Raw genomic sequence first — 57,671 nt, 5'->3', positions numbered from 1 at the left:
AAGGAAAGGGATTTGTGGAAAAGAATATAAAAGAAAAGAAATCACTAGGTATGATTACGATGCGTGAAAGAGTAGAATTAGTTGGTGGAACAATTAAAATTGTAAGTAGTAATAAACGAACGAGCGTAAAAGTAAATGTACCATTATGATGTGAAAATGAGGGAAGTTTGTGAAAATAAAAGTATTGTTAGTTGATGATCATACAGTCGTTTTAAAAGGATTAGCATTTTTCTTAAGTACACAGGAAGATTTAGAGTTAGTTGGAGAAGCGAATAATGGGAAAGAAGCGTTAGTGAAAGTAGGAGAAACAACTCCCGATGTTATATTAATGGATTTATACATGCCTGAAATGGATGGTGTTGAGGCGACGGCATATATTAAAAAAGAGTATCCAAATGTGAAAGTAATTGTATTAACTAGCTTTTCTGATCAGGCGCATGTGTTACCTGCATTAAGGGCTGGAGCAAGTGGGTATATTTTAAAAGATGTAGAACCAGATCAGCTTGTTGAGGCTATTCGAAGCGCATATAAAGGTAATATTCAATTACATCCGGATATAGCAAATGCTCTTCTTTCTCAAACATTACCTGTAGAAGAAAAGGAAGAAGAACCTTCTATTCAAGTGGATGTGCTAACAGCGAGAGAAAATGAAGTATTGCAGCTATTAGCGAAAGGGATGAGCAATAAGGAAGTTGCATCTGTTTTAGTTATTACAGAAAAGACGGTTAAGGCGCATGTAAGTAGCATTTTGAGTAAGTTGAATTTATCTGATCGTACGCAAGCGGCATTATATGCAGTGAAAAATGGAATTGTATAAGACGAAAGTCGTAAGACCAAGTTCGCCTTTGGAAGGTGGACTTTTTTTATGAAAAAATACGTCTATGTGAGGACGAAATTGTCTTTATATAAAGATAAAATATGTTTGTAAGCAACAAAACAACAATTACAAGGGATACCTTTTTTGAAAGCATATAACAACATAAGAGTGAGTACTAGGAGGAATAAATAATGGCAACAGTTTTATTCGTTAAAGCAAATAACCGTCCAGCGGAACAAGCGGTTAGTGTAAAATTATATGAGGCATTTTTAGCAAACTATAAAGAAGCACACCCAAATGATACAGTAGTAGAACTTGATTTATATAAAGAAGAATTACCATATGTAGGCGTAGACATGATTAATGGTACATTCAAGGCAGGTAAAGGCTTTGATTTAACAGAAGAAGAAGCAAAAGCAGTAGCAGTTGCTGATAAGTATTTAAATCAATTCCTAGAAGCTGATAAAGTTGTTTTCGGCTTCCCATTATGGAACTTAACGATTCCAGCAGTATTGCACACATATATTGATTATTTAAACCGTGCTGGTAAAACGTTCAAATATACGCCAGAGGGTCCAGTTGGCCTAATCGGAGATAAGAAGATTGCATTATTAAATGCAAGAGGCGGCGTATATTCAGAAGGTCCAGCAGCTGAGGTAGAAATGGCTGTTAAATATGTAGCAAGTATGATGGGCTTCTTCGGCGCAACAAACATGGAAACAGTAGTTATTGAAGGGCATAACCAATTCCCAGATAAAGCAGAAGAAATCATTGCTGCAGGTCTTGAAGAAGCAGCTAAAGTAGCAAGTAAATTTTAATTAAAAGTATAATCGTCACTCGAAAAAACAGCATTAACATGTAAACGTTAATGCTGTTTTTTTATATTTTTAGTTCATCAGCAAGTTTTTCTAATGTATTTCGATCTTGTATATAATATGTTCGGCCTTCTTTTCTTAAATAATTTTGTTGGCAAAACTGATTTAATACATATAAAAGATGACGGTAGCTGACATTTAAATATTCCGAGGCCTCGGTATGCTTTTCTATATAACAATTATTTTGCTCTGTTAATAAAATAAAAGCAGCTAATCGATTTTCAAAAGGATAACTATAGTTTTTTGCGTAATTTTCAGTGCGAGTAATTGTCTTTTCTCCAATAAATTTACATAAGTGCTGTAAAAACGTTGCATCTTGTAATAAAAGTTGCTGACAATCTTTAAGAGGAAGTGCCAAACACACACAATCTTCTAGTACTTCAACGGACTTAGTAATATTTTCTACTCCTATTAATCCTAATTCCCCGATAAAAGATGGTGCTTGAATAAAATTAATTAATGAAACCTTCCCGTTTTTATGACTCATATATATTTTTGCCTTCCCAGAAATTAAGTAATAGAGATAAGGGAGAGTATTTCCTTCGCTACATATCATCTCTTTCGTTTGAAAAGAATGTAGCTCTACATATGGCAAGACATGAAATGAAAATAGGGTATGGAATTGATGGATTTGCATGTATTGATAAATTTCTTCCTCATTTTTGCTGATTTTCATATTTTCACCCCTATGTATAGTATGAGATATCTCCTATTATCTTTACAAGAAGGAATGATACGATTTATGTAAATTTGTTTTTGTAGAAAAGAGAGTGTGATGAGTTTATGAAAAAATATAAAACATTGCTATTTGATGTAGATGATACATTATTAGATTTCCAAAAGGCTGAAAAAGTGGCTTTACGGGTGCTTTTTGAAGAGAAGGAAATCCCTTTAACAGACGAGATAAAGGCTCGTTATAAAAAAATAAATAAAGGTCTTTGGGATGCTTTTGAAAAAGGTGAACTATCACGCAATGAAGTTGTAAATACACGATTCTCTCTGTTGTTTAAAGAGTATGGAGAAGAAGTAGACGGAATATTATTCGAAAATAATTACCGTAACTACTTAGAAGAAGGAAATCAACTCATGCAAGGTGCGTTTAAATTTATAAATCAAATTCAAGGGGAGTATGAGTTGTATATAGTGACAAATGGTGTTTCTAAGACGCAAGATAAACGTTTGCGTAATGCAGGGTTACATTCATTGTTTAAAGATGTTTTTGTTTCGGAAGATACAGGTTTTCAAAAGCCGATGAAAGAGTATTTTGATTATGTTTTTGAACGGATTCCTAACTTTGCACCTGAAGAAGGGCTGATTATTGGAGATTCATTAAGTGCGGATATTAAAGGTGGATATGTAGCGGGAATTGATACTTGTTGGTTTAATCCAGAAAGGAAATTAAATGATAGTGGGATTATACCGACATATGAAGTGCATAATTTTGAGGAGTTAGAAGCGTTATTAAAGCAGCATGTGTAATAAAAAAATAGGCAGTGGGGCTTTCATCCCCACTGCCTATTTTTATTAATTTTTATTTTCGTTATGTTTTGGCAGCGGAAAGGCATTCCCGATAGCAGCTGCACCAAGCATGGGCAATAGTAAATTAAGCGGGAAAAACATAAGTAATAGTAATGTTATAGCTATTGGCTTTCGTAACGCATAGCTTGAAATTGCTGTCGTTACGATGGTAACAGATGCTACTGGATCTATAGGAAGAATAGATGCTACAGCGTATCCGATACTTGACCCGGAAAATATAATTGGGAAGATATGTCCACCTCGCCACCCTGTGTTCAAACAAACGGCAGTAATGCACAACTTTAAAATCCCTGAAAGAAGTAGTATCCAAAAAGATAAATGGCTCCATTCAACAACTAATTCTTTTAATTGATGTTCCCCTGAAAATAATGTGTACGGAAGAAAAGTTCCCGCAATTCCTAATAAAATACCACCGATAATTCCGAGTGTCAGTTTGTATTCCCTAAAAGGGTGAATTAACTTCTCTAATGTGAATTCTAACTTGAAATAAAAGAAACCAACTATAGCACCGATACTAGCAAGTGGAAGAAATGCGATCCATTCATTGAAAGAAAGTGCACCTTCCCCGAAATCAACAATAAAGGATCCACGATTATCGAGTTTACTCAGTAGTAAATAAACAGAAAAACCTGCGAAAGTAGTAGCTAAGTATACAATCGCCTTTTTTCCTTTAGAAAAAGCAGCAATTTGTTCCCCCTCATTTTCATTTGGTGCTAAATAACCGAATAATGGTGCGTTAAAAATGACACTTAAAGTAGCTCCAATTCCGATCTCGGTTAGCTCATTCATACCCTTTAAGGCAAATTTAAAGCGATCCCCTACCCATGTGCACAGTCCGCCTATAATTCCAACTAGTGCGGCTTCTGGACCAAGACTAGCACCGAAAATTAAAACAATAATCGCCGTTAAAGTAGCCTGATGGACAAAGCGATATTCGATTCGACCAGTTTTTTTATATTCAGCCATCACTTCAGGCATAAGGCGTGGGTATGTACCGAAATGTTTTTGTGATAGACCAACAAGGACCCCGCCAATTATTGTTACGCAAAGGGTGTAATAAGAGGGAAAAGAGAGAACTTCAGGCAAGTATCCCCAAATAAAGTGGATTCCAATATTTATTGTGACTAAAAATAACCAGACTGTAGCTCCTACTATAGATCCTAGAAGAATGCCATATAGAGCAAGTATGTACTGCATATCTTTTTTATTTGTCATGTTATACCTCCGTTATGTAAATCTTAGTAGGTAAAAAAGTGAAATATACTAGTGAAAAATGGATTGAATATATATAGTATCTTTTTGAGAAGATGGCCTATTCAACATATAGGCTAACTTTAGGGGAATTTGAATTTATAGGTTAAATTACTTATTTAATTTTATAGATTGATTTGAGGTTTTTAAAGGTCTTTTTTGAAATAGACTAGAATATATTTCTTTTGTTGCTTTATATGAAACTGTTAACATTTATTTTAGAACATTCAGAAAAACTGTTTGACATTAGGAAATTATTGCTATAAAATCAACGGTAATTGCATAGTCTTATCAAGAAAAGGTGGAGGGACAGGCCCGATGAAACCTTGGCAACAGCCGTATAACGGAATTGTGCCAAATCCTGCAGGTAGTAATCCTGAGAGATAAGAAAGAGCCTTTAGAGCGTGTTTTCAAACTGCTCCTTTCTTGTTTTCAGGAAAGGGGCAGTTTTTTATTTTGTATAAAAGAAAGGAGAATGAGAGATGGGAGAATCATGGGGAAAAGGAACAATTTGTGTGCAAGGTGGCTATACGCCAAAAAATGGTGAACCACGTGTTTTACCACTTTATCAAAGTACAACATATAAATACGATACTTCAGATGATTTAGCAGCCCTATTTAACTTAGAGGCAGAAGGATATATTTATACACGTATTGGAAACCCTACTCTAGCCGCATTTGAGCAGAAGTTATCAGATTTAGAAGGCGGTGTAGGAGCTGTTGCAACGGCTTCTGGGCAAGCAGCTATTATGCTCGCAGTTTTAAATATTTGTAGTAGTGGGGATCATTTACTTTGTTCTTCAACGGTTTACGGGGGAACGTTTAATTTATTTGGAGTGAGTTTGCGTAAACTGGGTATTGATGTTACGTTCTTTAATCCAAATTTAACGGCAGATGAAATTACGGCGCTTGCTAATGACAAGACGAAACTTATCTATGCAGAATCGTTAGGAAATCCAGCGATGAATGTTTTAAATTTTAAAGAATTTTCAGCTGCTGCTAAAGAATTAGAGGTACCTTTTATCGTTGATAATACATTAGCAACTCCTTATTTATGCCAGGCGTTTAAACATGGGGCAAATATTATTGTTCATTCTACGACGAAGTATATCGATGGGCATGCGAGCTCCTTAGGCGGTATTGTAATTGACGGTGGAAACTTTGATTGGACAAATGGAAAGTATCCTGAACTTGTTGAACCAGATCCAAGTTATCACGGTGTAAGTTACGTTCAAAACTTTGGTGCAGCAGCGTATATTGTGAAAGCACGTGTTCAGCTATTAAGAGATTATGGAAATTGTATGAGCCCATTCAATGCATATATTAGCAATATTGGCTTAGAAACATTGCATTTACGAATGGAACGTCATAGTGAAAATGCTCTTGCAGTTGCTAAGTGGCTTGCTAGCCATGAACGTATTGAATGGGTGAATTATCCGGGCTTAGATAGTAATGAAAATTACTCATTGGCACAACAGTACTTGAAAAAAGGCGCTAGTGGTGTTTTAACTTTCGGTATTAAAGGCGGATTAGAAGCAGCAAAAGAATTTATCGCAAATGTAAAACTAGCAACTCTTGTAACGCACGTAGCTGATGCACGAACTTGCGTTATACATCCTGCTAGTACGACGCATAGACAATTAAATGCTGAAGATCAGCGTTTAGCTGGTGTTACATCTGATTTAATTCGTTTATCAGTTGGTATAGAAGATGTTTCTGATATTATTGCAGATTTGGAAGCAGCTCTAGTTGGGGGCAAAACACATGCCGATCATAATTGATAAAGATTTACCGGCTCGCAAAGTGTTACAAAAAGAAAATATTTTTGTAATGACGAAGGAGCGAGCGGAAACACAAGATATACGCGCTTTAAAAATTGCTATATTAAATTTAATGCCAACGAAGCAAGACACAGAGGCGCAATTACTTCGCTTAATTGGAAACACACCGTTACAATTAGATGTTCATTTGCTTCATATGGAATCACATCTATCTCGTAATGTAACGCAAGAACATTTAACAAGCTTTTATAAAACGTTTCGTGATATTGAAAATGAAAAGTTTGATGGGCTCATTATTACAGGAGCGCCAGTGGAGACCCTCGCTTTTGAAGAGGTAGATTATTGGGAAGAGCTTAAACATATTATGGAGTATTCAAAAACGAATGTAACATCTACGCTCCATATTTGCTGGGGAGCACAGGCTGGCTTGTACTATCATTATGGTGTTCCAAAGTATCCCCTTAAGGAAAAAATGTTCGGTGTATTTGAACATGAAGTTTGCGAGCAACATGTGAAATTGTTACAAGGATTTGATGAATTGTTTTTTGCTCCGCATTCTCGTCATACAGAAGTACGAGAGAATGATATTAGAGGAGTGAAAGACTTAACATTGTTAGCAAACTCTGAAGAAGCAGGTGTTCACCTTGTTATTGGGCCAGAAGGAAGGCAAGTGTTTGCCCTTGGACATAGCGAATATAGTTGTGAGACGTTAAAACAAGAATACGAACGAGATCGTGACAAGGGATTAAATATTGATGTGCCAAAAAACTATTTTAAACATAATAATCCAGATGAAAAGCCGCTTGTTAGGTGGAGGAGTCATGGTAATTTATTGTTTTCTAATTGGTTGAATTATTACGTGTATCAAGAAACCCCTTATATATTGTAAAGAAAGATTGTGTAACACGTGGCAACGTTTTCCTTGTAAAGATTAACCTTTATTTTTCCGAATGTTCAAAATACATTGTTTTTCAGATTTTTTACTCATATAATTTCATCTAAACACAATTTTTGAGGGGTGGACAGTACTATGAAAGAAATTCAAGTTGGGTTATTAGGTCTTGGGACAGTTGGCAGTGGTGTGGTTCGTATTATTACGGATCATCAAGAACGACTCATACACCAAGTAGGTTGTCCAGTGAAGGTAACGAAAGTATTAGTGCAAAACATTGAGAAAGAGAGAGAGGTAGAGGTACCTTCTACTCTATTAACACAAGATGCAAATGAAATTTTAGATAATCCAAATATTGATGTTGTCATTGAAGTGATGGGTGGCATTGATGATGCAAAATCATATATTTTACAAGCTTTAAAAAGCGGAAAGCATGTTGTAACTGCAAATAAAGACTTAATGGCATTACATGGGGCGGAACTATTAGCGACAGCAAAAGATAATAAGGCTGATTTATTCTATGAGGCGAGTGTGGCAGGGGGAATTCCAATTTTACGCAGTATCGTAGAAGGACTTTCCTCAGATCTTATTACGAAAGTAATGGGAATTGTAAATGGAACGACAAATTTTATTTTGACGAAAATGTCAGACGAAGGGAGAGCATATAACGACGTGTTAAAAGAAGCCCAACAACTTGGATTTGCAGAAGCAGATCCAACATCAGATGTAGAAGGTTTAGATGCAGCAAGAAAAATGACGATTTTAGCTACTCTCGGTTTCTCTACAAATGTAGAGCTTGGAGACGTGAAAGTAAAAGGGATTACCTCTATTACAGAGGAAGATATTGAATATAGTAAGAGCTTAGGTTATACAATTAAATTAATCGGTCTTGCAAAACGAGATGGTGAAAAATTGGAGGTTACAGTTGAACCAACTTTACTTCCAAATACACATCCTCTTGCGGCAGTACAAAATGAATATAACGCTGTGTATGTTTACGGTGAAGCAGTTGGGGAAACGATGTTTTATGGACCAGGCGCAGGAAGTTTACCAACAGCGACAGCTGTTGTTTCGGATTTAGTTGCTGTAATGCAAAATATTAGATTAGGGGTAACAGGAAATAGTGCTGTAGTCCCACAATATCAAAAAGTATTAAAAGAGCCAGACGAAATTGTCGTGAAAAAGTTTTTAAGACTGCATGTAAAAGACGAAATTGGTGTATTTGCAAAAATTACTTCATTGTTCTCTGAGCGCGGAGTTAGCTTTGAGAAAATTATTCAAATGCCGCTTGAAGAGAAAGGAAAGGCTGAAATTGTAATTGTAACGCATCGTGCGTCTCTTGCTGATTATGATTATATTCTACATACGTTGCAAGGGTATGAAGAAATAGATTGTTTGAAAGCGAACTATCGAATTGAAGGGGATGCTAAGTAGTATCCTTACCATAAAACAGAAAGAGCCTATTAAGCAGCTTGCTTAATAGGCTCTTTTCTATTTAAAATCTGCGTACCAACTTGAATAAATGCTTGGATAATCCAGCCTGTTGTAAAGGATAAGATGATTGTTCCAAAATAGATAGGTCCGTCTAATAAAAAGCTTAACGTTAAAAATAAAAAGGCTAATGAAATCTCTGTTCTTCTAAACGTCCATTTTTTCTTCTCAGCAACCGTTAAAACGAAAGCTTCTTGAGGCGCTGCGCAAAGGTTTGTAGAGACGTAAAGACCAATTCCAGCTCCAACGAATAGATTTCCGCAAATAAGTGTTATATATTTTGGAAGAGAGCGGATAGCGTCCATAATAGTTGTAATGGAACCAATCCAATCAACAAAAAGAGAAATAAGAACCATCGTTACAATTGTACCGATTGTAATTTGTTTTTTATTCCAAAAGAGTACGATAAGTGTAAAGGCAAAGTTAATCATAAAAATCCAAAAACCAATACTTATGCCAAAATTTTGATATAGTGCAATAAAGAAGGAATCATAAGGGCTAAGTCCAAAGGAAGTAATTGTCGTCATCATATTAATACCGATGGCAAGAATGAGTAAACCGCCAATGAAAAATATATATTCTAATTTGAATCGAAGCATAGTTGTATATCCTTTCTAAATGTATTTGCTAGGAAAGGATATATTGTGGAAAGCTTACCAGGTCAAGGGAGAATTTTTGTGAGAAGGGGAAAATGAGATGACAAATATAAGAAAGATTGCTGAACTTGCTGGAGTATCTGTTTCAACTGTTTCACGTGTACTAAATAATCATCCGTACGTAAATGAACAGAAACGAAAAGAAATTTTAGCGATTATAGAAGAATTAAATTACACGCAAAACGTGAATGCGATTCATTTAGTGAAAGGAAAAACGAATGTAATTGGCGTTTTATTACCACACGTAAATGATCAATATTATAGCGCTATTATCGAGGGGATATCAAAAGAGACAGCCAAGAATAATTATAATATGATGCTTTGCCAGACGAATTATAGCGAAGAAAGAGAACTAGAAATTTTAAATATGTTAAAAATGAAAAAGCTTGATGGGGTTATTATTTGTTCTCGGGCAAATAGTAAGGAGAAGCTTGAAGAATATACAAAATTCGGCCCGATTGTTATGTGTGAAGAAATAGATTCAAAATGCATTTCAAGTGTCCATATCGATTACTACAAAGTATTTTCACTTGGGATGAAAAGCTTAATAGATGCCGGTCATACACATATTGGATATTGTATTGGAAGAAGTAATAGTGTTAATAGCCAAAGACGAAAGAAGGCATATGAAGATTCGCTTCAACAGAGTATCGTAACACCGCTAGAGACCTGGAAATTTGAGGGTTGTTTTACAGTGGAAGATGGACGCAATGTAATTAGAGAATGGGCTCATATGTCAGTAAAACCGACGGCGTTCCTTGTATCTTGTAACCATATTGCAGCGGGGATGGTTACAGAAGCAAAAAAACAAGGAATTCGTATTCCAGAGGATATTACGATTATCGGGTGTGATGATCAAGAGGTGGCAGATATATTGGGTATAACGACGATTTCGCATTCTAGTAAAAACGTTGGAGTAAAAGCGTTTGAATTATTATATGAAAAGATTAATGAAGAGAAATTAGATGTGAAGCATATAGAGTTATTACCAGAGTTAGTAAATAGAGAAACGACGTAATTGAGAAGGTGTGAAAATCGCTTTTCAAAATTTCGTTTGGTATAATTATGGACAATCTATGAGGGCTAAAAGGGGTTTTGATATGAGATCAAAAGTAGTAAAAGTAATTCTACTCATTACAATTGCATCTTTCTGTTTATTTGCATATGGCTTTGTTTCAGGTGTAAATGATGTATTAAATCCGAAAGCTTCAAATTTAATTAAAAAGACCGATGTAGTGGCAAAAGAGAAAAAGAAAACGGGAACGTTACAAATCGTTAGTTTAGGTGATTCATTAACGCGTGGCGTTGGTGATAAAGAAGGAATTGGCTATGTTGGGCGAATGAAAGAGGATTTACAAAAAGATTATAAGCAAAAAATTGCATTAACAAATTTAGCAGTTAGTGGTGCAAAAATGCCCGATTTATTAAAACAAATTGAAAGTAATGGCGCTCAATATTCAATTAAGCAAGCAGATGTAATCGTGTTAACGATTGGTGGGAATGATTTGTTCCCAGGCTGGGAATCGCTTGGGAAAATAGATTTAGAGACGTATCGTCCTGACACAGAAACGTTTCAAAATGAAGCAAAGAAAATTATAGAAGAAATTCGTAAATTAAATACAGATAGTCCGATTTTTTGGCTTGGTTTATACAATCCTTTTGAAGATGTAGAAGATTTAAAAGGGTCTTCAAACATTGTTGTGGACTGGAATGCATCTTTAGAGAAGTTAGCGCTAAACGATAAAAATGTGTATATTACACCGACATTTGATTTATTCCAAAACCGCGGGAAAGATTTATTATACTCTGATCATTTTCATCCGAACGAAGTAGGTTATACGTATATGGCAGAACGTTTAGTTCAAAATGTTGTAAGTAAATTAAAACTAGAACAAGGAGGGGTAAAATGACGACGATACTTTCCGTACGAGATTTGAAGAAGGTAATTGGAAAGAAGACTCTTGTAGAGAATATTTCCTTTGATGTAAAGCAAGGAGAAGTGTTCGGGTTCTTAGGACCAAATGGTGCTGGAAAGACGACTACCATTCGAATGTTAGTCGGATTGATTAAGGCGACAGAAGGTAAGATTTCTATCGGTGGTTATTCGATTAAGGAAAATTTCAGAGAAGCGATGCGTCAAATTGGGAGTATCGTTGAAAACCCAGAGTTGTATACATATTTAACGGGATGGGAAAATTTAAAGCAATTTGCTCGTATGTTAGGTGATATATCAGATGAACGTATTATTGAAATTGCTGAAATGGTTCATTTAGATGAAAGAATTCATGACAAGGTAAAAACGTACTCACTTGGTATGAAACAACGCCTTGGAATTGCGCAGGCGCTCCTTGGGAATCCAAAATTGCTCATATTAGATGAGCCAACGAATGGTTTAGATCCAGCAGGGATTAGAGAACTTAGGGAATTTATACATAAGCTTGTAAAAGAAGAAAATATGAGCGTGTTTATTTCAAGTCACTTGCTAAGTGAAGTGCAAATGATATGTGATCGCGTTGCTATTATTCATAAAGGAAAAATGATAACAGTTGCCAAGGTTGAAGAATTAATTAAAACAGCAAGTGATCGTGTAGAATGGATTGTTACACCAATTTCTAAGGCGAAAGATATGCTAGAAGCGGCCGAAGAAGTAAGGGAAGTGAGTGTAGAAGGCGATCGATTACTATGCCGCATGGATATTGCATCTATAAGTAGTTGGAATAAACACTTTGTCGAAAATGAAATAGATGTACATAGCGTTAAGGAGCTTGTATTTACGCTAGAAGATTTATTTATTGAACTCACAAGGGGTGAGCAGCATGCGTGAATTTGCGAATCTAGTTTTAAATGAATCAGAAAAGATTTACCGTAAGAAACGTATTTTTGTTGTCATGCTTATTTTAGCAATCTTGATCCCGCTTTTTGTGTATGCGCAGTATCGTGAAATAGAAACGACACAAAAAAGACTCGGTACAACCGATTGGAAGGTTTCATTGCAACAGCAAATTGTTGATTCTCAGAACCGGTTGAACAATTCTAGGTTGCCAGAAGAATGGCGTGATTGGTTAAAGGTAAGAGTTGAGCAACAACAATATTATTTAGATCATGATATTAATCCGATGGCACCGGGTGCACCGACTTTTGTCAGATCATTTATTGAACAAGGAATTACATTATTTATTCCGCTTCTCGTAATGATTGTCGCCATTGATATCGTTTCAGGAGAACGAAGTGATGGGACGATGAAGATGTTACTTACGCGGCCAATTCGGCGCTGGAAAATACTCCTTAGTAAATACGTGACGATGTTATTTTTCATTTCGCTCATACTGTTTCTTGTAGGTTTGTTTGCTTACATATTATCAGGGCTTGTATTTGGATACTCGGGATGGAATTTACCTGTTTTAACAGGATTTGTTATTGATAAGGAAACGCTAAATACGAACTTTGTGCATCTTATTCCGCAGTGGCAATACATCTTAATGGCGTATGGACTAGCATGGTTTGTTGCTATCGTTGTCGGAACTATATCATTTATGGTCTCTGTTTTAATTCGTAATACACCAGCTGGTATGGGCGTTATGCTAGCTGCATTAATTGCAGGCGGTATTTTAAGCTCGTTCGCAACATCTTGGGAAGGCGCCAAATATATTTTTAGTGTGAATTTATCATTAACGGATTATTTATCAGGAAAATTACCTGCATTACAAGGTTTAACGATGGGATTTTCTTTGATGAATTTAACTGTTTGGGCAGTTGTTTCCCTTGTTATTTCGTTCGTAGTATTTACAAGACAGGATATGGTGAATTAATTAGACAGGAAGTGACAGTATGGAAAATGTTTTAAAGAATGATTGGGAGCCACTATTGGCACCAGAATTCGAGAAAGAGTATTATCTTACTCTATCCAGTTTTTTGACAGAAGAATATAGCACGCATGTTGTTTATCCGAAGGTAGAAGATATTTTTAACGCTCTTCAGTATACAAGTTATGAAAATACAAAGGTTGTTATTTTAGGACAAGATCCATATCATGGACCGAATCAAGCGCATGGTTTAAGCTTTTCTGTGCAACCTGGTGTTAAAACACCACCGTCATTGTTAAATATGTATAAAGAACTTCGAGATGAATATGGTTATGAAATCCCGAATAACGGTTATTTAGTAAAATGGGCGGAACAAGGAGTATTATTACTAAATACCGTATTAACAGTTCGTCAAGGCGAAGCAAATTCTCATAAGGGAAAAGGATGGGAGCACTTCACAGATCGTGTAATTGAACTATTGAATGAACGTGAAAAGCCAGTTATTTTCATATTGTGGGGGCGCCATGCGCAGGCGAAGAAGAAGTTAATTACGAATCCGAATCATCATATTATCGAATCTGTACATCCAAGCCCACTATCGGCAAGACGTGGTTTCTTTGGTAGTAAGCCATATTCTAAAGTAAATACGATTTTAGCTAATATGGGCGAAAGAGAAATTGATTGGGAAATTCCAAATTTATAAATAGAAAAGGTAGTTAACAGTCGTTAACTACCTTTTTATTATTATTGTTGCTCGTTCTTTAATTTTGCATCTAGTACAAAAGTGCCAAATGGGATAACTGATGAAACAAATGCTCCAAGTGCCCATAAAATTGATTTACGGTGTACGATTGTTACTTGAATTACTGCAAAGATGAATAGAATAAATAGAACACCATGAGCCATGCCTGTAATTTTAACAGCTGTTGCAAATCCTGCGAAATATTTCAATGGCATTGCTACAAATAATAGTAATAGGAAAGAAATACCCTCAACTAGTCCAATTGCTCTTAATCGTCCGATTGGTGTAGATAACATAAAGTAGCCTCCTTTAACGTATGCTTGTATATAGTAAATTTGTATTCTTTTTCAAAATAAAATAGTCTATTTTGTTTCATTATATACAAAAAGAAAGTTTACACTACGAGAATAGTGCAAAGTTCAAAATATAGTCACAAAAGCATGAGAATTTAAATAAAAACCTATTTGAAGTATTTGACTTCAAATAGGTTTTGTGAATGAAAATATTAAACAAGTACATCCGTTTTTAAAACGAATTTCTCTACAACTTTTGCAACACCATCGTTCATATTTGTATCTGTTACGTAGTTTGCAATTTCTTTAATATCATCAGGTGCATTGCCCATTGCAACGCCAAGACCAGCAAATTCAATCATCGCTTGGTCGTTATAGCTATCGCCCATTGCGATAACTTCTTCACGCTTAATGCCGAGCTTTTGGATCAGTTTGTTTAAGCTCGTTCCTTTTGTAACACCAGCTTCAGTAAATTCTAAGAAGAATGGTTTCGAACGCATCACGCTTAATTGGCCTTCTAGCTGTTTTTGTAGTTTTTTTTCAACTTCAACAAGGCGTTCAGCTTCTTTATTCATTAATACTTTTACTACGGGCTCTTTAACTGCAGCTTTAAAGTCATCTACTACAACAATTGGCATACCAGTAATATCGCCCTCAATTTCAGTATAAGGATTATTTTCTTCCGTTACGATATCATCGCCCATATAAGTATGAATCCATACATCTTCAGTTTTACTAATTTCAAATAGGTTGTGAACGATTTCAGGAGATAGTGTACTACTAAAGATTTCTTCGTTTGTTTTACAGTTAATAATTTTTGCACCATTAAAAGATAAAATGAAACTGCCGTATTCTTCTAAACGAAGTTCTTTCGCTACATTGCGCATACCGAACGTTGGACGTCCAGAAGCAAGTACAACCTTTACGCCTTGCTCTTGTGCAGTCATTAACGCTTCTTTCGTACGAGGTGAAATAGTATGGTCATCACGTAATAAAGTATCATCTAAATCTAAAACAATCATTTTATAAGTCATATAGAAAATTCCTTTCTTTAATTGAAATCAAAATACATGTTCATGAAGAGATTGAGGAATAATAGTAAGACATCAAACCTCTTTGAAAAGAAGTAGATAAATTATTATGAGTGTGTTGCTCATAATATTGGTTAATAATCATTGGGGATGAATAAAACCCCAATGATTAAAGTTTGATTTTATCGTAACAACTCTAAAGGTAGAGTGCAATAATGGAAGTTTTCCAATTTAAGATATTTGTTTTGCTGTGGAACGAGAAAATAGTATTTCTAGCAAGATTGCCATTACAGATCCAAGAACGAGACCATTACTTAAAAACGATGCTAGAAATGGTGGAAGTGTGGAATATGCTCCTGCTGGAACAAACATAACTCCGACTCCTGTAAAGATTGAAAGACCGGCTACTTTAAATAATCGTTCTTTATCCTGGACAGTTTCGTATTCTCGAAAGGCGAGGCCAATCATGCTTGCGAATACAGGATAAATAGCGGCATAACCAACTGCAACAGGGATTGCTGCAAAGAATGAAGTAATCTTTGGAAATATACTAACGACAATAATAAAGCTTGACCCTAATATAAACGGGAGACGTTTATAAATATTAGTCGTTGCAATAAAACCTGCTGATCCAGAAATAGCGACAGGCCCAATAGCTGAAAATAGGCCGCCTAGCAATTGGTTGATTCCTGTTATAATGCCAGCTTGTTTAAAACGATCTGATGCAGCGTTTTCTTCATATTTAGAGACAACCTTTTGTACAACGCGAATACTTGCTAACATATTTGTTAGAAGTAAGAGCGTAACGAAAATGACCGTAATTACCATGTTCCATTCAACACGAGGCATTCCAAAAACAAATAAGGATGGAAAACGGATTATGTCTGTCACTGGTGTTATTGGATTAGATAATCCGAAGCATGCGAATAATATCCAGCCGCATACGATACTGAAAAGAACGGAATATTGTCCAATAATAGGTAGCTTCATGATGAAAAAGGATAGTAAAATAACAATGAGTGAAAGAATAAATACGTTAGGTTGTACTTCTGTATGTTTTCCATCAAGGCCAAACATTCCCTTTAAGAAGGAGCCACTAAGCTGCGCGACAAGAAGAAATAAATACGTTCCAATGACTGTCGGTGTAAAATAGCGAACGAGTTTATCAATAAGTCCAAAAACGCTAAGAATAATACAAATAATACCACTTAATAAGAAAGCATATTGAAGAACTTTAAGTGTCTCATTATTTGATCCAAATAGTACGACGCCTAAACTTGCGTAAAGAGAGAAAATTCCCCACCAAAGGCCAGCAGGACCTTCTTGAATAGGAAGTTTATGCCCAAATATAGCTTGCAAGAGACCAGCAAAACCTAGAACAAATAATGTTCTTTGTACAAATGCGATGGCTTCAGCGCCATTAAGACCATAACTAGTTGCGACACTAATTGGTACAATAAGGCTTCCAGCTAAAATAAATAGTGCCCATTGTAAGGCAGAAAGAAATGTCTTCATTATATCAACCTCTTTCATAGATTCCGTATCTAGTATATACGTATTTTATTTCCACTGGCAAAGATTGTAGATAGAGAAAAGAGTTGAAACACAGTATGAATGCACGTAAGCAATTATGGATAGCAGTTATATGTATGACTTTTGTTGTAATTCTAGGAACGATAGGATTTATGACGATTGAAGAGATTAGTTTGTTTCAAGCATTTTGGATGACAATGATTACTGTATTGACTGTTGGATACGGAGATGCCGTTCCTGTAACGCAAGCGGGGAAAGTATTTGCGCTTCTTATTATTCCTGTTGGCGTAGGTATTGTTACGTATGCAATTGGGGTAGTGGCAGCTATGATTATTGAAGGGAATTTATTTCATGCAGTACGGAGGAAGAAGATGGATAAACAAATAGCGCAGTTGAAAAATCATATTATAGTATGTGGTTGCGGTAGAGTGGGGCTTCAAGTTGTACATGAATTGCAAGAAAAGAATATTCCATTTGTCGTTGTTGATAAAGATGAAAGTATATTGGAGCAGGAAAAGCTTTTATTTGTACATGGAGATGCAACGGAAGATCAAGTATTACATAATGCCGGAATTTTAAAAGCAGCTGGTTTAGTTGCTATTGTTGCAAATGATGCCGAAAATGTATTTATTACATTAACAGCAAGAGGGTTAAACGATACGATTAAAATTGTGGCGAGATCTGAAAAGCCAGAAACTGAAGAGAAATTAAGGCGTGCTGGTGCAAATAAGGTTATTAATCCATCTAGTATGGCGGGTATTCATATCGCAAAAGGTATTGCAAATCCATTAACTGTTCATTATATTGATACAGTGTTGTATGGAGTAGAACAGTCATTTGTCATTGAAGAAATTCTAGTTGGAAAAGATTCAATATTGGTTGGTAAATCGTTACTAGAGAGTAATGTAAGGAATCAGTTTGATGTAACAATATTAGCGATTTCAAGAAATGGGGATATTATACATAATCCGACAGGGCAGGAAAAATTGAAAGAACGTGATATGATAATAGTATTTGGTTCAGTAGAAAAATTGGGACAATTCGAGAAAGAATTACAAAGTACGAGGTGATAAGGAATGCAAATATCTAGCGACAAGATTTTAAATAAAATGGCGAATGAAATTGCGAAGGCAAAAAGTAGTGAAGGACAAAAGTCAAAAGAACATTTATTAGTTGTGCGTGCTTTATGTGACTTATTATTAGATGAACAAGTTGAAACATCTACATATAGAGAACCGAAAATTCAATCGCAAGTAATTGGATCACAACCAGTAACAACTATGCAACCAATTGCACCTGTTTCTGGGGAGCCAGTATATATAAAAGAAAGTGATGCAAACGGTAATTCTTTATTTGATTTTTAGAAGATAAATCGTTTGGCTTATATGCAAAAATTGCTTATGATAAAGGTAAAAAAGGGGAATTAAGATGAAAATTTTCTTTTTACTAGGTTGTATTGCAGCGGGGCTATCTGTTGCGTTAGGGGCCTTTGGAGCACACGGTTTAGAAAATAAAATTTCTGCAAAAATGTTAGAAGTTTGGAAAACAGGCGTTACATATCAAATGTTTCATGCAGGTGGACTATTCGTAGTTGCTTTATTGATGGATAAGGTTCAATCATCACTTTTAACTACTGCTGGTTGGCTAATGGTAGCTGGAATTATTATGTTCTCAGGTAGTTTGTATGCATTAAGTACGACAGGCATTAAGTTCTTTGGTCCAATTACACCTCTTGGTGGTGTAGCGTTTATAGTGGCGTGGATTCTAGTAGGGACTGCAGTTGTAAAAGGATTATAAAAAAACAAAAGCTGGCATTTGCCAGCTTTTTTTATGGTCTTGGAGTATAAGTTGCTTGTTGACTAGGTAAATACGTAATTTCTTCTGGAAACTCTACGTAATCTAAGTAGATCATTAGTAGTAAATAGCGTTTTCCTGATTGCGGTTCACTAATAACAATATGGTCACGGCCAGCTGCTTCAATAATACCTGTATAAGATTGTGTACCAAGGGAACTGCCACGTTCATAAGTCATTACAACCGTAGCTTGCTTACCTTTGTTTAAACGAAGGATATTTTCAATATAGGATTGCTCTAGAGGTAACATGCCTTGAGAAATTGCATATTGAGCTTGCGCAGCTTGAGCTGTTTGTTGTTGCATCGCTTGCTGCTGTTGTTGAGTCATTTGTTGCGGTTGTACATAAGTTCCAGATGGTTGATAAAAACCTGTTCCATAGTACGGGTTTTGTTGCTGTGCCATTCAAAAATCCCTCCTCATTTTTATTCCTTAATATACGCTAGGGCAGTCTCCAGCAGATGGCTGGAAGAAGCAGTGCTTTTTAAAGCGACCAGAGTTTTGTTGGTTATACCAAGTTGGTGGACATGCCCCTTCAGGTCTAAAGAACCATAAGGCAAAGTTAGCAGGCCAAAAACGTTGCCCTTGAATGGTCCGTCTCGCTAGGGCAATATCTTGTTCACGTGCCCGTTGATAAAAGTATCCTTTTTGCGTTGCTTCAAAACCGCCGGGGTTTTGATAAACCATTTGACGTAAATTACGAATGCTTTTAAAGTCTAAACAATTTCCGCGGACACGATTTACCCCAACGTTTCCGACCATTAACATTCCTTGTTGTCCTTCTCCTTCGGCTTCAGCACGCATCAGTCTAGCTAACAACTTTACATCTTCTTCGTTATAAGCAATAACTCCCATTATGTGTCACCTCTCTTTTTGGAATACCTTTTGGAAAGAGGTTTATCTCTAGATGAAGTGTGTAACAATTACTAGTTCATACGTATGAGGAAAAGGGCTCAGATATGACAACCAAACGAAGTTTTACATTGAGAGCGGAAAATAAAAAAAGCTAGCGTGAGCCAGCTTTTTTATTAAAAAACTTTAGACCATAAGTTTGAGAAGAAATCACCAATAGAGCGCATTGTTAACACAAACCAATTTGCTTTTTCAACTTCCTCTGTCGTTTTTGCAGTAACTTTCATACTTTTACTACCGTCTAAGAAACCATATTTATCAGTTGATTCTAAAGTAATTGAGCCTACTTTGGCATCTTTCTTAATAGGAGCAACTAAATGTCCATCTTCAGCAAGAGATTTATCTAATTCAGTCCCAATTTTATAAGGTTCTTTGCTACCTTTTTTCGCAATTACTGTTATTTCTTTTTCGGGTGCAACAGTTACTTGGTCTTCTTTCCCTTTTACTACAGAGATTGTATTGTTCTTATTAACTTTTAGTTTTTGTTTTTCAAAGTTATTAAATCCGTATTCGATTAATTCACGAGATTCTGTGAAACGTTCATCCATTGATTTTGTTTTAATAATAACCGAGATAAGACGTACATCACCACGTTTAGCAGTAATAGTAAATCCGTATCCAGCTGTATCAGAACTTCCAGTTTTTAAACCATCAGTACCTTCATAAGCGAAAGCAGCTCCTGGTAACATCCAATTCCAGTTTTCCATACGAATTGGTTTTGGGTGATTGTCTGGGAAGTTTCTAAATCTTTGTTTTGTATCCTCTAGCATTTCTGGATACTTTGTAATCATTGCTTTTGAAAGCATACCCATATCACGAGCTGACATAGAGTTTTCTGCATTTGGATCAGTACCCTCAGGATGTTTTCCTTTTAAGTCAGCGTTATTTAAGCCCGTAGCGTTTACAAATTTATATTTCTTTAATCCTAGCTTTTTAGCATGTTCATTTGCAAGATTTAAGAAGTTTTTCTCACTTCCTGCAAGAAGTTCTGCTAAAGCGATACTAGATCCATTTGCAGAGAATATAACAATAGAATGATATAATTCTTTTACAGTATATTGACGTCCTTTTTCGAACGGTACATTAGAGAATTCATTATTACGAGAGACTTCATAAGCGTAATCAGAAATATTTACTTTCGTATCCCATGTGATTTTTCCTTCTTTAATTGCTTCTAAAACAGCGTAAACAACAATTAATTTCGACATACTAGCAATAGCCAGCAATTCATCTGGATTTTGCTCGTGAAGTATTTTTCCAGTATCTGCATCAAATAAAAGTGCAGCGGCTGCCTCAATATGTATTTTTTCTTCCGCATGGGATGTTGTTACTCCTAAGGAAGAAATTGACAATACAAGCAATAGTAAAATAGACAAAATCTTTTTCATATAGATTATCACCTTCGCATCGTTATTTAGCATATAGCTCGTATCATTTTAGCATATCTTTACATATAAAAAGGTTACAATTTTACAATAAATTTGAAAAAATGTCGGTTTTTCTTCAAAAGTGCAGAAAAAAGGAGATTTTTGAGGATAAATATAGAGAAGAATAAAAAAAGGAACGAATTTCGTTCCTTTTCACCATTTATATGTGTAAAAATTTCTCTACTTTTCCGTCTGGTAAAATGTTTCCAACGAAGAATGTTCCAAATTCACCATAACGAGCACTTACTTCATCGAAGCGCATTTCATATATAAGTTTTTTAAATTGAAGAACATCGTCAGCGAATAATGTTACGCCCCATTCGAAATCGTCGAATCCAACAGATCCTGAAATCACTTGGCGTACTTTACCTGCGTATTGACGGCCAATTTTACTATGACTGTACATCATTTTTTTACGCTCTTCCATAGGAAGCATGTACCAGTTGTCATCACCTTGGCGACGCTTATCCATTGGATAGAAGCAAATATGATTTGCTTTCGGCAATTCAGGATATAAGCGAGCTAAAATTTGCGGGTTTTGGTATGGATCCTCATCAGCTGGAAGATAGTTGCTTAATTCAACAACAGATACGTAAGAATATGCAGGAACCATATATTCAGCTAAAGTTGTTTTATTCAATTCTGTCTCAATTTCATTTAACTCTTCCATTGTTGGACGTAAAATCATAAGCATAATATCAGCTTTTTGGCCAACAACTGTATACATTGCGTGACTACCTTTTTTCGCAGTAGCTACTTCGTTCCATTTTTCAACGACATTTAAAAATTCAGACACTGCTTGTCCGCGTTCGTCGCTAGATAATGTTTTCCATGCAGCCCAATCAATAGAACGTAAATCATGTAAACAATACCAGCCATCTAACGTTGTTGTTGCTTCACTCATTCTATTCACCTCAGTTAATGATAGTTTTACACGTTAACTATAGCATATATAGTTTTAAAATCATCTATATAAAACCTTGGCGCATAAAATTGTCACATTTAAGTGTTTAAGCGAGGTGAATTTAACGGCTGAATTTTATGAAAATATAATCATTTTTATTTTATCTATTTTTTGGGAGCTATAAGTTTAAAATATAGAAGAAAAGCAGTATTCTTAAAGATAGAGTTTTTTTAACATATGTAGGAGGGTTTATTCGTGAGCAACTTATTTACAACAGTAAAAGAAAAAGTTCAAGGAAAAGGCATTTCTATCGTACTTCCTGAAGGAACTGATGAAAGAATTTTAGGCGCTGCAGAGCGTTTAGCAAAAGAAGAGTTAGTAAAACCAATCTTAGTTGGTAATAGAGAAGAAATTAGCGCAAAAGCTGCTAGCATGAATTTAACATTAGCAGGCGTTGATATTTACGACCCAGCTACATACGAAGAAATGGATGCAATGGTAGCATCTTTCGTTGAACGCCGTAAAGGTAAAGCAACTGAAGAAGACGCTCGCAAAATCCTTAAAGACGAAAACTACTTCGGTACAATGCTTGTATACATGGGCAAAGCACACGGTCTAGTAAGTGGTGCAGCTCACTCTACAGCTGATACAGTTCGTCCAGCACTTCAAATTATTAAAACAAAACCAGGCGTTACAAAAACTTCTGGCGTATTCATCATGGTACGTGAAGAAGAGAAATATGTATTCGCTGATTGCGCAATTAACATTGCACCAAACAGCCAAGATTTAGCTGAAATCGGTATCGAAAGTGCGAAAACTGCTGAGTTATTCGGCATTGATCCACGCGTTGCTATGTTAAGCTTCTCTACAAAAGGTTCTGCGAAATCTCCAGAAACAGAAAAAGTTGTAGAAGCAACTCGCATTGCAAAAGAAATGGCTCCTGAGTTAACTTTAGATGGAGAATTCCAATTCGATGCTGCATTCGTACCATCTGTAGCTGAGAAAAAAGCTCCAGGTTCTACAATTAAAGGTGATGCTAACGTATTCGTATTCCCAAGCTTAGAAGCTGGTAATATCGGCTACAAAATCGCTCAACGTTTAGGTAACTTCGAAGCAGTAGGACCAATCTTACAAGGCTTAAACATGCCTGTAAATGACCTATCTCGTGGATGTAACGAAGAAGAAGTGTACAAGTTAGCTTTAATTACAGCAGCTCAAGCACTTTAATTCTATAATGAATTGAAATAAAGACCGTCGCTATTATAGCGACGGTCTTTATTTTTCTAAACCAAGTGCTTTATTATTACGATCAATAATACGTTGTAAATTCGTCTCATATAAAGAAATCTCATCTATTGTTAATTGAGATGGTGTTAACTTTGGAGCGAATTGCTGCAATGTTTTTAAAAGACGCATCATTAAATCTTGTACTGTAATGGTTTCACCAAGTAATTCTGAGAGTGAGGCCATCGTACTTGGTACAATTTCAGGGTACGTAAAGCGTGTTTCTTCCCCTTGAATTGCTAGGTTGTAGAAATCACGAACGAGTGCGGCACGCTCAGAGCCACTTCCGGTAGCGCAGAGATAGATTTGGACAGCGACACCTCCGCGAATACGACGTTGTGAAATACCAGCGAATTTTTGATCGCGAATACTTAAGTCATAACTACCAGGACAGTAAGAGCCGACAATTTCTTTTGCCTCGATAGTAACGTCGTAATCCTTTAACATCTCCTTAATCAAATGCCACATTGTATCGTATCCAAGGTCAATATCGATACCTTTTTCTGTTTCTTGGAATAAAAGTGATACGTTTAAAACACCTTCATCAAGCACGACCGCAAGCCCGCCAGAATTACGGACAATAACATTGAAGTTGTTTTGTTTTAAAAAAGAAATACCTTCTTCTAAATGCGGAAGGCGTGAATCTTGAATGCCAAGGACAATTGTATTGTGATGAACCCATGAACGCATTGTTGCGACTGACTTGCCATTTCCAATGCTTGTGCATAATGTGTCATCCATTGCGAATGACTGAAGTGCATGGAATGTTGGTCCTAAACTAGATTGATCTACAATGCGCCACTCTGGCTGAGATAAAATGGAACGGGAATTGCTCATATAACTAACCCCTTATCTTTAAAATGACAATCTCTATTATAGCAAAAAATGAAGAATGGAGTTTTCTCACATATAAAGGGGGAGCTTATAGGTGAAATAATAAAAAGGATGCATTACATGCATCCTTTTTATTCTGCAATTTTTTCTAAATTACCGTTTCGGTCCATTCGGAAAGATGTTTGAGAACGTTCTTCGTCATCCATGACTGCCAATTTACGAGCTCGGTTCATAATGTTCATAAGTGTTTCGTAATCTTCTTGTACAGTATGAGATTGCTTTTCTAATTTTTCTAGTTTCTTTTCTAGTTCCTCATTCCGAAGGATTTGTGCTTTAATTTCTTGTTTCAATCTCGTATTCTCGTTTTCAAGAGCTGTCACTTTTATATTTGAAGATCCGACTGTTTGTAAAAAATAAATAACATCTTGCATTGTCATAGAGCTTCTTGCAGCAGGAGCAGTAGCTTCTTGATATGGAATAGCTTCTTTATATTGTACGATTGATTCTTCTTGTACTAATTCTTCGTAATCAGTTATCGAATCTGAAGCTGGTGGTGTATAAAGTAAACGTTTTTTCGCTTGTTCACCGCTTGCAGCACGCATTTTATCTTTACGATGTTTTTTTGCTAGTTGAAGAGCTTGTTCATAGCTATAGCGAACAACAGCATTCCAGCGGAAACCACAAGCAGCAGATGTACGATTTAACTGATCCCCTACTTCCTCAAATGCATTTAATTGCGTACTTCCTTCTCTAACATGACGAAGTACCGTTTCAGCAAGTAATAAATCATCCTCATCTGTCCAAGCATCTTGTCTTACTTTCATAGATTCAACTCCCTTTCTTTTTATGAACTTCCTATTTTTATAATGGGCAAAAAAATAAACTTTTATACAAAGCTTTTAAAAATATGGTAGATTTCGATGAAAGGTAAAAATTTTCCCATGAATGGTGAGTGCTTCTGTAGGAGAGCATATAAAATATGTAGCATTATGTAGAGAATAGGCTTTGTAGGGAAACTTGCAACGAGCTTCAAAGAGCGGTAAAATACCATTTAGTGTTTATTTTTAAACGTACTTGAGAAAAGTTTAAAATAGAGGAAGTGTTATATAATGGGAAACGAGTTTCGCGTGTGCGATGACTGTCAGGCAACGAACGTTAAAACGTTAGTTCCGAAGTTAAAAAAAGTAGATTCATGTGCAACGATTGAAGTTGGATGTCAGTCTTACTGTGGTCCTGGTCGTAAAAAATCATTCGCATTTGTAAATAACCGTCCAGTTGCGGCTCCAACAGAAGATGAGTTAATCGCAAAAATTGAAGCAAAGTTAAATAAGTAAGAAAAAGAAGAGTGAAAAGATTACTCTTCTTTTTTATGCCCATAAGAGGAATAATTTATTCTGCGAAAGTACTCTTGTGTGGACGAACGTTTTCTAAAGGATAGACACAACTTTTGTATTAAAATTCCAATTTGTATAAATTTATATTTCAAAATAATGGTTGACAGTCTTTTAAAGCGCTAGGTAGAATAGAAGTGTCTGATTCTGATAATCATTATCAGGAAAATAACAATTCACCTAATTTTTTTATTACTATTTGAGAATAAATTTCATTTCAATAAATATATGTTGTTAGTTAGGATGGTTGAGGGATGGAAGCGAGCGCAAGCAGTATAGAACAGCAAGAAGAGAATGTTAAAGAGATTAAGAGCAGACCGCTTATCGCTTCTATTATTTTAGTAGCGGGTACAGTTTTATTAGCTTTAAGCATGGCAGTTTCTATTTCTTTTGGGGCTGCAGATATTAGTTTAAAGACTGTATGGCAAGCTGTATTTCAGTTTGATGGATCTATTACACATCATAATGTAATTCAAGAGCTTCGCATGCCTAGAGCAATAGGGGGTGTAGTTGCAGGTGCCTTTTTAGCGGTATCAGGAGCAATTATGCAAGGTATGACGCGAAATCCACTTGCTTCACCATCGTTAATGGGGATTACAGATGGGGCTGTATTTGGAATTGCAATTATGTATGCATTTTTTCCTAATTCACCTTATTTAATGTTTGTTATCGCATCTTTTATTGGAGCTGCGTTTGGTGCAAGCATTGTATATGGAATTGGGTCTTCTTCACCAGGGGGATTAACACCTGTGAAATTAGCTTTAGCAGGTGCAGCTATTAGTGCTTTATTAGGGGCAATTTCATCTGGAATCGCATTGTATTTCAATCTTGCCCAAGAGGTAAGCATGTGGAATGCAGGCGGGGTTGCTGGAGTGAAATGGCAAAGTATTAATATGTTAGTGCCAATTGGCCTTGTTTGTCTTTTTATAGCAATTATGATGTCGAGATATATTACAATTTTGAGCTTCGGTGAAGAAATTGCAATTGGACTTGGTCAAAATACGACATTAATTAAATTTATAGGAACAGTACTTGTTCTCGTTTTAACGGGTTCCGCAGTTTCCATGGCAGGATCAGTTGGATTTGTTGGTCTTGTAATTCCGCATATGACTCGTTTCCTCGTAGGCTCGGACTATAGATGGGTTATTCCATGTTCTGCGGTCTTAGGTGGGCTGTTAATTGAATGTGCAGATATGTTATCTCGCGTTATTAACCCGCCATTTGAAACGCCAATTGGAGCAATTACAGCGCTAATTGGGGTTCCATTCTTCCTCTACTTAGCACGTAATGAAGGGAGAGGAAAGATGTGAGGACGAGTGTCTTAACAAAAAAGAACATTTCTATATTAACGATTTTAGTAGGACTAATCGTTTCTATATTTCTTATTAGTTTAAATACAGGAACTTTTAAAATCCCGCCAATGGACGTATTAAAGTCATTGGTTGGACTAGGGGCTGAAGATCAGTCTGTTATTTTATTTGAATTCCGTATGCCGCGTATGGTAATTGCTATACTAGTCGGATCTGCTTTAGCTATGTCAGGTGCGATTTTGCAAGGTTTATCACGAAATCCGCTTGCTGATCCAGGTATTATAGGTATTAATGCTGGAGCGGGATTAACAGTTGTTATATTCGTCTACTTCTTCTTCGGGAAAGTAGGGACTGGTACATTTTTATCTGTATTCATTCTTCCATTCTTCGCACTAGTTGGAGCGATATTAGCAGCGGTAATTATTTATTTACTAGCATGGAAAGACGGCGTTTCATCGACTCGATTAATACTTGTCGGTATTGCCGTTGCAGCTGGATTTGGAGCTGTTAGTTTAATTTTCTCTATGAAGATGACATCTAACGATTTTCGTTTTGCTACGATTTGGCTGGCGGGAAGTCTATGGGGTACAGATTGGAAATTCGTATTAAGTGTACTTCCATGGATGGTTATTTTCTTACCGCTTGCTATAAGTAAAGCACACATATTAAATGTAATGAACCTAGGCGATTCTACAGCAGTTGGCCTTGGTGTAAACGTAGAAAAAGAACGACGTAAATTATTATTTATTGCAGTTTGTTTAGCAGGTGCATCTGTTGCTGTTGCGGGCGGAATTGGCTTTATCGGTTTAATGGCCCCGCATTTAGCAAGGCGCCTTGTTGGTGGTAAACATCAAATTATGTTGCCCACAGCTGCGCTAATAGGAACGTTTTTACTTTTATTTGCAGACGTGATTTCAAGAAGTGTATTAACAACTTCAGAAATACCAGTCGGTCTTGTTATTTCTGTAATTGGTGCACCATATTTCATTTATTTACTTATGAGGACAAAATAAAGGGAGGCTTTTCGTATGGCAACTTTAGCGGTGGATGCGGTATCTGTTGGCTATAATGAAGGTTTAATTATTGACGGGTTAACAGTTGAAATTCCGGAAGGGAAAATTACAACAATTATTGGACCAAATGGCTGTGGGAAGTCCACATTATTAAAAACGGCGTCTCGTATTTTGAAGGCAAAGCAAGGTACTGTTTATCTTGACGGAAAAGCAATTGAGAAACAGCCAACGAAAGAAATTGCAAAGAAAATGGCGATTTTACCACAAACTGCAGAAGTGCCAACGGGTCTTACTGTATTTGAGCTTGTGTCATATGGAAGATTCCCTCATCAAAAAGGGTTTGGCACGTTGAAAGAAGAGGATTATCGCTACATTAACTGGGCACTTGAAGTGACAGGAATGAAAGAATTTGCGAATCGTCCAGCAGAAGCGCTATCAGGTGGCCAACGTCAACGTGTTTGGATCGCAATGGCTCTTGCACAAGGAACAGAATTACTTGTATTGGATGAACCAACAACGTACTTAGATATGGCTCATCAATTAGAAGTATTAAACTTATTGAAAAAGTTAAATGAAGAAGAAGGTAGAACAATTGTTATGGTTATCCATGACTTAAACCACGCTTCTCGTTTCTCTGATCATATGATTGCATTAAAAGCAGGTAAGTTAATGAAACAAGGAACGCCAGATGAAGTTATGACAAGTGAAACACTTCGTAACGTATTTGAGATTGAAGCTCAAATCGTTCCATGTCCAGTAAACTGTAAGCCAATTTGTTTAACATATGATTTAGCGATGATTAGTAATCAATTGCGTAAAAAAGCATAAGTAGAACCCCCTCGTAAAGAGGGGGGCTTCTAATGGACGTTGAGCTTCTTATATATGAATGGGAAGTTGAACGCCCGTTAGAATGGGTTATTAACAACAGTTAATAAATATATATTAATTAATTGTTATCTTTGTTTCTTATAGTTCATTGTAACTTATAAGATAAATACAGCTAGAAGGAGTGGGAACATGAAGAGTTTTAAAATGGCACTATTAGCAATGGTACTAGTTGTGACTTCTGTACTATTTGCAGCTTGTTCTAACAAAGAAGAAGAAAAGAAAGCAGATGCAAAGACTGAAGAGCGCACTGTAAAACATGCAAAAGGGGAAATTAAAATTCCTGCAAACCCAAAGAAAATTGCTGACCTTAGTGGTTCAACAGAAGAATTATTAATTTTCGGTATGAAACCGGTTATTACTGCTAATACATCTCAAGAAAAAATTGATGCACATATTGAAAAGAAACTAAAAGACGTTAAACCAGTTGGTTCTGCTTGGGGCGATAAAATTAACATCGAAGCAGTAGCTGCTGCAAAACCAGATTTAATTCTTGTAAATAATCGTCAAGAAAAGATTTATGATCAATTATCTAAAATTGCACCAACAGTTATGTTAAACACTCCATTAGATCAATGGCGTCCAAAATTCGAAGAAGTAGGTCAAATCTTCGGTAAAGAAAAAGAAACAAAAGAATGGTTCAAAAAGTATGATGAAAAAGCAAGCAAATTACATGACAAAATCGTCGCTAAAACTGGTGAAGCAACATTTATGAAAATGGCTGCATATCCAAATGCTTTCCGCGTATATGGTGATTACGGTTACGGTAGCGTAATCTTTAATGATTTAAAACTACCAGCAGTTAAAGGTACACCAACTGATAAACCGTTAGTACAAGTACAAAAAGAAGCTTTAATCGATTACAACCCAGATTACTTATTCGTATTTACAACTGGTGACGGTTCTCAGCGCTTAAAAGAATTCCAAGAAGAATCAATTTGGAAAAACATGAACGCTGTTAAAAATAACCACGTATTTACAATTAAAAATGAAGACTTAAACAAAGGTTACTTCCCACTAGGGAAAGATATGATCTTAGACGAAGTTGCTGAATTCGTTTTAGGTAAATAATGTATGAAGGAAATCACTTTTACTTCGGTAAAGGTGATTTTTTCTTTTTATAAAGGGAATTAATACAGTCTTTCATTTCTTTCTGTTTCTCATTTCGTTTATAATATAAAGTAAGAATGTAGTAAAGAAAGGGGGATGTCGGAAAGTGGTATATTTAAACGACAAACTCAGCGAAACAAAAGTGTTTAAAGACCCAGTACATAAATATGTGCACGTGCGTGATCGTGTTATTTGGGATTTAATCGGAACGAAAGAATTTCAACGCTTGCGCCGTATTAAGCAGCTTGGAACGACATTTTTTACATTTCACGGTGCAGAGCATAGTCGCTTTACTCATTCGTTAGGTGTATACGAAATTATTCGTCGTATGATTGATGATGTGTTTGATGGCAGACCAAATTGGAATGCTGAAGATAGATTGTTATGTTTATGTGCGGCATTACTTCATGATGTCGGTCACGGCCCATTTTCTCACTCGTTTGAAAAAGTATTTTCATTAGATCATGAGAAATTTACGCAAAAGATTATCGTAGGCGATACGGAGATTAATGATGTATTAAGTCGTGTTGATAAGGAGTTTCCACAAAAGGTAGCAGATGTAATTGCAAAAACGTCTACTAATAAATTAGCGATTAGTATGATTTCGAGCCAAATTGATGCGGATCGTATGGATTATTTATTAAGAGATGCTTATTTTACAGGCGTAAAGTACGGAAACTTCGATATGGAACGTATACTGCGTGTAATGCGTCCGTATGGGAATCAAGTAGTCATTAAAAATAGTGGTATGCATGCTGTTGAGCATTACATTATGAGTCGTTATCAAATGTATTGGCAAGTATATTTCCACCCGGTAACGCGAAGTGCAGAAGTTATTTTAACGAAGATTTTACACCGTGCGAAATCACTGCACGAGAAGTATTATACATTTAAAAATCATCCTGTTCATTTCTATTCTTTATTTGAAGAAGAAGTAACAGTAGAGGATTATTTAAAGTTAGACGAGAACGTTATGTATTACTACTTCCAAGTATGGCAGGAAGAAGAAGATTCAATTTTAAGCGATTTATGCCGCCGTTTTATGAATCGAAACCTATTTAAATATGTAGAGTTTACAGATAAACACGGTTTAGATAATTGGATGGAATTAAGTAGTTTATTTAAAAAGATTGGACTTGATCCGGAGTATTATTTAGTAGTTGATTCAACATCAGACTTACCGTATGACTTTTATCGTGCAGGAGAAGAAGAAGAGCGCCTACCAATCTTACTTCTTATGCCAAACGGAGAGCTTAGAGAGCTTTCACGTGAGTCGGATATTGTTGAGGCGATTACAGGTAAGAAAAGAACGGATCAAAAGCTATTCTATCCACATGATTTAATCTATGAAGATGGAAGAAAAGGAAAATATAAAGAGAGAATTATTGAGTTGTTAGAAGGAAAGAAATAAGAAGCAGCTAATGGCTGCTTCTTATGAAAAAACTTGAAATTATTTGTCACTTAAGCGTTTTCCGCCAACTGCATAATGGTTTTTAGACATTTCTTCGATGAAAACAACGATGTTTTCTTCAGGAGCACCAGTTGTTTCGCTTACTGCTGCTGTTACTTTCTCAGCAAGAGCTTTCTTTTGTTCTTCTGTGCGTCCTTCTAGCATTTTCACTGTTACGTATGGCATGTACAATCGCTCCTTTTATGTAAGTTACACTCTTATTATAGCGGATTATGGGGAAGAACAATCGAAAAAACAAATAATTTCTTTTTTTGACATATGGAAGAGGAGATGAAGCATGGATCAGTTATTTAGATACCCGTTGCACCAAATTCCTTTGGTAGCAATGGCCATTATTATCGCATTATCAGTTCATGAATTTGCACATGCATATGTAGCATATAAATTTGGAGACGATACAGCAAAGAGACAAGGCCGTTTAACGTTATCACCGATGGCACACTTAGATCCTATAGGTTTGATTGCAGTATTAATTCTTGGATTCGGTTGGGCAAGACCGGTTCCTGTTAACCCATATAACTTTAAAAGACCGCGTCTTGCAGGTATATTAGTTTCAATTGCAGGGCCGATTAGTAACTTAATTTTAAGCGCAATTGGTTTAATTATTTGGTATAGCTTAGTAAAATTTGGTGTATTATACTCAATTCCATCTGCAGTAGCAGATACGTTAGCTCAATTTTTCCAGATTTTTATTATGCTGAATATCGTTTTACTTGTATTTAACTTATTACCGATCCCGCCACTTGATGGGTATCGAGTTGTGGAAGATTTAGCGCCAGCAAATATTCGCGCGAAAATGACACAGTATGAAAAATACGGGGCAATTGCGTTATTAATTCTCGTTATTACACCGCTTAGTAATTACACAATTCAACCTATTTTCCAGGTAGTTATTCCGCATGTATTTGTATTTTTAGATAGCATCATTGCGCCTATTTTTGGCCTTTTATAATTTTTAAGTGAGGAGGATTTTACATATGACAGAGAAAAAGAAAAAAATCGGTTTTAATATCGTGAAAAATGATTCAACAGATGGACATGGTGGATTTGGTGTTGGGGCATTAAGCTTAGAAAACATTTCACCTGTATTTGTTGATGTACTAGAGAAAACTGCATTCGTTGATATTGGTGCGATGCACGCGCGTAGTACAGTAGAAAAAGGTATTAAGTTTTTAACAAATAAAGATGAAGTTCCAAACGGAAAACCATTTTGGCTTGTTTGGGTAACGATTGAAAGAACTGCGACAGGTGCGTATTATGCAGGTGTAACAGCTTGTGAAATGACAGTAGACCGTGAAATTCGCCGCGGATATAAATCACTTCCAGAGCACGTAAATAAAATGGATAAATCATTGAAGCGTCACATTATGGTTGACCATATGGATGAATCATCTAAAAAGGTACTTGGTACGTTCTTGAAAGAACATAATGAAGCTATTTGGAACGAATCTAGTGAAGAATTGCGCCGTGCATTATTAAGTGAATAAAAAATAGCTGACGGATGCCCGTCAGCTATTTTTTTTACCAAGGAAGATATTTTTTCCACCAACTTGTTTTTTTCTTTTCTTCAGTCGTTTTTTCAAATTCTTCTTTATCATCGACGTGATTCATACAATATTCAGTCGGTTCGGTACCTTTAGCGAAATACATTTTCACAGAAATAGGACAATTTTTTGTAGCAATTTTACCGTTCTCTGGATTGATATTAACCGCTACGACGTCACCTGGTTGTTTAAATTCTTTTTTTGGTTGTCCATCTAACCCTTTCTCCATCGTATCAGTCCATATTTTCTTCGCATATCCTTGTTCTGCTACGTTTGAAATAGATTTAGGTTGATCATATCCGACCCACACACCAGTTACGATTTGCGGAGTAAATCCGATCATCCAACTATCCGTTTCAGTAGAACCAGATTTGCCGGCATATGTTCTTGATAGTTTGGATAACATCGATTGACCAGTTACAGCAGCATAGCTGCTTAGTTTCTTATTAAACATACCGGTCATCATTTCTTCCATTACAAACGCTTTGCTCTTGTCGAGAACTTGTTTACTCTCTAAATGAGCATCGTATAATATATTTCCTTCATGATCCATAATGCGGCGAATGAAAGTAGGTTTTACTTCTTTTCCACCATTTGCGAACATGCTATAAGCGTTAACCATTTCAATTGGTTTTACTGGTGATGTACCAAGAGCTAGAGAAGGCACATCTTTTAATGCACTTTTAATTCCAAATTGTTTCGCTGTTTTTGCAAGCGCGTCATCGCCTAAAAACAAATTCGTTTTCACAGCATAAATGTTATCAGAGACTGCGAGAGCTTGTGCCATCGTTACGAAATCATCTGCATAATAATCTTTATAGTTCTTCGGTTTATACTTTGAAATGCCGTCACCTAAGGTGAATACAGTATATTCGCTTTTTAAGCGCGTAGCAGGCGTGAATCCTCGTTCTAATGCCGCATAATATAGAAATGGCTTAAATGTAGAACCAGGCTGACGAATGGCTTGTGTAGCCCTGTTAAATTGACTCGTAGTATAATCAGTTCCACCAACAAGAGCAGCCACTTCACCTGTCTTTGGATTCATAGAGACGAGAGCAGTTTGTATGTTTGTTGTGTCAGGTATGTGATCTTTTACAGCTTGTTCTGCTACAGCTTGTAGTTTAGGGTCTAGCGTTGTATAAATTCGCAAGCCACCCCGTTGTAAAGCTTGTTCGTCTAATCCAACATCACGAAGGAGCGAAGCTTGTACAGCATCTTGGAAATATGGTGCGACCTCTGCTACTTTTTTCGTATCTAATGAGGCAAAAGTTAGTGGCTCTTTCTTCGCTAAGGCTGCTTGTTGCTTCGTAATATATCCTTGTTCTACCATTTCATCTAATATGAGAGCTTGTCGTCCTTTCGCACGATCCTCTTTCAAAAAGGGAGAATAGACACTTGGCCCTTTCGGGATACCTGCGAGCATACTAGCTTCTGCTAATGTTAACTCTTTTGCCGTTTTATCGAAATATAGACGGGATGCAGCTTCGATGCCATAAGCGCCATGTCCGTAATAAATTGTATTTAAATATCCTTCTAAAATATGATTTTTATTATAATTCACCTCAAGGCGAATTGTGTACATTGCTTCTAATAGTTTACGTTTCCACGTTTTATCATGATCTAAGTAAAGGTTACGAGCATACTGTTGTGTAATCGTACTAGCACCTTGGACTTTTGCCATCGCTTTTAAATCGGCAACAATGGCACCAGCAATACGTTTCATATCAAAGCCATGATGTTTGTAGAATCGTTGATCTTCAATAGATAGTGTCGCCTCTTTTACATAAGGTGAAATTTCATTAAGAGGTACATTGTAACGTTTTTGCATTTCATTACTTTGTCCTATAACAGTGTCATCATTTGCGTAAAAGACGCTTGTTTGCGGGACCGCAACAGGAGGAGGTCCCATAATTTTTGCAACTATAATAATAACAAAAAAAGAAAAAACGAAGAAAAGGACGCAAGAAAACATTGCGGTGAAGAAAAGACGTTTATATTTTTTTAGTTTTGGATTCATAGTTTGATCCATCTTTTTTCAGCCCCTCATTAATACAAGCGTTATTGTATTAGTATTGAGGGTTTTCATTTATTTTAAACAATGAAATTTCGAAAATAAAAAAGCCCCTTCCATTAAGAAAGGAGCTCAAAGGCACGTGCTGGCCAATCAGTAATGATAACATCTACACCATAATCAATCATAGTTTGTAAATCTTTGTATTCATTAATTGTATATGGACGGAAAACATACCCTTGCTCTTGTGCTAACTGCACAAATTCTTTCGTTAATAACTGGAAGTTTGGATGTAATCCATTTGCTTCTCTATGTTTTGCTTCGGCAATTGGATCAGCAAGTGGTGTATCATATAAAATTGCTCTTGGGATTTCAGGAGCAATTTCTGCTAATAATGAAACAGAGTCATGGTTAAATGATGAAAATACAATTTGATTAGAAAGATGATATTCACGCACAAGTGCAACAGCTTTTTCCTCAATATTTGGGTAATGAATAACATCTGTCTTTAATTCAATATTTAGTTGTAAGTTCGTTGTGGAAAGCCAAATGAAAACCTCACGCAACGTTGGGATTTTTGCTTCATGGAAAGAAGGGTCTTTATAGCTACCAGCGTCCAATGATTGTAGTTCCTCTACCGTTTTTTCCGAAACAAGTCCAACGCCATTTGTTGTACGATCGACGGTTTCATCGTGAATTACGACAAGTTCACCATCTTTTGATAAGTGGACATCGAGTTCAATTCCGTGAGCGCCAATGCGTTCTGCTTCTTGGAAGGCAATCATCGTATTTTCGGGATGTGTTCCTTTTACTCCGCGGTGAGCGAAAATAAGTGGTTTACTCATGTGAAATTCTCCTTATTATCTCTTTTCTTTCATTATGAAACTGCTTTAGGGAAAATACAATTGAATATGACAAACATTTACAAAAGTCTAACAGTTGCACAAAAGTTAACGTTAACGTAAAATGTAATAATTGAGTGAAGGGAGGAATAAACATGTATAAAATTGATGAAGTAACAAAGCAAGTTGGTTTGACAAAACGTACACTTCGTTATTATGAGGAAATTGGTTTAATTCATCCCCCTGAACGTAGTGAGGGGAACATTCGCCTGTATACAGACGGGGATATCGCCAGAATTAAAAAAATTGTGGAAGCGAAAGAAGTGTTAGGAATTACGCTTCAAGAGATGCAGCATTTTTTATCGTTAAAAGAAAGAATGGAGCAAAGAAGAAGTAGTGAAAATCCTCGTGACCGTGAAGTGATTCAAGAAATTAAAGAGATGCTTGAACAACAAGTGCAAACGTTAGACGAGAAAATGGAGCAAATGCAGCGTGTAAAGGCAGAGCTTGAAGATAGCTTACATCGTGCAGTGACATTTTTAGAGAGCACAAAAGGAGAATGATCAAAATGGAGAGCAAACAAAAATTAGGGAGATTGATTACAGTGGTGGCTACCTTCCTTGCCTTTTCGGGTATAGGGGTAGTCGACCCAATTTTACCAAGCATTGCTGAACAAATTGGTGCATCGCATTGGCAAGTAGAGATGTTATTTACAGCATATATTTTAACGATGGCAATTATGATGTTACCAGCTGGAATATTCGCATCGAGATTTGGTGATAAACGAATGATGACGATTGGTCTTGCGATCGTGACTATATTTGCGTTTATATGCGGTATATCGCAAACGATTGCTCAATTATCTCTTTTCCGCGCAGGATGGGGATTAGGAAATGCGATGTTCTTCGCAACGGCGATGACATTATTGATTGCATTAAGTAAAGAAGTTCATGAAGCAGTAGGATTGTATGAAGCAGCTATCGGTTTAGGGATGGCAGGCGGACCGTTATTAGGCGGGATATTAGGTGGACATTCTTGGCGTTACCCATTTTTTGCGACGAGTATTTTAATCTTCTTAGCATTTATTTTAGTTTTCTTTTTTGTAAAAGAACCGGAGCGAAAAGTGAAGCGTAAAGCGGCAGGCGTAGGAGAATTACTTAACTTAGTTAAATATAAACCGTTTATGCAAGGTGCGATTTCAGGAATGTTATACTACTACGGATTTTTCGTTGTGTTAGCATATTCACCACTTATTATGCATTTATCTGCTATTCAATTAGGGTTTGTGTTTTGCGGATGGGGATTAGCGTTAGCTTACGGTTCTGCAATTTTAGCCCATAAGCTAGAAGGTAAATATGAGCCGAAAACATTGTTGAAAGGAAGTTTACTCGTATTTGCGCTTTTCTTAATTGCGCTATTCTATGTAAAAATTATGTGGTTACAAATTGTATTAATTGTTCTATCAGGATTAGCATCTGGATTAAATAATGCATTATTTACAAGTTATGTAATGGATATTTCACCTTATGAAAGATCTGTTACATCAGGTGTTTATAACTTCGTTCGTTGGTTAGGTGGTGCAATTGCGCCAATCTTATCAGGGGTCATCGGTCATACTGTTTCACCGCAAAGTCCGTTTTTAGTTGGTGGAATTGTTGTATTAGTTGGTTGCGTAATGCTTTTAATTCCGATTCGAAAACCGGTAGAAGTAGAGAAAAAAGCCCTTTCTTAAGAAAGGGCTTTTTTTATGCATAGATATTGGAGCCCTCTGACTAAAATATATTTTCGCTATTTTTTTACTTTTAACTATACTTTTTGGATGTTTTGTTTTATTTTTGTTAGGGGACATTAATGATGTCCCTATTATAAATTTGCATTGAAAGGCGTGATTGTACGATGGAACTATGGTTCACTGAAAAACAAACAAAACATTTTGGGATTACGGCGCGTATTAACCGCACATTACATACGGAGCAAACAGAATTCCAAAAATTAGATATGGTTGAAACGGAAGAGTTCGGAAACATGCTTATTTTAGATGGCATGGTTATGACAACAGAAAAAGATGAGTTCGTTTATCATGAAATGGTAGCGCACGTACCTTTATTTACACATCCAAACCCTGAAAACGTATTAGTTGTTGGCGGCGGTGATGGCGGTGTTATTCGTGAAGTATTAAAACACCCAAGTGTAAAGAAAGCAACTCTTGTTGAAATCGATGGAAAGGTAATTGAGTACTCTAAACAATACTTACCATCAATTGCAGGCGCATTAGATAATGAGCGTGTAGAAGTAAAAGTAGGAGATGGCTTCCTACACATCGCAGAGAGCGAAAATGAATATGACGTAATTATGGTAGATTCTACTGAGCCAGTAGGACCAGCAGTAAACTTATTTACGAAAGGTTTCTACGCTGGAATCTCTAAAGCGTTAAAAGAAGACGGTATTTTCGTTGCACAAACGGACAACCCTTGGTTTACACCAGAATTAATTACAACTGTGTTTAAAGACGTAAAAGAGATCTTCCCTATTACTCGTTTATACACAGCGAACATTCCAACTTACCCAAGTGGTCTTTGGACGTTCACAATTGGATCTAAAAAACATGATCCATTACAAGTAAGTGAAGAGCGTTTCCACGAAATCGAAACGAAATACTACACAAAAGAATTACACAACGCAGCGTTCGCATTACCAAAATTTGTTGGCGATTTAATTAAGTAAGAAAATCGCGTTTGAACAAATAAAGTGTGAGTAGCTCATTTAAGGTGTTTGTCCAGAAGACTTGAACATGCTAGCTACTTACACTCCTGTAAAGAAAATCGTCTTCTTGTTATGAAAAAGAAGACCCGGTAAATCGAGAAAGAGGAGCAATGCGCTCCAAATTTGAGAAATAATGAAAGGTTGGGATACCTTAAGTTCCACATAAGGAGGAAAAGAATATGCGTTTTGATGAAGCTTATTCAGGTAAAGTATTTATTAAAAGTCATCCAAGTTTTGAAGAGTCAAAGGTAGTTATTTATGGGATGCCTATGGATTGGACAGTAAGTTACCGTCCGGGATCTCGTTTTGGCCCTGCACGTATTCGTGAAGTATCAATCGGTCTTGAAGAATATAGCCCGTATTTAGATCGTGAACTAGAAGAGGTAAAATATTTTGACGCGGGTGATATCCCATTACCATTCGGAAACGCACAACGCAGCTTAGACATGATTGAAGAGTATGTATCAAAACTTTTAGATGCCGATAAGTTTCCACTAGGTCTCGGCGGTGAGCACCTAGTGTCTTGGCCAATTTTTAAGGCAATGGCAAAAAAATATCCGGATTTAGCAATCATCCATATGGATGCTCATACTGATTTACGTGAGTCGTATGAAGGGGAGCCTTTATCCCACTCTACACCTATTCGTAAGGTGTGCGATTTAATTGGTCCGGAAAACGTATATTCTTTCGGTATTCGTTCTGGAATGAAGGAAGAATTCGAATGGGCAAAAGAAGTAGGTATGAACTTATATAAATTTGACGTATTAGAACCGTTAAAAGAAGTATTACCGAAACTGGCAGGACGCCCAGTTTATGTCACAATTGACATTGACGTATTAGACCCAGCTCACGCTCCTGGAACAGGAACGTTAGAAGCTGGAGGTATCACATCTAAAGAATTATTAGATTCCATCGTGGCAATTGCAAATTCAAATATAAATGTAGTTGGAGCAGACTTAGTAGAAGTAGCTCCTGTCTACGACCATAGTGATCAAACACCAGTTGCAGCAAGCAAATTCGTGCGGGAAATGCTGCTCGGTTGGGTGAAATAAAAGTACAGCCAACTGTTTAGACCTGGTGACTAAGGTTCTTTCTTGCAAAAGGTGCTTTTTACCTTTTAGCAGGGAAGGTTCTTAGACGCAAGGGGTTAGGAGACGCAACTGGATAAAATAAAAGCGGAAGCGGCTCGCTCAGAATGTGAGGGGGATGGAGCTTCAGACGTAGAGGCGCTTTTTGCCTCGAAGGAAGAAGCGAAGCCACCGATCATTCTAGCCGCTGCAGCTAGATAAAATAAGAGCCCTCTATATGATTAGAGGGCTCTTATTTTGTCGTTATGTGTCGGTAAGTCGATATATTGAAAAAATCGCCGGTATAATTTCATTTACCGTTACGCAACACAAAAAAAGCTATTCTCAAACGATGGGAATAGCTCTTTTTCTTATGCAACCTTCTCTTCTGAAGTAACTCCGCGAATTTCATCAGCAGAGCGGATTGGATATTTACGGAACACAATAGATCCAATGTATCCGACAATAGTGGTAACGATTCCACATAATATAGCAGCAATTGTTACTTTTACAACGTCATTAAATCCGAATAGGACAAGAAGACCTGGAATTGGTGATGCTGTTCCTGGTGCATTATTAACAAGCTGGAATAGCGATGTAATAATACCGGCAAGTGCACCGCCAACGAAATTTGTCATATAGATTGGAATTGGATTTGCTGAGACAACATCGGCTTGTGTTAAAGGTTCGATTGCTACAGCAATTGTATCTTTCTTTGAACAAATTTTTAATCGTTTAAAGAAAATAAAGTTCATCGGGGCTGAGGCCGCAACGGCAAGACTACCAATCGCCATTGGTAAACCTGTTAATCCAAGCATTGCAGTTAGTGCCATAGAACTCAGTGGAGAGGTAGAAATAACTGTTATTAATCCACCAAGCATAATACCCATAATGATAGGGCTTTCTGTAGTTGCAACTGAAATCATAGAACCGATTTTACCGAGTGTTGCGTTAACAAGCGGATCCATAAGCATTGCCATTCCGCGTGAGATTGGTGCAGCGATAAATAGGATTGCTAAAAATTCCACGCCAGCTGGTAATTTCTTTTCGAGAAATTTCACGACGAAAGCACAAACGTATCCAGCGAAAAATCCTGGTAAAATACCGAATCCACTAGTAGCGATACCAATTAAAACAGCGTATACGGGGGAAACACCGATTGCTAATGCGACTAAAATCGCTGCTGCGACACCGCTCATACTACCGGAAGCTTCTCCTACTGATTGTAAAAAGTCATTATGAAACATTTCTCCACCTATATAACGGTGAAATGCTTCAATAAGAAAACTTGCGATTGCTGCATTAGCTAAAGCACCCATCGCCTTCATTCCATAAGGCGCACGGTAACTAAAAAGTGTAAATAGACAAAGTACAACAAGTAATAGTGCTAAACCTTGCAAGATAGCCATTTGAAAACTGTCTCCTTTGATTTTTGTAATAAAAATTCGTATCATTCAATAATAATATAAAAGTGTATGAAACGGAAAAATTTTTTCTTGGGAACTTGCTGTAAGAAAAATCCCTTACAATAATGTAAGGAAAGTGTAAGACTTTTAGATAGGGTATAGTATGCTCTTTTCCGTATAATACAAGTATAGATATAATACTAGTGAGAAAGAAGTGCAAACAGGAGGTTCATGTATGAAATTGGTAATTAAAGTTTTAGCTGTATTCGCCATTATTCTAGGTGGAACAGCGTATTATTTGAACACAAAAACAGAAGGTGTACATGCTTTTGTAGACAACTTCTTTTCAAATAAAGAAATACAAGATTATTATGCGGTTATAGATAAAGGTGAGAAAAAAGACGGAGAATACTTGTATACTTTTAAAGGGTATACAGAAGACGGAAAGTTACAGATCATTAAAAGAATGATGAACCGTGAATTGCATACGGGGGCGTTTATAAAAATTTATGCAAAAGGTATGCAAGGAAAAGGATGGGCTGAAATCCCGAAAGAATCTATTCCACAAAAAGCGTTGGAAAAAATAGAAAAACCATAAAAGGAGCGACTCATTCGCTCCTTTTTAGTGCGTTAAAATAGTGATAGATGTTTTTTCCTTGTTAGAAATAATTTTTGCACGTCCACCAATTGGGAAAGTGAAAATCGGGGTTGTATGCCCGAAACTTGCGTTTGCAATGATAGGAATATGTGCAAGTTCAGGTTTTGAAGCAATCATTTCTTGAATGTCTTCTATCGTACATTCTGCACCTTTTTGCATCTTTCCTATAACGATTCCCTTTATGTATTCAAAATCTTGCTGCTGCATAAGGGAATGTAAATAACGATCAAAAGTTTTAAGAGTAGATGTTCCAGTTAAACTATCTTCTTCAATAAATAAAATTTTGTCCTTTAAATTTGGCATATATGGTGTACCTTGCAGTAAGTTAAATGTGCTCATATTGCCACCGATAATATCTCCCGTAGCTTCTCCTTCCTGAATTGAAACGTATCCTTTATTTTTAATAAATTCTCGATTTTTCTGATCTATATACCAAGAATCATCGCTCCATGTTTCAGATGGCAGGACTTCAATAGGCTCATTAGAAGTTAAGCACTTTAAAAAGTAATCGGTTGTATACTCGAGCCCTTTCTCCATTCCAAAGGAAGAGAAATGGGGTCCTGAATATGTAACGAGACCTGTTTTTGCGTAAATTGCATTATTTAAAGCAGTAATATCTGAATAACCACAGAAAAATTTCGGATTTTTACGAATTAGATCATAATCGAGATGTTTCAATAAACCATTGGAGTTGTATCCGCCAAGTGTCGTCAAAATAGCTTTTACATTAGGGTCTCTAAATGCTTTATGGAGGTCTTGAATGCGGGAAGAAATAGAAGAGGAAGCAAATCGATCTATCTCATCGGCATATTTTGAGAATGTAACTTGAAAGCCCATGTCGGTTAATCTTTTTATAGCAAATTTTTTATTTTCATTTGAAACAATACTTAAACTACACGATGGTGAAATCACCCGTATTTCATCACCCTTTTTTAACTTTGTTGGTATCACTATATTCACCTCTTTAATTGAAAGAATATTTAGATTTAAAAAATATTTTATCATATAAAATAAAGTAGAAGTGAATTATTTTTTGAAATGGAGTTTTCCTGATTTTTCAGCAGACAGACAGAGTCTTTTTTTGATATGATAGGAAAAGTGATTTATTATAAGTAGTATTTAATATCTATAACATTTGAAAGGTGTGCAAGACGTGGAGAAACAACTTGCAGGCTTGCCGGTACACGTTCATTTCGTAACAGAAATCCGTGAAGGGGCGAGGAAGGAAACCGTTGCTTTTGAAGCAAATGGTCAATACTATGTAAAAGGTCAAGGTACATATGTAACATTCCAGGAGCCGAACGAACAAGGCGAAGTGAAAACAATTATTAAAATTCAAGATGAACAAGTTCTCATTATGCGTTCAGGTGCTGTTTCTATGCGTCAGACGCATGTGAAAGGTGAATGGACAACTGGTACGTATACGAGTGAACTTGGTACGTTTGCATTGCAAACAAAGACTGATAACGTTCTTTTTAAATGGTCGGATGAAAAGAAAAAAGGACAACTCTTCTTAACTTACGCATTGCTTCTAAGTGAACAAGAAGCTGGCAGATATACTATTACAATTAATTTGAAGGAGGCAAAATAATGAATTCCTTAGAACAAGTAAAAGGATTGATTAAAGAAGAAATTCAGGCTGCTGTATTAAAGGCAGAATTAGCGACAGAAGAACAGATTCCAAACGTTGTATTAGAATCTCCAAAAGATAAAACAAATGGTGACTTCTCTACAAATATGGCAATGCAACTTGCACGCGTTGCGAAAAAAGCACCTCGTATGATTGCAGAAGAACTAGTTGCAAACTTCGATAAAGCAAAAGCTTCTATTGAAAAAATCGAAATCGCTGGTCCTGGTTTTATTAACTTCTATATGGATAATAGCTACTTAACAGATTTAATTCCAACAATCGTAAACGCTGGTGAAGCTTACGGTGAAACGAATACTGGTAAAGGTGAAAAAGTACAAGTTGAGTTCGTATCTGCGAATCCAACAGGTGACCTTCACTTAGGACATGCACGTGGTGCGGCAGTAGGTGACACTTTATGTAACCTATTAGCAAAAGCAGGCTACGATGTATCTCGTGAGTACTACATTAATGATGCTGGTAACCAAATTCATAACTTAGCTCTTTCTGTTGAAGCTCGTTACATGCAAGCTTTAGGCTTAGATAAAGAAATGCCAGAAGACGGTTATCATGGTGCGGATATCATTGGAATCGGTAAACGTTTAGCTGAAGAATTCGGCGATCGTTATGCGAAAGCTGATGAAAAAGAAAGTTATGAATTCTATCGTGAATACGGTTTAAAATATGAATTAGCAAAACTTCAAAAAGACTTAGAAAGCTTCCGTGTTAAATTTGATGTATGGTTCTCAGAAACATCACTATACAAAAACGGAAAAATCGATCAAGCTCTTGCTGTATTAAAAGAGCGTGAAGAAATCTTTGAAGAAGACGGCGCAACTTGGTTCCGTTCAATGACTTACGGCGATGACAAAAATCGTGTATTAATTAAAAACGACGGTTCTTACACATACTTAACGCCAGATATCGCGTATCACCGTGATAAATTAGAGCGTGGTTTTGATAAGTTAATCAACATTTGGGGTGCTGACCACCACGGTTACATTCCTCGTATGAAGGCTGCTATTCAAGCACTTGGTTACGATAAAGACACGCTTGAAGTAGAAATCATCCAAATGGTACAACTATATCAAAATGGTGAAAAAATGAAGATGAGTAAGCGTACGGGTAAAGCAGTTACACTTCGTGAGCTTATGGAAGAAGTAGGAGTGGACGCAATGCGTTACTTCTTCGCAATGCGTAGCGGTGACTCTCATTTAGACTTCGATATGGACTTAGCTGTATCAAAATCTAATGAAAACCCAGTATACTATGCACAATATGCTCATGCTCGCGTATGCAGTATCCTTCGTCAAGGTGAAGAGTTAGGATTAGCTACAGGCGGAGATGTGAACTACAAGCTTGTTACTTCTGAGAAAGAAGTAGAGTTACTGAAAAAACTTGGTGAATTCCCAGCTGTAGTTGCGGATGCAGCACAAAAACGTCTGCCACACCGTATTACAAACTATGCATTTGAATTAGCAGCAACATTACACAGCTTCTACAATGCAGAAAAAGTATTAAACCAAGATAACGTAGAATTAAGTAAAGCTCGTTATGAATTAATGAAAGCAGTACGCACTACACTTCAAAACGCACTAGCAATTGTAGGAGTATCTGCACCAGAAAAAATGTAATGAAGAAAAGCGGAAGCGGCTCGTTTAGAATAGGAGGGGGATGGAGCTCCTGACAGAGAGGCGTACTTTGCCTCGGAGGAAGGCGCGAAGCCACCGAGTATTCTAGCCGCTGGAACTGGACAATAAAGAAAAGCGGAGCCGATTGTTTAGTCCCGAAGGCTAAGGTTCTTTCCAACAGAAGATGCATTTTATCTTCTCGTGAGGAAGGTTCTTAGACAGAAGGGGCTAGGAGGCAGAGCTGGACATAAAGAAAAACGGAAGCGGACTTTCGTTTTTAAATAAAAGGCAATCACACGATGTTGTGATTGCCTTTTTTATGTGGAGATAATAAAAAAAATTTATCAAACAAAAGGGGAATTTGCGTCGTCTTATATAAATGACAGGAGGCTTATGATGGAAGAAAAGATAGAAGAATTAATTGATATATATAAGCAGCAAATATATTCCTTATGCTATAAGTTAGCGAAAACGAAAGAAGATGCGGAAGATATTTTTCAAGAGACGTGGATAAAGGTTTTTTCATCAAGGCACCAACTTTCTTATGTGGATAATTATAAAAAGTGGATTACTACAATTTGCGTTCGTACATTTTATGACTTTTACCGCAAGAAGAAAAGATGGAAAGATCGCGTCTTAGATTTATTCCATAAAGAAGATGGTGGAGAAATAGATTTCGCAGATGATGTGAATATATCAGAAGAATTTATTCAAAAAGTGGAAGCGGAAATGATACGGGAAGTTATACAGCTATTGAATGAAAAATATAAAACCGTGCTCGTACTCTACTATTATGAACAATACTCTTATAAAGAAATGAGCGAAATATTAAATATACCGATTGGTACAGTGAAATATCGCCTTAATTATGCGAAGAAGCAAATGCGAGAACATTTGGAGGGGTTCGTTTATGACAGAAGATAAATTTGAACAGAAGGTAAAGAGTAGCTTAGCAGAAGAGATAACTCCAAGCGAAGAGCTAATAAATAACACGAAGCAGGGCGTGCGAAAGGCTCAGAAGTTAGAGAGGAAATGGATGATTTGCATTCACACCATTTGGATTGTTTTGTTAACAATTGTTATAGAACAATTTATCACTCATTTGGATCATAAAATTCCTATGCTGATAGCAAGTGTGATTACGATGCACGTATACATTCCGATATATGTTGTAATACAGTCGTTTTTAAAGAAGGAGTATAAATTACATGATAGAGTTCGCTAATCCATTTGTAGTATTTGAGATAGCTGGGATTACAATGTTTTTGGCTTTTATAGCACTTTTAATATGTGTTGGGTCATGGGTATATACAGATGCTAAAGCACATCAAATGAGCAAAGGATGGAGTATTTTAGCAGTTATATTGCCATTCTTTATTGGGTTTTTATTATATATGGTAAGAAGAAGTAAAAAGAAAGTTGAAGGAGAATATAAGATGAACTTTGTTAAAAAACAGAAAGTAACATTAGTTGCGATATTGGCAAGCACAATGTTTGTATTACTTAGTGGTTTTACTTTTGCACAAACGTTAGATGATGCGTGGAGAGCCGGAGATATATATTTAGCAAATGAGAAGCAAGGGAAAACAAGTTACGAGGCAAAATTCTCATCATGGGATATTGCCGGTAAGGATATTGAATTTCAGTATGAAAAGGATACAGAAGTGACATTTTCTTATGAGACAGATGCAAAACGAGGAAACTTATGTTTTAGTGTGTATGAAAGACAAGGAGAAGGTATAAAAGAGTTAAAGGAAATTTGTGAATCGAAAAAAGGTACTTTTACAGTTACTTTAAAAGCAAATGAAGAATATGTATTGAATATAAGCGGATTAACAGTAAAAGATGGATTTGTAAAAGTGAATTGGGAAGAGAAATAAAAGGGTCCTATAAAGGACCTCTTTTCTATTGAATAGTATAAGTAACAGAAAAACTAACAGGACTATAGTAAACGTAAGGTGCATGAAATTGAACGTACATATTTCCATCTGTTTTTGCAGTGAAAATTCGGCCGTAACCATCAGAATAACGTCCAATAAGGTTATGATTTGAGTCATAAACACTGTAACTAGGAGTTTTGCTGTTAGGTTGAATTGTTAACTCTTGTCCCTTTTGAAGGAAAATAGGTTCTTGTTCAGAACTACCTCCAGTTTGCAAAGAATAAAATTTTGTAAAGCTTTGTTCTTGAGCGGCAGCAGCGACTTTTGTTTCAGGAATAAACGCGGTAGCGCCGGTAATTCCTGCTAAAGTTAACGCACCTGCTAAAATCATTTTTTTCATAATAGAAAAAGCCTCCTTATAAGTTGTAATCGGTATTGTTACAGTTAATATTGTATACGATAATGAGTAGGATAAAATATGCTTTTATGCATATATATTTTTTCTCAATAAAAGACCACTGATAAAAATCAGTGGTCTTTTATTGATTAAGCAGCTTTCTGTTCAGTTTGAGTAACAGGTTTTTGAAGCGAGTTATAAACACCTGTTCCGATAACGTCTAATGCCATTCTCATTCGTTCAGGTGAAATGTTTTCTAATACGTTATCTTGAGGTGTATGGTATACCTTCTCAATATGATAGATTAATGGATTCCAACTATCGACACCCATCCAAATGAATAGAGCAGCAGGAATACCAGCTTCAGCAAATGGAACATGATCACTAGAACCGAATTTACCTTGTAGGATGAGGTTGTTATTTAGTTGTTTACCTGCTTGCAAGGCAGCGTCTGTTACAAAGTTTGTAGAGCCATCATGTGTCATAGCGTATAAATTCTTTGCTTTATCATAATTTGTTGCAACCATGTCGGCGTTAAAGACACCTAAAATACGGTCGCGTTCTTTTTGGGATAGACTATTCACGTAATAATCCGAACCAAGTAATCCAGTTTCTTCAGAACCAAAGGTAATAAAGCGAATTTCTTTATCAGTTTCTACATTTTGAAAAGTACGAGCTAGTTCTAATACTAATCCAGTTCCAGAAGCATTATCATTTGCGCCAGGTGCTCCGACAACACTATCATAGTGCGAGCTTACAACGACTGCTTTTTCATTACCTGTACTCTTTTTTGGTTTCTTTTTGGCGATAACATTTAGAGATGTTAATTTAGATTCATGTCTCGCTTTTAGGGAAAGAATTGTTGTCCCCTTTTTAGCGATTTCTTCTTTAAATGCATTTCCTTGCGCATAAGCAAGGCCAAAGACAGGGATAGATTGCTTTTTCATTAGGCGGGGATTGAAGGTTTGTCCATAATTTCCGCGTCCGCCAATTAAACTGTATAAAAGAACACCTTTTGCACCTTTGCTAACAGCATTTTCAACTTGTTTATTATAGTCGGTAACTGTCGTTCCTCTTTCAAATAAAACAATTTTACCGTTTACTTCATTTGGAATATCTTCTAATTTTGTCCCACCTTGAACAAAGATAAGGGGAGCTGTAACAGCTTCTGTAGAAATTAGTGCATTAGGAGCAGCACCAGCTTGCCAATTACGTTTTGTTGATAGGGGTGATTCAATGAATCCAACGTATTGATCGGGCACCTGAAATGGTTGATATTCTACTTCATAGCCCATTGATTTAAGCTGCATACCAATGTAACGAGAAGCCCATTCTTCGGATTTTGTTCCACCGGGGCGAGGACCAATTGTTTCAGATAAGAAACGAACATGTTCAATCGCGCGGTTTGGATCAATCTGTTTTGTAATAGATGGAGTTTGTGTAACCTCTGACGTGGAATCCGCTTTTGCTTGCCCAATTGGAGCTAAGCTAACAGCAAGTGATACAGCAAGCAAAGAGCTTACTATTTTTTGTTTCAATGATTTTCTCATTTTTTCCTCTCCTATTCTTCTATTCTCTCTGACTGACAAAAGAAGACGGATAATGACTTTATTTTACCTTCACACCTTTTATTTTTCAATATTCTGACATTGAGAAATAAAAAAACGATATATGCATATTTGCATATTTTTGAGGGAGATATGTATGCTATCATTTTAAACGAAGGTTCGCTTTCTACTCTGAAAGCTCCTACATTGCATGAATCTAGTGTACCCAAACTTTAGATTATGTAGAGGAATGGAACCACTGTAGGGTTTCATTTCTCATGTTTGAATCAGTTGATGGTAATTATGTTTCCGCATTTCATAATTATTATCAGTGATATATGTAAGGCATCCATATGAAAATAAGAGGCTGTTCAAAGGTTTTCCGTACTTTTGGGCAGCCTCACCCCGTTAAAAGGACGATACTTTATGTATCGTCCTTTTTGTATAAAAAAACATCCAATCAATTGAGAGATTGATTGGATGTGAAAAAATTATTAATAATTTTTTTTGCGTTTTGTAGCTAAAATACTTAATAATCCAGCTAGTAGAAGAACAATACCTACTGTTTGTGTAGGGTCTTCTTTATGACCTGTATTTGGAAGGTGCTTATCCGTATTTCGATCATCTTGCTGTTTGTTATCTGTTTTATTCGATGTTTCTTCGGAAGTTCCGTTTTCGTGTTTCTCAGGTGTTTCATTATTTTGTTCTTCAGAAGTTCCGTTTTCGTGTTTCTCAGATGTTTCATTGCCTTTGTTATCTTCTTTATTTGGAGGAGTAATTGGCTTGTCATCTCCACCTGAAGAAGATTCAATTTTTTTATTTGAAACTGTAATTTGTAGTGGCTTAGCTTGGGCTTTATCAATTGTAAAGTTTATTGGTGATGCATCTAATTGATAGCCTTTAGGAGCCTTTGTTTCTACTAATTGATAATTACCAGGTTTCAAATCATTTACGATTACTTTTCCGTGTTGATCTGTTTTTAAACCTTCTCGGATGACTTTTCCATCTTGGTCTAAAATATTGAAAATGGCACCTTCAAGTGTTCCATGGTGATCAATATCAACTTTAGTTAACTCAATTGAACCTGTTGTTAAACTATTTAAGGCTGTAACAGAGGTAACCTGAGATTGTCCTTTCGTAATTGTGAAAGGAATTGGTTTAACGTTTAAATCATAGCCAGTTGGAGCTTTCGTTTCAATGAACTGATAATCTCCCGGACGTAAATCAGAAACTGAAATCTTCCCATCTTTATCAGTAGTTAAATCAGTGCGAACAATTTTACCTTTCGCATCGATGATGTTAAACACTGCATCAGAAAGTTTTGTATCTGGATTTATATCATCCACTTTTATTAATTCTACAGCACCCTCAGTTAAGCTATTTGTAGCAGTAACTTGGAGCTTTTCTTTTTGGCTTTTCTTAATTGTAAACTTAATAGGTGTACTATCTAATTTATAGTGTTCAGGAGCTTTCGTTTCAATAAACTGATAGTCCCCAGGACGTAAATCAGAAACAGAAATTTTTCCATGTACATCTGTTGTAAGCTCAGTGCGAATGTCGTTACCATTCATATCAGTAATTTTAAATATCGCATCTTTAAGAGCAGTACCATCTACATCATCTACTTTAGAAAGTTCCACAGCGCCTTTCGTTAAGCTATTTGTAGCTGTAACGGAGATAGGATCAGCTTGGCTCTTTGTGATTGTGAATGGAATTGGCTCTTTGTTTAAATCATAGTGTTTCGGAGCCGTTGTCTCGATGAATTGATAATCACCAGGACGTAGGTCAGAAACGCTAATTTTACCTTGTTGATTCGTAACAAGATCTTTGCGAATTACAGTGCCATTCATATCCACAATTTTAAATACTGCGCCTTCAAGAGTAGTGCCATCGACGTCATCCACTTTAGAAAGTTCCACGCCGCCTTTTGTTAAACTATTTTTCATAGTAACGGTAGCAATATCTTTTTGGCTTTTTTCAATTGTAAATATAATTGGTTTTTTGTCTAAATCATAGTGTTCAGGAGCCGTTATTTCAACGAATTGGTACGTACCAGGACGTAAGTTTTCGATAATGATTTTCCCTTCACTGTTTGTTTTTAAATCTGTTTTAAGTACTTTGCCATCTTGATCTAGTAAATTAAATACCGCATCGGCAAGTTTTGTTTGAGTGTTTAAATCATCAACTTTAAGTAATTCGATACTACCTTGTTGTAAGCTATTTGTAGCAGTTAAAGAAATAGCTTTCTTCTGTCCTTTTTCAATAGTGAATTTGATTGGTGTTTCATCTAAAACGTAATGCTTCGGAGCTTTCGTTTCGATAAATTGGTAATCACCAGGACGTAGGTCGTTAATTTCGATTATTCCTTGTTCATTTGTAACAAGGTCTTTATGAACTACATCACCGTTCATATTAACAATTTTAAATACTGCATCTTTAAGAACAGTGCCATCAACATCATCTACTTTAGAAAGTTTAACTGCACCCTTTGTTAAAGCATTTGTAGCAGTGACATGAAGAGTTTCAGTTTGGCTCTTTTTAATTGTAAATACGATAGGTTTTTTATCTAAATCGTAATGTTCAGGAGCAATTGTTTCAACGAATTGATACGTACCAGGACGTAGGTTTTCAACAACAATTTTACCTTCATCATTTGTTTTTAAGCCTTCTTTAACTAGCTCTCCGTCTGCATCTAATAAATTAAATACGGCGTTAGCAAGTTTTGTATTCATATCAATATCGTCAATCTTTGTTAGTTCAACGCTACCGTTTTTCAAAGCATTTTTGCCTGTAACATTGATCTCTTTCGTTTGACTTCTTTCAATTGTAAATGGAATCGTTGTTTCATCTAATACATAGTGCTCAGGAGCTTTTGTTTCAATGAACTGATAGTCTCCAGGGCGTAAATCAGAAACAGAAATTTTACCGTTTTTATCTGTAACAAGATTCGTATGAACTTCCTTACCATTCATATCCACAATCTTAAAGATTGCACTTTCGAGCATCGTACGATCGATGTCATCAATTTTTGTTAATGTTACTGCACCTTTCTTTAAACTGTTAGTAGCGGTAACAGTAATATTCTCTTTTTGACTTTTTTCGATAGTGAACGGAATAGGGTCTTTGCTTAAGGTATAGTCTTTTGGAGCTTTTACTTCAATAAATTGATAGTCTCCAGGACGTAAATCAGAAGCAGTAATTTTACCGTTTTTATCAGTCGTTAAACCTTTGCGAATTACCTTTTTAGTATCATGAGCGTCAACGATTATAAATTCTGCACCTTCAAGAGTAGTGCCATCAACATCATCAACTTTTGTTAAAGTGACGCCACCTGTAAGTAAACTATTTTTTACAGTAACAGGGATAGGAAGATCTTCCTTACTAGCTTTTTTAATTGTGAACTTAATAGGTGTTTTGTCTAATTTATAATGTTCAGGGGCTTTTGTTTCGATAAATTGATAATCCCCTGGTGCTAAATCAGGAATAACTAATACTCCGTGATCATCTGTTGTTAAATCTTTCATAATTTCTTTGCCAGTTGCGTCTTGCAATGTGAATACAGCGCCGGCAAGAGCTTTACTACTTTCCACATCATCTTCTTTAATAAGTTTAACTTTTCCTTTCGTTAAACTATTTTTAAATGTAAGTGGAAGGAGTTTTTGTTGTCCTTTTTCGATTGTAAATTCAATTGGTTCTACATTTACATCGTAATAAGTTGGAGCCTTTGTTTCGATAAGTTTATAGTTACCAGGACGTAAGTCATCTACAACTAGCCTTCCTTTACTATTCGTAACAAGGTCCGTACGAACATCTTCATTAGTATCTCTATTAACGATTTTAAATACTGCACCTTCAAGTGTTTCCTTTTCATCTGCAGCATTCACTTTTGTTAACTCAATACCGCCTTTTGTTAAGCTGTTCTTAGCGGTAACAGTAGCCTGAGTTGTTTGACTTTCTGTAATCGTAAATTTAATTGGTTTTGTATTTTTGTCGTAATACTTCGGTGCTGTTACTTCGATAAATTTATAATCGCCAGGGCGTAAGCCAGTAGCGATAGCTTTACCATCCGCACCAGTTTCTACATTTTCGCGAATGACTTTCTTTTCATCATTTGCATCAACAATTTTAAATACAGCACCTTCAAGAGCTGTACCATCGATATCATCAACTTTTGTTAATTCAACATCTCCTGGTTTTAAAGCATTTTCAGCTTTCACAAGTAGAGTTTCTTTCTGACTTCTATCGATTGTAAATTCAATAGGTTCTGCTCGTAAAACGTAATGTTCAGGAGCAGCTATTTCAATGAATTTATACGTACCAGGACGTAGGTTACTAACTTTAACTTTACCGTGTTTATCAGTAGTTAAGTTAGTGTAAGGGGAAACGTCATTATTATTTGTATCGACAAGCTTGAATACTGCACCTTCAAGTGGTTTTTTCTCACCAAACTCATCAACTTTTAATAATTCAACTTCGCCCGTTTTTAAGCTGTTATTTGCCGTAACAGTAGCAAGAGCTTGTTGGCTTTTATCAATTGTAAACTCGATAGGGTTTGTACTTAACGTATAATCCTTAGGAGCTTCTGTTTCGATAAATTTATAAACACCAGGCTCTAGATCTTTAATGGTAACTTTTCCATCTGAACCTGTTTTTATATTTTCACGAATTACTTGTTTCTCGTCATTCGCATCGACAATTTTAAATACAGCACCTTCAAGGGCAGTGCCATCGACATCATCGACTTTCGTTAAAGTGACACCACCTTTAATGAGGTGATTTGTCGCGGTAACAGTAAGTGCTTTCTGTTGGCTTTTTTCAATTGTAAATTTAAGCGGTTTTTTATCTATTTCATAATGTTCAGGTGCTTTCTCTTCAACAAACTGGTACTCTCCAGGAAGTAAATTTTTCGCTTCGATTTGTCCGTTACCATTTGTCGTTAATTTGGTATAACCAGGAATTCTTTTGTTATTTTGGTCCCGTATACTAAATACAGCACCTTCTAAAGTATTACCCTCTTTATCAACTTTTGTTAGGATAGCTGAGCCTCTAATTAAGCTGTTTTGGGCCGTTTTATTAATTACTGTTGTTTGATCTTCCTCGATTGTAAATTCAATAAGTCGATCATCTAATTGATAATGCTCAGGAGCCTTTATTTCTTTTAAATAGTAAGTTCCTGGTTTTAAATTATCTACAGTAATTTGTCCTTTATCATTTGTTATTAATTCTTTATGTTCAGGAATGACATTATGGTTTTGATCAAGCAGAGAGAAAACTGCATTTTTAAGCTTTTCTTTGTTATGAGCATCAGTCTTTGTAAGTACTACTTTTCCAACAAATTTCTCGTTTTTAAGAGTATATGTTGTAGTTTCTTCTGCACCAAGCTTAACAAGTTTACCTGCTTTTAATTCTTTACTAATGACATAGCCATCAAGAGTTTTCATTTCTCTGAGCAGATATTCATCGCGTTTTAAGTTATTAAACTGAGCGATACCATTTTCGTCTGTTGTAATTGTTCGAATAGCAGTTGTACCTGTGCGATCGAATAAAGTAAATACTACGCCAGATAAAATTTTATTTGGATCTGCATGATCTACTTTTTTAATTTGAAGGTTTCCGCGTCCCTTAGTAGCAGAACCGCCTCCAGATCCAGAAGATACTTTAACTACTATTTCTTCAATTTTTTCAGTCTCTGTTAATTTCAAACTATTACCAGTAATCTTCGCTTTATTGCTTACCTTTTCATTATTGTCTGCATTAATGAGTGAACGGTATTCTAAAATATAAGCTCGATCAATAGTATGAAGAAATTCAATTGTAAATTGTTGTTTCCCCGTATTGTTGTCTGTTGTTATTTTGAGTTTATAGTCTTTTCCTTCTTTTAATTCGTTTGTTGTATCTTTCGTTAAAGTGCCATCCACTGCTACTGTTGTCCCATATAGGTGGAATGACTTTTCATCGAGAATTTGATTGTCTGTCGGATCGTCTGTTACGACAGCATTTTCAATCGTTGATTGGCTTGCATTAATAGAAACGCTCCAATCAATGTATTTGTCATTTTGTTTTGCTTTTTTCGTAACGCCGCTACCACCATTTTTGATCTCGAATGCACCATGAATATTGGCGATAGTTTCCGATCCATCTTTTAATTTGGCGTAATTATCATAGCGCTTATTAATTTCTTCACCTGCGAGTGAAGTTTTAAAGCTGATATGGTACGCTGTTTTAATTTCATTTTTAAAATGAATTGTTAATGTATTTTTATTATCTTTCGTTGCATTTTCTACCGTATATTCGTCAGGGGAAACAAGTGCCCCTAATTTATAACCGTCTGCACCACCAGTTAATTCCATATGATGAATCTCAATGGAGTCTGGTATAAGTTTTTGATTGTTTTCTAGTACGTCAACGATAGAAGGGTCTTTAATAGTCCTGTTATTATAGTTAAACCCTATGTCCCATTTGATTTCTTTCGTTTGGGCATTGTAAGAACCGTATTTAAATCCGTTTCCTTTTGTATAGCCGTCAGGATTGAATCTATCATGGGATGAACTATTTTTATCGTTCCCATTTGTATCTTTCCATGATAACTCTGCTGTATTTTTGAATGATTTATTATCATTTTTTTTAGATAGAGTCTCGTAATTAAAGTCTGTTGTGTACGTGATGGTTAAAGTTTTATCCATATTAGACTTATAAATACCAGCTAGTGTTACTTTGAATCCGTCAGCTGTTACATCAAGTGTGTAATCAGAGTCTAATTTCAGTTCAGTTGATCCATCAGTAATTTTGAAACTATCTTTTTGTAATGTAAGTCCACTATAGTCAAACGTATCAGTGATAACAGCATCATTTAACACGTAATTGTTATCATTTACAATAATTGTCCATTTCGTTGTTTTCTTATTGTAATCTGTATCGTTTGCATTTTTATTATGTTTCTTTATGATGTTTTGTTGTTGTAATGTAACTTTGTTTGTTTTACTCCATTTTCCATCTGCAATAATTGTATTTTCGATTTCGCCATCTTGTATAACATCATTCTTGGCTTTCGATGTATAAGTAATTACATAGGCACTATTAATATCTTCATTAAATTGTAAATCAAATCCCTCATCGGTTTCTTTTACAGTAAAGTTTGTGGCGTTGTCACCTGTAACAAGTTTTCCGTTATTATCATAAGAAGCATTTTTAACGACGATAGAACTTGCATCAACTTTATGAGCTTTGTCCAAAATGTCTTTTAAAAGTGCATCAGATTGTTTAATATCTCTCTGGTCACCGTTGAAAGTAATTGTCCATTCAATTGTTTGTGTTTTTGGATTATATTTACTAGTTTTCTCTAGATGTGTACCGCGTGAAACAGTTACAGTTGCATTTGCGGATACATCTCCTTGATTCTTGCTGGATACTTTTGCTTCATTTTTGAAACTAGTAACACTTTCGTCAGTAATTTTTGTCGCATATTCAATTTGATATGCTTTTTTCGTTTCCTTTTTAAAAGCGATATTTAATTTATCGGAGGATGAAGTGAGTGTATATTCTTCCTTACTAACTTCGGCTCCACGAGTTGTCTTCCCGTTAATATCTACTTCTAACTCATAAACTTTAATAGAATCTTCATTGAGACTAGCTCCATTTGGAATATTGTCTTGGAAGACAGCGCTTGTAAGAATGTCTTTTGTTTTGTTCATTTCGACTGTCCAATTGATTTGATTCGTATTAATCGGTCTATCAGGTATCCCTTTTTTATTCATAGATTTCTTTACATTAGGTTTGAAATCAAGCTCGATAATAACGTCTTGTTCTTTAATTGGGAAAGGAATTTTTTGTTCCGTAGTCCCTTTAATTTTTGTTTTATTAAATTCCGTACCAACTTTTAAATGACCATCTATATTAGGATTGTCTTCAACGTACTCGTTAAAAGTCATAGTTACTTTTCCGTTTAAGTCAACAACGAACGTCCCAATTTCATGTCCTGTTCCATCAACTAAAGGCTGTGTAATGGTGTTGTGGACGATAAAATATTCCGGTAGTTGGAAAATATAGTAATCTCCCTTTTTTACTTTTAATGATTCTAAAACTTCCCATGTAAAATCGATATTGGCAGCAGAATCAGGATTTGGACGATTATCTGTATCATTAAATGGTTTTCCGTCTTTATCTGTTAATTTTACGCTCGTTAAAATATTTTCTTTAATTTGCTTAGGTGATGGATCTGGATTTTCAACAGGTTGCTGCTGTGTCTCACCATCTTTTGGCTGTTCCGCAGGTTGTTGCTGTGTCTCACCATCTTTTGGCTGTTCCGCAGGTTGCTGCTGTGTCTCACCGTCTTTTGGCTGTTCCGCAGGTTGCTGAGTGTTCCCGTCTTTTGGTTGTTCCGCAGGTTGCTGAGGATTTCTGTCCTTTGGTTGTTCAACAGGTTGTTGTGTCTCACCATCTTTTGGTTGTTTCGCAGGCTGCTGGGGATTCCCATCCTTTGGCTGTTCCATAGGTTGCTGTGTGACACCGTTCTTTTGCTCTTCGGTAGTCTGCTTAGCGGCATCACTATTAATAGTAGGTGAAGTAGGGTTATCTACTTGAACAGGAACTGAGATAGTCTTAGCTACTGTACCTAGAGGGAAAGTGAGTGGGACAGCTTTTATGCCAGGTTTTAAATCTGGATTGAATACAGTGTCAAATTTAATTTTTCCCTTAACACCTTTTGAATCTTTTACTGAATTGTTAAAGACTACTTTTATTTTGTTATCGTTTGCCGTAACAAAATATTGACCAATAATTTGTTGATCTGCCATCAAGTTTCCTTGTTGGTCATTTTTTACTTTTAATACATTAGGTATTTGAAGAACTGTTGCGTCTTTTTGCTGTGCAATTTGATGATCTTTTATTGACCAAGCATATTCTAGGTGAATGATTGATCCTATCTTTATTAAGTTTTTAGGATTTAATGCTTCGTCAATAATATGATTCGTTGCATCTTTCATTTCAACAGTGTCAAATAAGGAATCTCCTGTTAATGTTTCCGCTCTTACTTGATTGTATGGAAAACTAGCAAGTTGCGAAAATAGTACGAATACAATTAAACATACATTAAAAAGTTTTTTCATTTTTCCTCCTCTGAACATTCATTTGTCCATTGGGGACTTATTCCACATGAACAAATGGAATATTAAAAGTATTTGTTATAAGCTATTTATTTTTGTT

Annotated in this window: 54 protein-coding genes and 1 riboswitch (1 of these 55 running past the window's edge); of the genes, 34 read left to right on the top strand and 20 right to left on the bottom strand. The window is 36.1% G+C overall.

All coding sequences use genetic code 11. The features are described from left to right. The 3 genes from ACQGS6_RS01665 to ACQGS6_RS01655 all read left to right on the top strand — a co-directional run. Positions 1-149, top strand: partial view of a GAF domain-containing sensor histidine kinase gene (locus tag ACQGS6_RS01665; RefSeq protein ID WP_000488129.1) — the final stretch only. It extends 1,423 nt beyond the left edge of the window; the window shows 149 of its 1,572 coding nt (coding positions 1,424-1,572); its start codon lies beyond the left edge, outside the window; its stop codon occupies positions 147-149. 20 nt (positions 150-169) lie between these two features. Continuing rightward, on the top strand, positions 170-817 hold the full coding sequence (locus ACQGS6_RS01660) for a response regulator (RefSeq protein ID WP_000695813.1): 648 nt from the start codon (positions 170-172) through the stop codon (positions 815-817). A 191-nt stretch (positions 818-1,008) separates the two neighbouring features. Further along, entirely contained in the window at positions 1,009-1,635 is a 627-nt protein-coding gene (locus tag ACQGS6_RS01655) for an FMN-dependent NADH-azoreductase (protein ID WP_000246724.1), read from the top strand. Positions 1,636-1,696: 61 nt separating this feature from the next. Here the strand turns inward: ACQGS6_RS01655 and ACQGS6_RS01650 are convergent, their stop codons facing one another. After that, positions 1,697-2,368, bottom strand: coding sequence for a transcriptional regulator YeiL (locus tag ACQGS6_RS01650; RefSeq protein ID WP_000703312.1), 672 nt, complete (start codon positions 2,366-2,368; stop codon positions 1,697-1,699). 107 nt (positions 2,369-2,475) lie between these two features. On the opposite strand from ACQGS6_RS01650, the gene ACQGS6_RS01645 reads away from it, so the two are divergent. Further along, positions 2,476-3,171 (top strand): YjjG family noncanonical pyrimidine nucleotidase, encoded by a 696-nt coding sequence (locus ACQGS6_RS01645; protein ID WP_426964854.1) that lies wholly within the window; start codon positions 2,476-2,478, stop codon positions 3,169-3,171. A 45-nt stretch (positions 3,172-3,216) separates the two neighbouring features. On the opposite strand, the gene ACQGS6_RS01640 is transcribed toward ACQGS6_RS01645, so the two are convergent. After that, positions 3,217-4,446 carry a chloride channel protein gene (locus ACQGS6_RS01640; protein ID WP_000182466.1) on the bottom strand — a complete coding sequence of 410 codons (1,230 nt, stop codon included), beginning with the start codon at positions 4,444-4,446 and terminating at the stop codon, positions 3,217-3,219. A 321-nt stretch (positions 4,447-4,767) separates the two neighbouring features. After that, a riboswitch (SAM riboswitch) is annotated at positions 4,768-4,872 on the top strand. A gap of 92 nt (positions 4,873-4,964) precedes the next feature. Between ACQGS6_RS01640 and ACQGS6_RS01635 the strand changes: the two genes are divergently transcribed. From ACQGS6_RS01635 to ACQGS6_RS01625, 3 genes are all read left to right on the top strand, one after another. Beyond that, entirely contained in the window at positions 4,965-6,263 is a 1,299-nt protein-coding gene (locus ACQGS6_RS01635; protein ID WP_426964853.1) for a bifunctional O-acetylhomoserine aminocarboxypropyltransferase/cysteine synthase, read from the top strand. Further along, the gene (gene metA / locus ACQGS6_RS01630; protein WP_001121538.1) at positions 6,247-7,152 is read left to right on the top strand and encodes a homoserine O-acetyltransferase MetA; all 906 of its coding nucleotides are present in this window, start codon (positions 6,247-6,249) and stop codon (positions 7,150-7,152) included. Before ACQGS6_RS01635 ends, metA begins: the two co-directional genes overlap by 17 nt. Before the next feature lie 141 nt (positions 7,153-7,293). Further along, positions 7,294-8,589, top strand: a complete 1,296-nt coding sequence (locus ACQGS6_RS01625) for a homoserine dehydrogenase (protein ID WP_000659109.1) — start codon at positions 7,294-7,296, stop codon at positions 8,587-8,589. Positions 8,590-8,618: 29 nt separating this feature from the next. Here ACQGS6_RS01625 and ACQGS6_RS01620 read toward each other — a convergent pair whose 3' ends face one another. Then, positions 8,619-9,245, bottom strand: a complete 627-nt coding sequence (locus ACQGS6_RS01620; protein ID WP_000943411.1) for a YczE/YyaS/YitT family protein — start codon at positions 9,243-9,245, stop codon at positions 8,619-8,621. 97 nt (positions 9,246-9,342) lie between these two features. Here ACQGS6_RS01620 and ACQGS6_RS01615 point away from each other — a divergent pair, with 97 nt between their 5' ends. From ACQGS6_RS01615 to ACQGS6_RS01595, 5 genes are read left to right on the top strand one after another with little or no spacing between them, the layout of a single operon-like run. Beyond that, on the top strand, positions 9,343-10,320 hold the full coding sequence (locus ACQGS6_RS01615) for a LacI family DNA-binding transcriptional regulator (RefSeq protein WP_000181959.1): 978 nt from the start codon (positions 9,343-9,345) through the stop codon (positions 10,318-10,320). A 10-nt stretch (positions 10,321-10,330) separates the two neighbouring features. Continuing rightward, positions 10,331-11,212, top strand: coding sequence for an SGNH/GDSL hydrolase family protein (locus tag ACQGS6_RS01610; protein WP_002022849.1), 882 nt, complete (start codon positions 10,331-10,333; stop codon positions 11,210-11,212). Next, a complete protein-coding gene (locus tag ACQGS6_RS01605; RefSeq protein WP_000207709.1) occupies positions 11,209-12,126 on the top strand; it encodes an ABC transporter ATP-binding protein in 918 nt (305 codons plus the stop codon). Before ACQGS6_RS01610 ends, ACQGS6_RS01605 begins: the two co-directional genes overlap by 4 nt. After that, on the top strand, positions 12,119-13,111 hold the full coding sequence (locus ACQGS6_RS01600; protein WP_426964852.1) for an ABC transporter permease subunit: 993 nt from the start codon (positions 12,119-12,121) through the stop codon (positions 13,109-13,111). The genes ACQGS6_RS01605 and ACQGS6_RS01600 overlap by 8 nt, the downstream gene beginning before the upstream one ends. 19 nt (positions 13,112-13,130) lie before the next feature. Continuing rightward, the gene (locus ACQGS6_RS01595; RefSeq protein WP_000432520.1) at positions 13,131-13,808 is read left to right on the top strand and encodes a uracil-DNA glycosylase; all 678 of its coding nucleotides are present in this window, start codon (positions 13,131-13,133) and stop codon (positions 13,806-13,808) included. A 41-nt stretch (positions 13,809-13,849) separates the two neighbouring features. On the opposite strand, the gene ACQGS6_RS01590 is transcribed toward ACQGS6_RS01595, so the two are convergent. From ACQGS6_RS01590 to ACQGS6_RS01580, 3 genes are all read right to left on the bottom strand, one after another. Beyond that, entirely contained in the window at positions 13,850-14,143 is a 294-nt protein-coding gene (locus ACQGS6_RS01590) for a DUF3817 domain-containing protein (protein ID WP_000953396.1), read from the bottom strand. 209 nt (positions 14,144-14,352) lie between these two features. Then, positions 14,353-15,174 carry a Cof-type HAD-IIB family hydrolase gene (locus ACQGS6_RS01585; protein WP_000221382.1) on the bottom strand — a complete coding sequence of 274 codons (822 nt, stop codon included), beginning with the start codon at positions 15,172-15,174 and terminating at the stop codon, positions 14,353-14,355. Between the two features lie 228 nt (positions 15,175-15,402). Next, entirely contained in the window at positions 15,403-16,686 is a 1,284-nt protein-coding gene (locus tag ACQGS6_RS01580; RefSeq protein WP_000847044.1) for a purine/pyrimidine permease, read from the bottom strand. 95 nt (positions 16,687-16,781) lie between these two features. Here ACQGS6_RS01580 and ACQGS6_RS01575 point away from each other — a divergent pair, with 95 nt between their 5' ends. From ACQGS6_RS01575 to ACQGS6_RS01565, 3 genes are all read left to right on the top strand, one after another. Continuing rightward, positions 16,782-17,774 carry a potassium channel family protein gene (locus ACQGS6_RS01575; RefSeq protein ID WP_426964851.1) on the top strand — a complete coding sequence of 331 codons (993 nt, stop codon included), beginning with the start codon at positions 16,782-16,784 and terminating at the stop codon, positions 17,772-17,774. 6 nt (positions 17,775-17,780) lie between these two features. After that, a complete protein-coding gene (locus tag ACQGS6_RS01570) occupies positions 17,781-18,068 on the top strand; it encodes a YwdI family protein (protein ID WP_001167349.1) in 288 nt (95 codons plus the stop codon). A gap of 64 nt (positions 18,069-18,132) precedes the next feature. Further along, positions 18,133-18,501: a DUF423 domain-containing protein gene (locus tag ACQGS6_RS01565; RefSeq protein ID WP_000688315.1), complete on the top strand. Its 369-nt coding sequence runs from the start codon at positions 18,133-18,135 to the stop codon at positions 18,499-18,501. Between the two features lie 31 nt (positions 18,502-18,532). Here ACQGS6_RS01565 and gerQ read toward each other — a convergent pair whose 3' ends face one another. From gerQ to hemQ, 4 genes are all read right to left on the bottom strand, one after another. Next, complete coding sequence (gene gerQ / locus ACQGS6_RS01560) at positions 18,533-18,961, bottom strand: spore coat protein GerQ (protein WP_000068652.1); 429 nt, start codon at positions 18,959-18,961, stop codon at positions 18,533-18,535. 27 nt (positions 18,962-18,988) lie between these two features. Then, positions 18,989-19,411, bottom strand: a complete 423-nt coding sequence (cwlJ, locus tag ACQGS6_RS01555) for a cell wall hydrolase CwlJ (RefSeq protein WP_000538167.1) — start codon at positions 19,409-19,411, stop codon at positions 18,989-18,991. Between the two features lie 173 nt (positions 19,412-19,584). After that, entirely contained in the window at positions 19,585-20,856 is a 1,272-nt protein-coding gene (locus tag ACQGS6_RS01550) for a serine hydrolase (RefSeq protein WP_000722867.1), read from the bottom strand. 199 nt (positions 20,857-21,055) lie between these two features. Further along, on the bottom strand, positions 21,056-21,799 hold the full coding sequence (gene hemQ, locus ACQGS6_RS01545; RefSeq protein ID WP_426964850.1) for a hydrogen peroxide-dependent heme synthase: 744 nt from the start codon (positions 21,797-21,799) through the stop codon (positions 21,056-21,058). 255 nt (positions 21,800-22,054) lie between these two features. Here hemQ and pta point away from each other — a divergent pair, with 255 nt between their 5' ends. Beyond that, positions 22,055-23,026, top strand: a complete 972-nt coding sequence (gene pta, locus ACQGS6_RS01540; RefSeq protein WP_000067225.1) for a phosphate acetyltransferase — start codon at positions 22,055-22,057, stop codon at positions 23,024-23,026. A gap of 48 nt (positions 23,027-23,074) precedes the next feature. On the opposite strand, the gene ACQGS6_RS01535 is transcribed toward pta, so the two are convergent. Continuing rightward, positions 23,075-23,920 carry a lipoate--protein ligase family protein gene (locus ACQGS6_RS01535; protein WP_426964849.1) on the bottom strand — a complete coding sequence of 282 codons (846 nt, stop codon included), beginning with the start codon at positions 23,918-23,920 and terminating at the stop codon, positions 23,075-23,077. A 128-nt stretch (positions 23,921-24,048) separates the two neighbouring features. Beyond that, positions 24,049-24,741, bottom strand: coding sequence for an RsfA family transcriptional regulator (locus ACQGS6_RS01530; RefSeq protein WP_098250871.1), 693 nt, complete (start codon positions 24,739-24,741; stop codon positions 24,049-24,051). A 285-nt stretch (positions 24,742-25,026) separates the two neighbouring features. Here ACQGS6_RS01530 and ACQGS6_RS01525 point away from each other — a divergent pair, with 285 nt between their 5' ends. The 6 genes from ACQGS6_RS01525 to ACQGS6_RS01500 all read left to right on the top strand — a co-directional run bounded on the left by ACQGS6_RS01525 (position 25,027) and on the right by ACQGS6_RS01500 (position 31,037). Next, complete coding sequence (locus tag ACQGS6_RS01525; protein ID WP_000526078.1) at positions 25,027-25,251, top strand: DUF1450 domain-containing protein; 225 nt, start codon at positions 25,027-25,029, stop codon at positions 25,249-25,251. 311 nt (positions 25,252-25,562) lie between these two features. After that, positions 25,563-26,618, top strand: coding sequence for a FecCD family ABC transporter permease (locus tag ACQGS6_RS01520; RefSeq protein WP_000388296.1), 1,056 nt, complete (start codon positions 25,563-25,565; stop codon positions 26,616-26,618). Further along, a complete protein-coding gene (locus ACQGS6_RS01515) occupies positions 26,615-27,631 on the top strand; it encodes a FecCD family ABC transporter permease (protein WP_001260757.1) in 1,017 nt (338 codons plus the stop codon). Before ACQGS6_RS01520 ends, ACQGS6_RS01515 begins: the two co-directional genes overlap by 4 nt. Before the next feature lie 15 nt (positions 27,632-27,646). Next, positions 27,647-28,459: an ABC transporter ATP-binding protein gene (locus ACQGS6_RS01510; RefSeq protein ID WP_000212068.1), complete on the top strand. Its 813-nt coding sequence runs from the start codon at positions 27,647-27,649 to the stop codon at positions 28,457-28,459. 189 nt (positions 28,460-28,648) lie between these two features. Next, positions 28,649-29,587 carry an ABC transporter substrate-binding protein gene (locus ACQGS6_RS01505; protein WP_000834582.1) on the top strand — a complete coding sequence of 313 codons (939 nt, stop codon included), beginning with the start codon at positions 28,649-28,651 and terminating at the stop codon, positions 29,585-29,587. Between the two features lie 145 nt (positions 29,588-29,732). Then, positions 29,733-31,037 carry an HD domain-containing protein gene (locus tag ACQGS6_RS01500; RefSeq protein ID WP_000262731.1) on the top strand — a complete coding sequence of 435 codons (1,305 nt, stop codon included), beginning with the start codon at positions 29,733-29,735 and terminating at the stop codon, positions 31,035-31,037. A 39-nt stretch (positions 31,038-31,076) separates the two neighbouring features. On the opposite strand, the gene ACQGS6_RS01495 is transcribed toward ACQGS6_RS01500, so the two are convergent. Then, positions 31,077-31,262 carry a 2-hydroxymuconate tautomerase gene (locus tag ACQGS6_RS01495; RefSeq protein ID WP_001147171.1) on the bottom strand — a complete coding sequence of 62 codons (186 nt, stop codon included), beginning with the start codon at positions 31,260-31,262 and terminating at the stop codon, positions 31,077-31,079. Between the two features lie 112 nt (positions 31,263-31,374). Between ACQGS6_RS01495 and ACQGS6_RS01490 the strand changes: the two genes are divergently transcribed. Together ACQGS6_RS01490 and ACQGS6_RS01485 are read left to right on the top strand one after the other, a co-directional pair. Beyond that, complete coding sequence (locus tag ACQGS6_RS01490; RefSeq protein WP_000372455.1) at positions 31,375-32,049, top strand: site-2 protease family protein; 675 nt, start codon at positions 31,375-31,377, stop codon at positions 32,047-32,049. A gap of 25 nt (positions 32,050-32,074) precedes the next feature. Then, positions 32,075-32,584, top strand: a complete 510-nt coding sequence (locus ACQGS6_RS01485) for a YwhD family protein (RefSeq protein WP_000136678.1) — start codon at positions 32,075-32,077, stop codon at positions 32,582-32,584. A 34-nt stretch (positions 32,585-32,618) separates the two neighbouring features. On the opposite strand, the gene ACQGS6_RS01480 is transcribed toward ACQGS6_RS01485, so the two are convergent. Both ACQGS6_RS01480 and ACQGS6_RS01475 read right to left on the bottom strand, forming a co-directional pair. Further along, the gene (locus ACQGS6_RS01480) at positions 32,619-34,670 is read right to left on the bottom strand and encodes a PBP1A family penicillin-binding protein (protein WP_326318400.1); all 2,052 of its coding nucleotides are present in this window, start codon (positions 34,668-34,670) and stop codon (positions 32,619-32,621) included. A 101-nt stretch (positions 34,671-34,771) separates the two neighbouring features. After that, on the bottom strand, positions 34,772-35,497 hold the full coding sequence (locus tag ACQGS6_RS01475) for a glycerophosphodiester phosphodiesterase (RefSeq protein ID WP_000042786.1): 726 nt from the start codon (positions 35,495-35,497) through the stop codon (positions 34,772-34,774). A 152-nt stretch (positions 35,498-35,649) separates the two neighbouring features. Between ACQGS6_RS01475 and ACQGS6_RS01470 the strand changes: the two genes are divergently transcribed. The 4 genes from ACQGS6_RS01470 to speB all read left to right on the top strand — a co-directional run bounded on the left by ACQGS6_RS01470 (position 35,650) and on the right by speB (position 39,309). After that, a complete protein-coding gene (locus ACQGS6_RS01470) occupies positions 35,650-36,057 on the top strand; it encodes a MerR family transcriptional regulator (protein ID WP_000276580.1) in 408 nt (135 codons plus the stop codon). Positions 36,058-36,062: 5 nt separating this feature from the next. Beyond that, positions 36,063-37,226, top strand: a complete 1,164-nt coding sequence (locus ACQGS6_RS01465; RefSeq protein WP_025966825.1) for an MFS transporter — start codon at positions 36,063-36,065, stop codon at positions 37,224-37,226. 164 nt (positions 37,227-37,390) lie between these two features. Then, a complete protein-coding gene (gene speE, locus ACQGS6_RS01460; RefSeq protein ID WP_000424698.1) occupies positions 37,391-38,218 on the top strand; it encodes a polyamine aminopropyltransferase in 828 nt (275 codons plus the stop codon). A 218-nt stretch (positions 38,219-38,436) separates the two neighbouring features. Continuing rightward, complete coding sequence (speB, locus tag ACQGS6_RS01455) at positions 38,437-39,309, top strand: agmatinase (RefSeq protein WP_001209831.1); 873 nt, start codon at positions 38,437-38,439, stop codon at positions 39,307-39,309. Between the two features lie 386 nt (positions 39,310-39,695). Here the strand turns inward: speB and ACQGS6_RS01450 are convergent, their stop codons facing one another. Beyond that, a complete protein-coding gene (locus ACQGS6_RS01450) occupies positions 39,696-40,733 on the bottom strand; it encodes a PTS sugar transporter subunit IIC (protein ID WP_000996332.1) in 1,038 nt (345 codons plus the stop codon). Between the two features lie 232 nt (positions 40,734-40,965). On the opposite strand from ACQGS6_RS01450, the gene ACQGS6_RS01445 reads away from it, so the two are divergent. After that, positions 40,966-41,328, top strand: coding sequence for a YxeA family protein (locus ACQGS6_RS01445; protein WP_000779920.1), 363 nt, complete (start codon positions 40,966-40,968; stop codon positions 41,326-41,328). Between the two features lie 24 nt (positions 41,329-41,352). Here ACQGS6_RS01445 and ACQGS6_RS01440 read toward each other — a convergent pair whose 3' ends face one another. Continuing rightward, complete coding sequence (locus ACQGS6_RS01440) at positions 41,353-42,339, bottom strand: S66 family peptidase (RefSeq protein WP_000613231.1); 987 nt, start codon at positions 42,337-42,339, stop codon at positions 41,353-41,355. A gap of 202 nt (positions 42,340-42,541) precedes the next feature. Between ACQGS6_RS01440 and ACQGS6_RS01435 the strand changes: the two genes are divergently transcribed. From ACQGS6_RS01435 to ACQGS6_RS01415, 5 genes are all read left to right on the top strand, one after another. Beyond that, on the top strand, positions 42,542-42,979 hold the full coding sequence (locus ACQGS6_RS01435; RefSeq protein ID WP_000414867.1) for a DUF1934 domain-containing protein: 438 nt from the start codon (positions 42,542-42,544) through the stop codon (positions 42,977-42,979). Continuing rightward, entirely contained in the window at positions 42,979-44,649 is a 1,671-nt protein-coding gene (argS, locus tag ACQGS6_RS01430; RefSeq protein WP_001086445.1) for an arginine--tRNA ligase, read from the top strand. The genes ACQGS6_RS01435 and argS overlap by 1 nt, the downstream gene beginning before the upstream one ends. 393 nt (positions 44,650-45,042) lie before the next feature. Then, positions 45,043-45,570 carry an RNA polymerase sigma factor gene (locus tag ACQGS6_RS01425; RefSeq protein WP_000391479.1) on the top strand — a complete coding sequence of 176 codons (528 nt, stop codon included), beginning with the start codon at positions 45,043-45,045 and terminating at the stop codon, positions 45,568-45,570. Next, positions 45,557-45,871, top strand: a complete 315-nt coding sequence (locus tag ACQGS6_RS01420) for a hypothetical protein (protein WP_000133820.1) — start codon at positions 45,557-45,559, stop codon at positions 45,869-45,871. The genes ACQGS6_RS01425 and ACQGS6_RS01420 overlap by 14 nt, the downstream gene beginning before the upstream one ends. After that, positions 45,855-46,526 (top strand): anti-sigma factor, encoded by a 672-nt coding sequence (locus tag ACQGS6_RS01415; RefSeq protein WP_326318402.1) that lies wholly within the window; start codon positions 45,855-45,857, stop codon positions 46,524-46,526. Before ACQGS6_RS01420 ends, ACQGS6_RS01415 begins: the two co-directional genes overlap by 17 nt. Positions 46,527-46,551: 25 nt before the next feature. Here ACQGS6_RS01415 and ACQGS6_RS01410 read toward each other — a convergent pair whose 3' ends face one another. The 3 genes from ACQGS6_RS01410 to ACQGS6_RS01400 all read right to left on the bottom strand — a co-directional run bounded on the left by ACQGS6_RS01410 (position 46,552) and on the right by ACQGS6_RS01400 (position 57,574). Further along, positions 46,552-46,926 carry a hypothetical protein gene (locus tag ACQGS6_RS01410; RefSeq protein ID WP_000738222.1) on the bottom strand — a complete coding sequence of 125 codons (375 nt, stop codon included), beginning with the start codon at positions 46,924-46,926 and terminating at the stop codon, positions 46,552-46,554. Between the two features lie 146 nt (positions 46,927-47,072). After that, the gene (locus ACQGS6_RS01405; protein ID WP_001232227.1) at positions 47,073-48,473 is read right to left on the bottom strand and encodes a M28 family metallopeptidase; all 1,401 of its coding nucleotides are present in this window, start codon (positions 48,471-48,473) and stop codon (positions 47,073-47,075) included. Between the two features lie 491 nt (positions 48,474-48,964). Then, a complete protein-coding gene (locus tag ACQGS6_RS01400) occupies positions 48,965-57,574 on the bottom strand; it encodes a SpaA isopeptide-forming pilin-related protein (protein WP_426964848.1) in 8,610 nt (2,869 codons plus the stop codon). Positions 57,575-57,671 lie beyond the last annotated feature (97 nt).

The organism is Bacillus sp. GMs2/2, assembly GCF_050172095.1.
Lineage (GTDB): Bacteria > Bacillota > Bacilli > Bacillales > Bacillaceae_G > Bacillus_A > Bacillus_A cereus.
Note: the sequence above shows the minus strand (reverse complement) of the source record. Positions and strands in the feature narration are given on the sequence as shown.

Excerpts from the sequence above, each read along its gene's own strand:
- ACQGS6_RS01655 (WP_000246724.1), top strand. The coding sequence starts at position 1,009 with ATGGCAACAGTTTTATTCGTTAAAGCAAATAACCGTCCAGCGGAACAA.
- ACQGS6_RS01650 (WP_000703312.1), bottom strand. The coding sequence starts at position 2,368 with ATGAAAATCAGCAAAAATGAGGAAGAAATTTATCAATACATGCAAATC.
- ACQGS6_RS01645 (WP_426964854.1), top strand. The coding sequence starts at position 2,476 with ATGAAAAAATATAAAACATTGCTATTTGATGTAGATGATACATTATTA.
- ACQGS6_RS01640 (WP_000182466.1), bottom strand. The coding sequence starts at position 4,446 with ATGACAAATAAAAAAGATATGCAGTACATACTTGCTCTATATGGCATT.
- ACQGS6_RS01635 (WP_426964853.1), top strand. The coding sequence starts at position 4,965 with ATGGGAGAATCATGGGGAAAAGGAACAATTTGTGTGCAAGGTGGCTAT.
- metA (WP_001121538.1), top strand. The coding sequence starts at position 6,247 with ATGCCGATCATAATTGATAAAGATTTACCGGCTCGCAAAGTGTTACAA.
- ACQGS6_RS01625 (WP_000659109.1), top strand. The coding sequence starts at position 7,294 with ATGAAAGAAATTCAAGTTGGGTTATTAGGTCTTGGGACAGTTGGCAGT.
- ACQGS6_RS01620 (WP_000943411.1), bottom strand. The coding sequence starts at position 9,245 with ATGCTTCGATTCAAATTAGAATATATATTTTTCATTGGCGGTTTACTC.
- ACQGS6_RS01615 (WP_000181959.1), top strand. The coding sequence starts at position 9,343 with ATGACAAATATAAGAAAGATTGCTGAACTTGCTGGAGTATCTGTTTCA.
- ACQGS6_RS01605 (WP_000207709.1), top strand. The coding sequence starts at position 11,209 with ATGACGACGATACTTTCCGTACGAGATTTGAAGAAGGTAATTGGAAAG.
- ACQGS6_RS01600 (WP_426964852.1), top strand. The coding sequence starts at position 12,119 with ATGCGTGAATTTGCGAATCTAGTTTTAAATGAATCAGAAAAGATTTAC.
- ACQGS6_RS01595 (WP_000432520.1), top strand. The coding sequence starts at position 13,131 with ATGGAAAATGTTTTAAAGAATGATTGGGAGCCACTATTGGCACCAGAA.
- ACQGS6_RS01590 (WP_000953396.1), bottom strand. The coding sequence starts at position 14,143 with ATGTTATCTACACCAATCGGACGATTAAGAGCAATTGGACTAGTTGAG.
- ACQGS6_RS01585 (WP_000221382.1), bottom strand. The coding sequence starts at position 15,174 with ATGACTTATAAAATGATTGTTTTAGATTTAGATGATACTTTATTACGT.
- ACQGS6_RS01580 (WP_000847044.1), bottom strand. The coding sequence starts at position 16,686 with ATGAAGACATTTCTTTCTGCCTTACAATGGGCACTATTTATTTTAGCT.
- ACQGS6_RS01575 (WP_426964851.1), top strand. The coding sequence starts at position 16,782 with ATGAATGCACGTAAGCAATTATGGATAGCAGTTATATGTATGACTTTT.
- ACQGS6_RS01570 (WP_001167349.1), top strand. The coding sequence starts at position 17,781 with ATGCAAATATCTAGCGACAAGATTTTAAATAAAATGGCGAATGAAATT.
- ACQGS6_RS01565 (WP_000688315.1), top strand. The coding sequence starts at position 18,133 with ATGAAAATTTTCTTTTTACTAGGTTGTATTGCAGCGGGGCTATCTGTT.
- gerQ (WP_000068652.1), bottom strand. The coding sequence starts at position 18,961 with ATGGCACAGCAACAAAACCCGTACTATGGAACAGGTTTTTATCAACCA.
- cwlJ (WP_000538167.1), bottom strand. The coding sequence starts at position 19,411 with ATGGGAGTTATTGCTTATAACGAAGAAGATGTAAAGTTGTTAGCTAGA.
- ACQGS6_RS01550 (WP_000722867.1), bottom strand. The coding sequence starts at position 20,856 with ATGAAAAAGATTTTGTCTATTTTACTATTGCTTGTATTGTCAATTTCT.
- hemQ (WP_426964850.1), bottom strand. The coding sequence starts at position 21,799 with ATGAGTGAAGCAACAACAACGTTAGATGGCTGGTATTGTTTACATGAT.
- ACQGS6_RS01535 (WP_426964849.1), bottom strand. The coding sequence starts at position 23,920 with ATGAGCAATTCCCGTTCCATTTTATCTCAGCCAGAGTGGCGCATTGTA.
- ACQGS6_RS01530 (WP_098250871.1), bottom strand. The coding sequence starts at position 24,741 with ATGAAAGTAAGACAAGATGCTTGGACAGATGAGGATGATTTATTACTT.
- ACQGS6_RS01525 (WP_000526078.1), top strand. The coding sequence starts at position 25,027 with ATGGGAAACGAGTTTCGCGTGTGCGATGACTGTCAGGCAACGAACGTT.
- ACQGS6_RS01520 (WP_000388296.1), top strand. The coding sequence starts at position 25,563 with ATGGAAGCGAGCGCAAGCAGTATAGAACAGCAAGAAGAGAATGTTAAA.
- ACQGS6_RS01510 (WP_000212068.1), top strand. The coding sequence starts at position 27,647 with ATGGCAACTTTAGCGGTGGATGCGGTATCTGTTGGCTATAATGAAGGT.
- ACQGS6_RS01505 (WP_000834582.1), top strand. The coding sequence starts at position 28,649 with ATGAAGAGTTTTAAAATGGCACTATTAGCAATGGTACTAGTTGTGACT.
- ACQGS6_RS01495 (WP_001147171.1), bottom strand. The coding sequence starts at position 31,262 with ATGCCATACGTAACAGTGAAAATGCTAGAAGGACGCACAGAAGAACAA.
- ACQGS6_RS01490 (WP_000372455.1), top strand. The coding sequence starts at position 31,375 with ATGGATCAGTTATTTAGATACCCGTTGCACCAAATTCCTTTGGTAGCA.
- ACQGS6_RS01485 (WP_000136678.1), top strand. The coding sequence starts at position 32,075 with ATGACAGAGAAAAAGAAAAAAATCGGTTTTAATATCGTGAAAAATGAT.
- ACQGS6_RS01480 (WP_326318400.1), bottom strand. The coding sequence starts at position 34,670 with ATGGATCAAACTATGAATCCAAAACTAAAAAAATATAAACGTCTTTTC.
- ACQGS6_RS01475 (WP_000042786.1), bottom strand. The coding sequence starts at position 35,497 with ATGAGTAAACCACTTATTTTCGCTCACCGCGGAGTAAAAGGAACACAT.
- ACQGS6_RS01470 (WP_000276580.1), top strand. The coding sequence starts at position 35,650 with ATGTATAAAATTGATGAAGTAACAAAGCAAGTTGGTTTGACAAAACGT.
- ACQGS6_RS01465 (WP_025966825.1), top strand. The coding sequence starts at position 36,063 with ATGGAGAGCAAACAAAAATTAGGGAGATTGATTACAGTGGTGGCTACC.
- speE (WP_000424698.1), top strand. The coding sequence starts at position 37,391 with ATGGAACTATGGTTCACTGAAAAACAAACAAAACATTTTGGGATTACG.
- speB (WP_001209831.1), top strand. The coding sequence starts at position 38,437 with ATGCGTTTTGATGAAGCTTATTCAGGTAAAGTATTTATTAAAAGTCAT.
- ACQGS6_RS01450 (WP_000996332.1), bottom strand. The coding sequence starts at position 40,733 with ATGGCTATCTTGCAAGGTTTAGCACTATTACTTGTTGTACTTTGTCTA.
- ACQGS6_RS01445 (WP_000779920.1), top strand. The coding sequence starts at position 40,966 with ATGAAATTGGTAATTAAAGTTTTAGCTGTATTCGCCATTATTCTAGGT.
- argS (WP_001086445.1), top strand. The coding sequence starts at position 42,979 with ATGAATTCCTTAGAACAAGTAAAAGGATTGATTAAAGAAGAAATTCAG.
- ACQGS6_RS01425 (WP_000391479.1), top strand. The coding sequence starts at position 45,043 with ATGGAAGAAAAGATAGAAGAATTAATTGATATATATAAGCAGCAAATA.
- ACQGS6_RS01420 (WP_000133820.1), top strand. The coding sequence starts at position 45,557 with ATGACAGAAGATAAATTTGAACAGAAGGTAAAGAGTAGCTTAGCAGAA.
- ACQGS6_RS01415 (WP_326318402.1), top strand. The coding sequence starts at position 45,855 with ATGATAGAGTTCGCTAATCCATTTGTAGTATTTGAGATAGCTGGGATT.
- ACQGS6_RS01410 (WP_000738222.1), bottom strand. The coding sequence starts at position 46,926 with ATGAAAAAAATGATTTTAGCAGGTGCGTTAACTTTAGCAGGAATTACC.
- ACQGS6_RS01405 (WP_001232227.1), bottom strand. The coding sequence starts at position 48,473 with ATGAGAAAATCATTGAAACAAAAAATAGTAAGCTCTTTGCTTGCTGTA.
- ACQGS6_RS01400 (WP_426964848.1), bottom strand. The coding sequence starts at position 57,574 with ATGAAAAAACTTTTTAATGTATGTTTAATTGTATTCGTACTATTTTCG.